45 protein-coding genes (1 of these 45 running past the window's edge) are annotated in these 45095 nt (G+C 38.1%); 6 read left to right on the top strand and 39 right to left on the bottom strand.

Translation table 11 applies throughout. The annotated features are described in order from the left end of the window. A partial coding sequence (locus HMPREF0519_RS05240) for a DNA cytosine methyltransferase (RefSeq protein ID WP_004561434.1) occupies nucleotides 1-584 on the top strand: 584 nt, incomplete at its 5' end. Nucleotides 585-675: 91 nt separating this feature from the next. Continuing rightward, nucleotides 676-1833: a tyrosine-type recombinase/integrase gene (locus HMPREF0519_RS05235; RefSeq protein WP_040472745.1), complete on the top strand. Its 1158-nt coding sequence runs from the start codon at nucleotides 676-678 to the stop codon at nucleotides 1831-1833. A 124-nt stretch (nucleotides 1834-1957) separates the two neighbouring features. Here the strand turns inward: HMPREF0519_RS05235 and lepA are convergent, their stop codons facing one another. The 23 genes from lepA to rpsB form a co-directional block, all read right to left on the bottom strand. Beyond that, nucleotides 1958-3796 carry a translation elongation factor 4 gene (gene lepA, locus HMPREF0519_RS05230; RefSeq protein WP_003560124.1) on the bottom strand — a complete coding sequence of 613 codons (1839 nt, stop codon included), beginning with the start codon at nucleotides 3794-3796 and terminating at the stop codon, nucleotides 1958-1960. A gap of 210 nt (nucleotides 3797-4006) precedes the next feature. Then, nucleotides 4007-5152: a molecular chaperone DnaJ gene (gene dnaJ / locus HMPREF0519_RS05225; RefSeq protein WP_003560122.1), complete on the bottom strand. Its 1146-nt coding sequence runs from the start codon at nucleotides 5150-5152 to the stop codon at nucleotides 4007-4009. Between the two features lie 107 nt (nucleotides 5153-5259). Then, complete coding sequence (dnaK, locus tag HMPREF0519_RS05220) at nucleotides 5260-7146, bottom strand: molecular chaperone DnaK (protein ID WP_004561426.1); 1887 nt, start codon at nucleotides 7144-7146, stop codon at nucleotides 5260-5262. A gap of 26 nt (nucleotides 7147-7172) precedes the next feature. Then, nucleotides 7173-7793, bottom strand: a complete 621-nt coding sequence (gene grpE, locus HMPREF0519_RS05215) for a nucleotide exchange factor GrpE (protein ID WP_004561424.1) — start codon at nucleotides 7791-7793, stop codon at nucleotides 7173-7175. 18 nt (nucleotides 7794-7811) lie between these two features. Continuing rightward, nucleotides 7812-8849 (bottom strand): heat-inducible transcriptional repressor HrcA, encoded by a 1038-nt coding sequence (gene hrcA / locus HMPREF0519_RS05210; protein ID WP_003553820.1) that lies wholly within the window; start codon nucleotides 8847-8849, stop codon nucleotides 7812-7814. Between the two features lie 125 nt (nucleotides 8850-8974). Next, complete coding sequence (ribF, locus tag HMPREF0519_RS05205) at nucleotides 8975-9931, bottom strand: riboflavin biosynthesis protein RibF (protein ID WP_004561423.1); 957 nt, start codon at nucleotides 9929-9931, stop codon at nucleotides 8975-8977. 17 nt (nucleotides 9932-9948) lie between these two features. Then, nucleotides 9949-10860 (bottom strand): tRNA pseudouridine(55) synthase TruB, encoded by a 912-nt coding sequence (truB, locus tag HMPREF0519_RS05200; protein ID WP_004561422.1) that lies wholly within the window; start codon nucleotides 10858-10860, stop codon nucleotides 9949-9951. A 96-nt stretch (nucleotides 10861-10956) separates the two neighbouring features. Next, nucleotides 10957-11307, bottom strand: coding sequence for a 30S ribosome-binding factor RbfA (gene rbfA, locus HMPREF0519_RS05195; RefSeq protein WP_003553813.1), 351 nt, complete (start codon nucleotides 11305-11307; stop codon nucleotides 10957-10959). A 67-nt stretch (nucleotides 11308-11374) separates the two neighbouring features. After that, nucleotides 11375-13885 carry a translation initiation factor IF-2 gene (gene infB, locus HMPREF0519_RS05190; RefSeq protein ID WP_040472719.1) on the bottom strand — a complete coding sequence of 837 codons (2511 nt, stop codon included), beginning with the start codon at nucleotides 13883-13885 and terminating at the stop codon, nucleotides 11375-11377. Between the two features lie 4 nt (nucleotides 13886-13889). Next, the gene (locus HMPREF0519_RS05185; RefSeq protein ID WP_004561420.1) at nucleotides 13890-14207 is read right to left on the bottom strand and encodes a L7Ae/L30e/S12e/Gadd45 family ribosomal protein; all 318 of its coding nucleotides are present in this window, start codon (nucleotides 14205-14207) and stop codon (nucleotides 13890-13892) included. Further along, nucleotides 14197-14496, bottom strand: coding sequence for an RNase P modulator RnpM (rnpM, locus tag HMPREF0519_RS05180; protein WP_003560106.1), 300 nt, complete (start codon nucleotides 14494-14496; stop codon nucleotides 14197-14199). Before rnpM ends, HMPREF0519_RS05185 begins: the two co-directional genes overlap by 11 nt. Nucleotides 14497-14515: 19 nt before the next feature. Beyond that, entirely contained in the window at nucleotides 14516-15838 is a 1323-nt protein-coding gene (gene nusA / locus HMPREF0519_RS05175; protein ID WP_004561419.1) for a transcription termination factor NusA, read from the bottom strand. Between the two features lie 17 nt (nucleotides 15839-15855). Then, nucleotides 15856-16329, bottom strand: coding sequence for a ribosome maturation factor RimP (gene rimP, locus HMPREF0519_RS05170; RefSeq protein WP_003553802.1), 474 nt, complete (start codon nucleotides 16327-16329; stop codon nucleotides 15856-15858). 196 nt (nucleotides 16330-16525) lie between these two features. Further along, nucleotides 16526-20842 carry a PolC-type DNA polymerase III gene (locus HMPREF0519_RS05165; RefSeq protein WP_004561418.1) on the bottom strand — a complete coding sequence of 1439 codons (4317 nt, stop codon included), beginning with the start codon at nucleotides 20840-20842 and terminating at the stop codon, nucleotides 16526-16528. Between the two features lie 121 nt (nucleotides 20843-20963). After that, a complete protein-coding gene (locus HMPREF0519_RS05160; protein WP_004561417.1) occupies nucleotides 20964-22673 on the bottom strand; it encodes a proline--tRNA ligase in 1710 nt (569 codons plus the stop codon). A gap of 67 nt (nucleotides 22674-22740) precedes the next feature. Continuing rightward, on the bottom strand, nucleotides 22741-24015 hold the full coding sequence (gene rseP / locus HMPREF0519_RS05155; protein ID WP_040472718.1) for an RIP metalloprotease RseP: 1275 nt from the start codon (nucleotides 24013-24015) through the stop codon (nucleotides 22741-22743). Between the two features lie 25 nt (nucleotides 24016-24040). Continuing rightward, nucleotides 24041-24829 (bottom strand): phosphatidate cytidylyltransferase, encoded by a 789-nt coding sequence (locus HMPREF0519_RS05150; protein ID WP_003560094.1) that lies wholly within the window; start codon nucleotides 24827-24829, stop codon nucleotides 24041-24043. Nucleotides 24830-24845: 16 nt separating this feature from the next. Further along, nucleotides 24846-25610, bottom strand: a complete 765-nt coding sequence (uppS, locus tag HMPREF0519_RS05145; protein ID WP_003560092.1) for an undecaprenyl pyrophosphate synthase — start codon at nucleotides 25608-25610, stop codon at nucleotides 24846-24848. Nucleotides 25611-25684: 74 nt separating this feature from the next. Then, entirely contained in the window at nucleotides 25685-26140 is a 456-nt protein-coding gene (locus tag HMPREF0519_RS05140; RefSeq protein WP_004561415.1) for a hypothetical protein, read from the bottom strand. 15 nt (nucleotides 26141-26155) lie between these two features. Beyond that, nucleotides 26156-26719 (bottom strand): ribosome recycling factor, encoded by a 564-nt coding sequence (frr, locus tag HMPREF0519_RS05135; protein ID WP_004561414.1) that lies wholly within the window; start codon nucleotides 26717-26719, stop codon nucleotides 26156-26158. Between the two features lie 2 nt (nucleotides 26720-26721). Continuing rightward, complete coding sequence (gene pyrH, locus HMPREF0519_RS05130) at nucleotides 26722-27444, bottom strand: UMP kinase (RefSeq protein WP_035444750.1); 723 nt, start codon at nucleotides 27442-27444, stop codon at nucleotides 26722-26724. A 193-nt stretch (nucleotides 27445-27637) separates the two neighbouring features. Beyond that, a complete protein-coding gene (gene tsf, locus HMPREF0519_RS05125) occupies nucleotides 27638-28516 on the bottom strand; it encodes a translation elongation factor Ts (RefSeq protein WP_003560087.1) in 879 nt (292 codons plus the stop codon). A gap of 88 nt (nucleotides 28517-28604) precedes the next feature. Continuing rightward, nucleotides 28605-29411, bottom strand: coding sequence for a 30S ribosomal protein S2 (rpsB, locus tag HMPREF0519_RS05120; protein WP_004561413.1), 807 nt, complete (start codon nucleotides 29409-29411; stop codon nucleotides 28605-28607). A gap of 241 nt (nucleotides 29412-29652) precedes the next feature. On the opposite strand from rpsB, the gene HMPREF0519_RS05115 reads away from it, so the two are divergent. Beyond that, nucleotides 29653-30378: an HAD family hydrolase gene (locus tag HMPREF0519_RS05115; RefSeq protein ID WP_004561412.1), complete on the top strand. Its 726-nt coding sequence runs from the start codon at nucleotides 29653-29655 to the stop codon at nucleotides 30376-30378. 108 nt (nucleotides 30379-30486) lie between these two features. Here HMPREF0519_RS05115 and HMPREF0519_RS05110 read toward each other — a convergent pair whose 3' ends face one another. From HMPREF0519_RS05110 to HMPREF0519_RS05100, 3 genes are all read right to left on the bottom strand, one after another. Continuing rightward, entirely contained in the window at nucleotides 30487-31485 is a 999-nt protein-coding gene (locus HMPREF0519_RS05110; RefSeq protein WP_003553778.1) for a D-2-hydroxyacid dehydrogenase, read from the bottom strand. A gap of 95 nt (nucleotides 31486-31580) precedes the next feature. Beyond that, on the bottom strand, nucleotides 31581-31853 hold the full coding sequence (locus HMPREF0519_RS05105; RefSeq protein WP_003560080.1) for a GIY-YIG nuclease family protein: 273 nt from the start codon (nucleotides 31851-31853) through the stop codon (nucleotides 31581-31583). Continuing rightward, on the bottom strand, nucleotides 31837-32589 hold the full coding sequence (locus tag HMPREF0519_RS05100; protein WP_004561411.1) for a tRNA1(Val) (adenine(37)-N6)-methyltransferase: 753 nt from the start codon (nucleotides 32587-32589) through the stop codon (nucleotides 31837-31839). Before HMPREF0519_RS05100 ends, HMPREF0519_RS05105 begins: the two co-directional genes overlap by 17 nt. An 89-nt stretch (nucleotides 32590-32678) precedes the next feature. Between HMPREF0519_RS05100 and HMPREF0519_RS05095 the strand changes: the two genes are divergently transcribed. After that, nucleotides 32679-33323, top strand: a complete 645-nt coding sequence (locus tag HMPREF0519_RS05095) for a lysophospholipid acyltransferase family protein (RefSeq protein WP_035444749.1) — start codon at nucleotides 32679-32681, stop codon at nucleotides 33321-33323. A gap of 87 nt (nucleotides 33324-33410) precedes the next feature. Here HMPREF0519_RS05095 and HMPREF0519_RS05090 read toward each other — a convergent pair whose 3' ends face one another. Together HMPREF0519_RS05090 and HMPREF0519_RS05085 are read right to left on the bottom strand one after the other, a co-directional pair. Continuing rightward, nucleotides 33411-33635: a YneF family protein gene (locus HMPREF0519_RS05090; RefSeq protein ID WP_003553769.1), complete on the bottom strand. Its 225-nt coding sequence runs from the start codon at nucleotides 33633-33635 to the stop codon at nucleotides 33411-33413. Between the two features lie 101 nt (nucleotides 33636-33736). Beyond that, nucleotides 33737-34021: a DUF896 domain-containing protein gene (locus HMPREF0519_RS05085; protein WP_003553767.1), complete on the bottom strand. Its 285-nt coding sequence runs from the start codon at nucleotides 34019-34021 to the stop codon at nucleotides 33737-33739. Between the two features lie 126 nt (nucleotides 34022-34147). On the opposite strand from HMPREF0519_RS05085, the gene lexA reads away from it, so the two are divergent. Then, nucleotides 34148-34777 (top strand): transcriptional repressor LexA, encoded by a 630-nt coding sequence (gene lexA, locus HMPREF0519_RS05080; protein WP_003553765.1) that lies wholly within the window; start codon nucleotides 34148-34150, stop codon nucleotides 34775-34777. A 128-nt stretch (nucleotides 34778-34905) separates the two neighbouring features. Here lexA and HMPREF0519_RS05075 read toward each other — a convergent pair whose 3' ends face one another. Together HMPREF0519_RS05075 and HMPREF0519_RS05070 are read right to left on the bottom strand one after the other, a co-directional pair. Beyond that, nucleotides 34906-36096, bottom strand: coding sequence for a hydroxymethylglutaryl-CoA synthase (locus HMPREF0519_RS05075; protein ID WP_004561410.1), 1191 nt, complete (start codon nucleotides 36094-36096; stop codon nucleotides 34906-34908). Between the two features lie 108 nt (nucleotides 36097-36204). After that, a complete protein-coding gene (locus HMPREF0519_RS05070; RefSeq protein WP_003553761.1) occupies nucleotides 36205-36456 on the bottom strand; it encodes a hypothetical protein in 252 nt (83 codons plus the stop codon). Between the two features lie 118 nt (nucleotides 36457-36574). Between HMPREF0519_RS05070 and HMPREF0519_RS05065 the strand changes: the two genes are divergently transcribed. Then, the gene (locus HMPREF0519_RS05065; protein ID WP_003560070.1) at nucleotides 36575-36763 is read left to right on the top strand and encodes a PspC domain-containing protein; all 189 of its coding nucleotides are present in this window, start codon (nucleotides 36575-36577) and stop codon (nucleotides 36761-36763) included. Here HMPREF0519_RS05065 and HMPREF0519_RS05060 read toward each other — a convergent pair. From HMPREF0519_RS05060 to HMPREF0519_RS05020, 9 genes are all read right to left on the bottom strand, one after another. Next, nucleotides 36717-37400 (bottom strand): TIGR01906 family membrane protein, encoded by a 684-nt coding sequence (locus tag HMPREF0519_RS05060; RefSeq protein ID WP_004561409.1) that lies wholly within the window; start codon nucleotides 37398-37400, stop codon nucleotides 36717-36719. The two genes, HMPREF0519_RS05065 and HMPREF0519_RS05060, sit on opposite strands and share 47 nt — an antisense overlap. Then, nucleotides 37384-38157, bottom strand: coding sequence for a TIGR01457 family HAD-type hydrolase (locus HMPREF0519_RS05055; protein WP_040472717.1), 774 nt, complete (start codon nucleotides 38155-38157; stop codon nucleotides 37384-37386). The genes HMPREF0519_RS05060 and HMPREF0519_RS05055 overlap by 17 nt, the downstream gene beginning before the upstream one ends. A gap of 19 nt (nucleotides 38158-38176) precedes the next feature. After that, nucleotides 38177-38749: a YutD family protein gene (locus tag HMPREF0519_RS05050; protein ID WP_004561407.1), complete on the bottom strand. Its 573-nt coding sequence runs from the start codon at nucleotides 38747-38749 to the stop codon at nucleotides 38177-38179. A gap of 13 nt (nucleotides 38750-38762) precedes the next feature. Next, a complete protein-coding gene (locus HMPREF0519_RS05045; protein ID WP_225429174.1) occupies nucleotides 38763-40154 on the bottom strand; it encodes a bifunctional metallophosphatase/5'-nucleotidase in 1392 nt (463 codons plus the stop codon). 11 nt (nucleotides 40155-40165) lie between these two features. Further along, entirely contained in the window at nucleotides 40166-40774 is a 609-nt protein-coding gene (locus HMPREF0519_RS05040; RefSeq protein ID WP_003560059.1) for a metallophosphoesterase, read from the bottom strand. 139 nt (nucleotides 40775-40913) lie between these two features. Continuing rightward, nucleotides 40914-42290 (bottom strand): amino acid permease, encoded by a 1377-nt coding sequence (locus HMPREF0519_RS05035; RefSeq protein ID WP_004561405.1) that lies wholly within the window; start codon nucleotides 42288-42290, stop codon nucleotides 40914-40916. Nucleotides 42291-42476: 186 nt separating this feature from the next. Then, the gene (locus HMPREF0519_RS05030) at nucleotides 42477-43667 is read right to left on the bottom strand and encodes an acetate/propionate family kinase (RefSeq protein WP_004561404.1); all 1191 of its coding nucleotides are present in this window, start codon (nucleotides 43665-43667) and stop codon (nucleotides 42477-42479) included. A 22-nt stretch (nucleotides 43668-43689) separates the two neighbouring features. Continuing rightward, complete coding sequence (locus HMPREF0519_RS05025) at nucleotides 43690-44760, bottom strand: class I SAM-dependent methyltransferase (protein ID WP_004561403.1); 1071 nt, start codon at nucleotides 44758-44760, stop codon at nucleotides 43690-43692. Between the two features lie 231 nt (nucleotides 44761-44991). Then, nucleotides 44992-45095: the end of a competence type IV pilus minor pilin ComGF gene (locus HMPREF0519_RS05020; RefSeq protein WP_225429172.1), read on the bottom strand. The gene runs 490 nt beyond the window's last position; only the last 104 of its 594 coding nucleotides appear in the window; its start codon lies off the right edge, out of view — the gene reads right to left on this strand; it ends in the stop codon at nucleotides 44992-44994.

Here is a 45095-nt window from a genome sequence, read left to right as displayed (position 1 = left end):
ATTTAAAAATAATTAATGTTAAAAACTTTGGGGTACCACAAAATAGAAAAAGGCTGGTTTTATTAGGTTCAAAAAAACAACAACCAAATTTCCCAGATTTTACAACTAAAAATATAAAAACAGTAAGGGACTGTATTGGTAATCTAACTCCACCGAAAAAAAGTACAGATATTCTTCAAAAAATTCATTCTAATCATACTGAATATATTGAAAAAATTATCAGTATGATTCCTAAAAATGGTGGAAGCCGGAAAGACCTTCCTGAAAGCTATTGGTTAAAATGTCATAAGCATAAGAACGTTGGGTTTTCAGATGTATATGGCCGAATGAAATGGGATACTCCTTCTCCAACAATTACTGGTGGATGTTTGTCCCCTTCTAAAGGACGATTTTTACATCCGGAACAAAACAGAAGCATTAGCGTTAGAGAAGCTTCATTATTACAGTCATTTCCTAAAAATTACTATTTTAACGAAAAATATCCAAAATCATTATTGGCTCAAATGATTGGAAATGCTATCCCTCCTTTAGTTGCTAAGGCGCAAGGACAATATTTATTAAAACTTCAAAGAAGTTCTAAATAAGAGCTTCCTAAGGAAGTTTTTATTTAGAACATTAAAAGAACATATGTTTATTCATAGTCAAGCCAATTTTTATGAAGAAAGGAAGATTACTATGGCAAGAGGAACAGTCCGAAAAAAAGGCAATAACTGGTACTACGCTTTTGATACTGGTACTTTAAACGGTAAACGAAGCCGTATTGAAAGATCTGGAGGTAAGAAAAAAAAACAAGCAGAAGCACCCCTACGGCAAGCTTTACAGAAATATGAAAACGATGGTTCGGTTGCCAAACTGACCAATATGAATGTGCAGCAATATTTTATGTACTGGTATGAAAATTATGTTCAAAGAGAGTTGAAACCAAATACGCAAATAAATTATCTAAATATTATCAATAAATATATCATTCCCAAAATTGGTAACTTCCGTATAAGATCTATTGGTCCAGCTGCTTTACAAAATTTAGTTAATGACCTAGGCGAAACTAAATTGGCCAAGCACACCGTTCAAATTATTGTAATGGTCATTAAAGAGGGATTCAAAAAAGCGGTCTACCCATATCAATTAATTAAAGAAGATCCAGCTAGATATATCATTATGCCAAAATATCATGATGATGAACGTATAACTAGAAAAAAGCTAAAGATTATTACTATGAATCAATATGAACAAATTTTATCGATTACTCCGCCCTCTAATCCATTCTATATTCCGCTTCAAATTGCTTTCGGTACCGGAATGCGTCGTGGTGAAGTTTGTGGGCTGACATGGACTAATGTCGACCTTAATGGGCATACCATTGAAGTCAAACAGGCCATGATGCAAGAATCAAAAGGAAAATTCAGCATCGTTACACCCAAGACTACTTCTAGTTACCGAACAATCTCTATTGGTGAATCGCTTGTTGACCTTCTTAGACAGCACAAGAAACACCAAATGGAAGAACGATTAAGATATGGGCAATACTACCATGAATCAAATTTTGTATGTACAAAAGAAAACGGGATCCCTGTCACTCCAAACACAATCAAGTATCAATGCGATCGTATTCAGAAAGAACTGGGTTTCCCGTTTAATTTCCATTCTTTGCGGCATACACATGCCACAATGTTATTAGAACATGGTGCAAATATTAAAGATATCCAAGCTCGTCTTGGTCATTCAAGAATTGCGACCACCATGGACACCTATTCGCACGTGACTCATAAAATGCAAAGGCAGACCGTTAACATTTTCGAAAGAATCATGAAAGAAAGTAAAACTGATTCTTAATTTTTTCCACCATTCTTCCGCCAAAAAGAATCAAATAATCACAAAACTTCCGCCATTTTGCAATTACGGCGGAAGAATGGCGGAAAAATGTTAACATTTAGTAAGCTGTGAATGGAACAAACGCTTATTTATCGCCCTTTTCTTCCTCATCGGTTTGAAGAACCGCCATGAAGGCTTCCTGCGGGATATCGACTTTTCCCACAGCCTTCATTCTCTTCTTACCGGCTTTCTGTTTTTCAAGTAACTTCATTCGTCTGGTTCTGTCACCACCATAGAGCTTAGCTGTGACATCCTTTCGATAAGCTTTGATATTGGTCCTGGCAATAATCTTGGCACCAATAGCTGCTTGAACCGGAATTTCAAAGTTTTGTCGCGGGATGATATTCTTCAACCTGCCGACGATATCCCTGGCACGGGTTGCCGCAAATTGTCGATGTGAAATAAAACTTAATGCATCAACTTTCTCACCATTCAAAAGAATATCAATTTTTACCAGGTCACTTGCACGGTAATCTTCAACTTCATAGTCTAAAGATGCATAACCATGTGTGCCGGATTTAAGTTTGTCAAAGAAATCAAAAATGATTTCAGAAAGCGGCATGTGATAAACCACGTTGACCCTATAATCGTCAAGATACTCCATGGTATCGAAAATGCCTCGACGATGCTGACATAGCTCCATAACGGCACCTACGTAATCATTTGGAACCATAATAGTCGCTTTTACGTAAGGCTCTGAGATCTGTTTTATTGATGAGGTATCAGGCATTTCTGATGGGTTTTCAACCTCTTTAACAGTATCATCCGTTAACTTTGCTTCATAGGTAACCGATGGTGCGGTGGTAATGAGATCAAGACTAAATTCACGTTCCAACCGTTCCTGTACCACATCCATGTGAAGCAGACCCAAGAAACCACAACGGAAGCCAAAGCCCAAAGCCTGCGATACTTCAGGTTCAAATTCAAGCGCAGCATCATTAAGTTTTAACTTCTCAAGTGCTTCTCTCAAATCGTCGAACTTTGCATTATCAGTTGGATAAAGTCCAGCATAAACCATTGGATGCATTTCACGATATCCCGGTAATTCTTTTTCTGCTGGGTCATTCGCATTCGTCACCGTATCACCAACACGAGTCGTCGTAATATCCTTAATGCTTGCCGTAATATAACCAACATCACCGGACATCAAATAGTCTCGTTTAACGGGATTGGGAGAATTAACACCAACTTCGGTCACTTCATATTCACTACCGCTATTCATCATTTTAATTTTATCGCCTGGTTGCACTGTCCCCTCAAATAATCGGACACTCAAAACAACGCCACGATAATCGTCATAAACAGAATCAAAAACCAAAGCTTTCAATGGACCGTTAACATCGCCACTTGGAGCGGGAATCTTATGCACAATCTGTTCCAAAAGATCTTCAATTCCAATTCCCTTTTTTGCGCTTGCAAGAACAGCGTCAGATGCATCGATGCCAATGACATTCTCAATTTCTTTACGGACCTTTTCCGGTTCTGCGGATGGCAAATCAATTTTATTGATAACGGGGACAATCTCCAGATCATCATCAATTGCTAAATAAACGTTAGCCAAAGTTTGTGCCTCGACTCCTTGTGCCGCATCGACTACTAATACAGCTCCTTCACAAGCTGCCAAGCTTCGAGATACTTCATATGAAAAATCAACGTGTCCCGGGGTATCGATTAAATGAAATTCGTAATCATGGCCATCCTTAGCATGATAGGTCAATTCAACCGCATTCAGCTTAATCGTAATTCCACGTTCACGTTCCAGGTCCATGTTGTCCAACAATTGATTTTTCATATCCCTTTTTGCAACTGTATCGGTCATCTCAAGAATTCGATCAGCAAGTGTCGACTTCCCATGGTCGATGTGAGCAACGATGGAAAAATTGCGAATATATTTTTGATGTTCCTTCATTTTTTTCAAATCCATGTTGTTTTCTCACTTTCATTGTCTAAAAAATATCTTATCCCCTCTAGTTTAGTGAAAAAGAAGGAATGTCGCAACAAATTTAAGTTTTCTGCCAATATTTTTGATAATCACAAAGAAAGGACTGCGGCAAAGTTTGCATGTTTACCAACAGTCCCTTCACATATTATTTGATTAACAAACGCTTAATGAAATAATCAGTTATGTCCATCATTATTTCTTATCAAAAGCGTCCTTTACTTTGTCAAAAAAATTACTTGCACCTTTACCACCGATGTTTTCACCACTGGCTTTTGCGAATGCTTCCATCGCAATCTTCTGCTCTTTGTTTAAGGATTTAGGTGTCGTAACTGTAACAGTCACACGTTCGTCACCTGTTCCATTCCCACGCAATCTTGGCGCACCTTTTCCTTTTAGACGGAATGTAGTCCCGGTTTGAGTACCTGCAGGAACTTTGAGCTCAACATCACCATGAACAGTTTTAACCTTGATCTTACCGCCAAGTGCAGCCCGGGCAAAGCTAATCTGTTGATCGACGTAAATCGTTGACCCGTCTCGAGTGAAAATTTTGCTTGGTTTGACTCGGAAAACAATGTATAAGTCACCGTAAGGTCCGCCGTTTGTCCCGGCTTCCCCTTGTCCTTGTAACCTCATTTGTTGGCCATCATCAATTCCAGCTGGAACCTTAACTTCAATTTCATGGCGTTCATCAACATGACCACTACCACCACAAGTTGGACATTTTTCCTTAATTTCTTTACCAGTACCATGACAAACCGGACAAGTTTGTCGAGACTGCATCCTTCCAAGTGGTGTGTTAGTCTCGGTTACAATAAAGCCTCGACCACCACAACGAGAACATGTCACAGGAGATGTACCTGGTTTTGCACCGGTACCACCACAAGTGTGACATTGTGCTTCACGATTGTATTTAATCCGCGTTGTTTTACCAAAAATAGCATCTTCAAATTCCAGAGTCATTTGGTATTGAAGATCACGTCCTTGTCTTGGCGCAGAAGGATCGGCACTTTGTTGACGATTACCAAAAAATTGGCTGAAAATATCATCAAAGCCAAAACCGCTTGAATCAAAATTGCCAAAGCCGCCTGCACCGGTTCCACCGCCAAAACCACCAGCGGCTCCGTCAGCAGAACCGTACTGATCATAATTGGCCCGTTTTTGTGGATCACTTAGTGTCTCATATGCTTCATTGATTTCTTTGAATTTTGCTTCTGCATCCGGAGCTTTGTTAATATCTGGATGCCATTTTTTTGATAATTTACGGTAGGCATGTTTGATCTCATCGTCACTGGCATCTTTCGAAACCCCGAGGATATCATAATAATCTTTATTTGCCATTAGAAACTCCCATCTTCAATCAAATCTATACTTTGATAGAATACCATATTTTAACAAAAAGCCAAAGCCAGCTGGCCTTGACTTTTGTTCTAATACGATTCTAAAGATTACTTTTTATCATCGTCGTTGTGAACTTCATGGAAGTCACCATTGACTGTTCCATCATCGTTACCTTTGTCAGATGAATCACCATTAGATGATCCGGTATTACCCTGTTGTTGACCATCAGTTGATTGGCCTTGACCATCTTTAGGAGCTTGTTGTTGATACAATTTTACTGCCAAGTCTTGAACGATCTTATTCAAATCATCTTTCTTAGCTTTCATATCATCAACATTGTTGTCTTCCTTTGCTTTTTTCAGTGCGTCACGAGCATCTTCAGCCTTTTTGATTTCATCATCTGAGACCTTGCCCTTAACTTCTTTAAGTGTCTTATCAGTCTGGAAGATTAATTGGTCAACTTCATTATTCAAGTCAACTGTTTCCTTACGCTTCTTATCGGCTTCCTCATTTTCCTTGGCTTCATTCATCATCTTTTTAATTTCGTCATCGGAAAGTCCTGAGGAATCTTTAATGGTAATCTTCTGTTGCTTGCCTGTGCCTTTATCCTTGGCAGATACATTAACAATACCGTTTTTATCGATATCAAATGTGACTTCAATTTGAGGAACACCTCTTGGAGCAGCTGGAATATCAGTTAATTGAAATTGACCAAGTGTTTTATCATCTGCTGCCATTGGACGTTCACCCTGCAATACGTGAATGTCAACGGCTGGTTGATTATCAGCGGCAGTTGAGAAAACTTGTGACTTGGAAGTTGGAATAGTGGTATTACGATCAATTAACTTGGTGAAGACACCACCCATGGTTTCAATACCAAGTGACAATGGCGTAACGTCAAGTAAAACAACGTCTTTAACGTCACCAGTAATGACACCGCCTTGGACAGCAGCACCCAAAGCAACTGCTTCATCAGGGTTGATTGAATGATTGGAATCCTTACCTGTCCATGACTTAACTGCTTCTTGAACAGCAGGGATTCGAGTTGATCCACCATTTAAAATAACTTGATCAATGTCTGAAACTTGCAAACCGGCATCTTTTAAAGCATTGTCAAACGGTGTCTTTGTTTTTGCAACCAAGTCAGAAGTTAATTCATTGAATTTAGCTCTGGTCAAAGTTGTTTGCAAATGCAAAGGTCCGTTCTCACCAGCTGAAATAAATGGCAAGCTGATTTCAGATTCAATGACACCGGAAAGATCTTTTTTGGCCTTTTCAGCAGCATCCTTTAAACGTTGAAGAGCCATCTTATCCTTTGAAAGGTCAACACCGTTTTCTTTCTTAAATCCGTCAATTAACCAATCCATTACGCGTTGATCAAAGTCATCTCCACCAAGATGGGTATCACCATTTGTGGAAAGAACTTGAAAGACACCATCGCCCAATTCAAGGATGGAAACATCGAAAGTACCACCACCCAAATCGTAAACAAGAACTTTTTCATCTTTATCTTGCTTATCAAGACCATATGCCAAAGCTGCAGCAGTAGGTTCGTTAATGATTCGCTTAACAGTTAAACCTGCAATTTTACCAGCATCTTTAGTTGCTTGACGCTGAGCATCGTTGAAATAAGCTGGAACAGTAATAACAGCATTTTCAACTTTATCACCAATGTAATCCTCAGCAAAATCTTTAATATATTGAAGAATCATTGCTGAAATTTGTTGTGGCGTATACTTCTTGCCATCAACATCAACTGTATAACCCGGTTCACCCATATGACTCTTAATGGAGTGAACAGTATTTGGATTTGTAATTTCCTGACGTTTTGCAACTTCACCAACAGAAGGCTTGCCATCTTTAAATGCCACGACAGATGGTGTTGTACGTGAACCTTCCGGGTTTGGAATAATCTTAGGTTCGTTGCCTTCCAATACAGCAACGGCAGAGTTTGTTGTTCCTAAATCAATACCGATAATTTTATTACTTGCCATAAATAATCCTCTTTTTCTTTAAAGATTTATTTTGCGACGACAACCATTGCTGGTCGAAGAACCCGATCTTTTAATCGGTAACCACTTTGCAGAACCTGCGCCACAGTATCGGCCGGATGCTTCTCATCAGCAGTCGTCGTTTGAATCGCTTGTTGAAGTTTGGGATCGAACGGTTTGTTCAATGCATCAATTTCCTCAACACCATTATCAGACAGTGCCTTAGTTAAATGCTCGAATACCATTGAAACGCCCTTTTTTAATTGTTTACCATTCTCGTCAGTTGCTTCAACTGCAAGTGCGCGTTGAAGGTTATCAACGATCGGCAAAATATCATGTGCCAGTTGCTGACCATCATACTTAATCAAATCAGCCTGTTCCTTCTTAGCATGAGTTTGAATATTTTTTATATCAGCTTCAGCTCTTAAATACCGATTTTCCATATCATCAAGTTTTTTTTGCAAATTAACTACAGTCTGCTTTAACTTGACAACTTCATCTGCTGAATCATGCTTTTCAGTTTTAGAAGAATCGGACTTTTTTGCTGCCTTTGCATCTCGAACTTCTTTTTCGTGCCCATGATCATTTTTAGAAGCCAAATCGTCTGCTGGCTCATTTGATTTTAATGAATCATCCTTTTTATCTGCCAAACAATCGCCTCCTTAAAATTAGTTATCATCATAGTACCCTAAAAGCTTTTTGGTTAGTTCTTCTCTTAATGCACCAACGATTCCAATAATCTTTGAGTAAGGCATCCTGGTTGGTCCAATAACAGCGATAACACCGTGTCCATACTCATTTAAATCATAGGTCCCAGTGATAATACTATAATCTTTTAACAAATCGTTTCTTAGCTCGCTTCCAATTCGAACTTGAACATCGTGAGAATCAGGATTAATAATTTTTTGAACAGTATCTTCGGTGTCCAAAAGATTGTATAGAGGCTTCAACCTGTCAATGTTTTGACGTTCCGCAAACTTTAATAAGTTAAGTTTACCGTCGACATGAACTTTGTCTCGACCAGCTTCACTAAGCATTTCACCAAATATCTTCAAAAATCCCTGGGGTGTCTGAATATACTTCGTCATTAACATTGGAATATCAATTCTTAATTTATCGGCAACCTGAGAAATGGGTTTGCCAACTAACTCTGAATTGATAATGTTAACAATGGTTTCCAGCTGTTCCGAAGAAACATTCGTTAACCGGAAAATCTTATCAACCACATGACCAGTATTAGTAACGATAATTGCCATTACCTGTCGATCATCCAGTTTAACAAGTCGAAAGCCACCCAATTTTAAATTATTTCCTGGTTCAGGATTGAAAGTGACTGCCATATAACTTGTTAAATCGGATAACACCTTTGCAGATTCCTGAATGATTTCGTCAATTCGGTTAAACTCAATGTTAAAAGAACTTTTGATTAAATCTTCTGCACTATCATCCAGCGGATCCGGTTGAACAAGATTGTCAACATAATAACGATAACCTTGCATGGATGGAACCCTTCCGGATGAAAAATGTGTTTTTGTGATTAAGCCCTTTGATTCAAGTGCAGCCATATCATTTCTAACCGTCGCAGAGCTAACATGAGTCGGAAATTCTGAAGCTAATGCCTTGGAACCAACTGGCATTCCCGTCCTCGTATAATCTCGAATGATTATTTTAAGAATATCTTTTTGCCTATCCGTCAGCACTAACATCACCTCTTTTTAGCACTCATAGTATTCGAGTGCTAAGGCACATTTATAATTTAACAAACCATGTGTTATAAGTCAAGGGATTATCAACGATTTTTAGCAATAAATTCGTTTGAGTGCTAATAGTGCTAATTTAAGATATCTGGATGTTCCGATAGATAATGGCGAGTATCCTGCTCATCTCTATCAAGTTGCTCAACTAAATCGTCAGCGGTTTTAAATTTAATTTCTCCCCGCCCATGTGACAGCCAATTGACTCTAACGACTTCACCATAAATATTTTGATGAAAGTCGATCAAATTAATTTCAACAGTCATTGGACCATTATCAGAAAATGTCACATTCTTACCTATTGATGCCATCCCCAGATACTTTTTCCTGCCAATTTCAACAGTGACAATATAAATGCCAATCGTTGGAAGCCATTGGTACTCCGAATGCTCAACATTAGCAGTTGGATAGCCCAATAACCGACCGCGCTCCTCACCGTGAACAATCACACCTTCGGTCTGGAAGGGACGACCCAACAATTGATTAACCTTTTCAATATGCCCATTATCCAAATTATTGCGAATTTGAGTAGAACTCACTTTTTGATCGTTTTGCTTGAGTGCCGGCACTGTGATAACTTTAAATGCGCCATTGACGTACTTTGGCAAGTTCACCATGTTATCTGCTGGTTCGCCGCCATAAGTATGGTCAAAACCTGCAACCACAGCTATGGGGTTAAAACGGCTTAAAAAGTGCTGAATGAACTCTTGAGGTGATTGGCTTTGAAATTGATAAGAATAGTTAACTAGTAATACCTCGTCAACGCCAAATTCTTTAAACAGCTTAAGCTTATAATCCAGCAGTGTAATATATCGTTTTTCATGTGACGACATTTTTTTATAAACAAGTGCCGGATGATGATCATACGTTAATACAACCAATTTGGTACCATGCTTTTGAGCTTCTTCTTTTGCCCGCTGTAAAACAGCTTGGTGACCCGTATGAAAACCATCAAAAAATCCCATAGCAATCACTGTTTTATCCTTAGATTGGCAATCATCATCGAGAGGATAATGAAGCTTAATAATATCCATCTTGCAGTTTCTCCTCGTTAATTATTTTTCAAGAACATCTTAAAAGGTCGATAAACTTTTTTGGGTTCATCGAATTGATAGAGCGCTTTTGTTTCTCCCTGATAAACCAATCTAACAATAGGTTCGCGGTCAGGTAAAATACTTTGATCCAAAAAACCGCCATTTGATATTATTTTCCAACGACTGTCATCAAGCTGATAAGCAGGATAATCGGAAAGAGCGGTTGATAATGGCTCAATAATGTCAGACAGTGTATCACTGCCTGAGGCTTTGTCAACTTGTTCCAACGTAACACACTGCGAAATATCAAAACCACCGCTTTTGATTCGGGTAAGTGATGACATCACAGATGGTGTGTTTATCAGTTTTCCAAAATCGACAGCTAATGTTCTGACATACGTTCCTTTTGAACAGGCAACCTCAAAAAAGATTGTTTGAGTCTGTTTTTTTTCATCAAAACTTGATACCTTTGTCTGTTTGAAAGATTGAATAAAAATTGGACGTGGCTCTCGATGAATAACTTCGCCTCTTCGAGCATATTCATAAAGTTTATGACCGTTGATTTTAACGGCTGAATACATTGGTGGCACCTGCATAATATGACCCGTTAATTTTTGTAACAAACCATCGATTTGTTCAGAAGATAATGGCCTTTCGATTGCCTTGGTAGCAATTAAATGTCCATCCAGGTCTTCTGTATCATAAGCCATTCCCAGCGTGATTGAACCACGATAAACCTTACCGGATCCCATTAACAGTTCACTAATTTTAGTTGCTTGTCCAATACATATAGGCAAAACACCGTCAACATTAGGATCAAGTGTGCCAGTATGCCCAATTTTTTTTGTGTGTAAAATTTTCCGTAGTCGACTAATACAATCATGACTCGTCATACCACGTTCTTTGTATAATGCAATTACTCCATCCATCGGCTTCTCCTAAAAAATTCAGTTACTAAAAGTATATCACAAAAAAACTGCCCAGCCATTAGTAGCTGAAGCAGTCTTTGTCAAAAATCAAATTTATTAATCTTCACGCTTTAATTTATTAATGAGACGATCGATTTTGTCACCATACTGAACAGAAGTATCCAATTCAAACTTGATTTCCGGTGTTTTATAAATGCTTAAACGCGAGCCAAGTTCACCACGAATCAATCCGGTAGCCTTTTCAAGTCCCTTTGCAGTGGTTTCCTCATCAGCCTTGTCATCAGAAAGAATGCTGTAATAAATGGTGGCTTGCTGTAAATCACCAGTTACCTCAACCCCCGTCAATGTGACGCCCTGAACTCTTGGGTCCCGAACTCGTTTTAGTAAAATATCATTTACCTCACGCTGGATTTCCTGCTCTAAACGACCAACACGATAATGAGCCATATAAATACACCTCCAAACATTTAATATAAAATAACAACTTTTATTGCCAAAAAATCATTTAGTTAAACTACTTAACTGGAACTTCTTTCATAATATAGGCTTCAATAACATCGCCAACCTTGATGTCATTATAATCTTTAATTGTAAGACCGAGTTCGAATCCTTGTTTAACCTGGTTAACATCATCTTTAAAACGTTTCAAACTATTTAATTCTCCAGTATAAACAACGACACCGTCACGAATTAAACGAACTTTACTGTCTTTGTTAACAACACCGTCAACAACCATACCACCGGCAATAGTACCAACTTTGGAAGCTTTGTAAATCTCACGAACTTCTACTTCACCAGTAACTTCTTCCTTATAAGTTGGCGCAAGCATACCTTTCATGGCTGATTCAACTTCATCAATTGCATTGTAAATAACTTGATGGAGACGAATATCAACATGATCACTATCTGCTTGTGACTTGGCTTGAGGTGTTGGACGAACGTTAAATCCAATAATAATCGCGTTACTTGCTTCAGCTAAAGCAACATCGCTTTCGTTGATGGCACCAACACCAGAATGGATGATGTTGACTTTAACACCCTTTACCTCAATTTTCTTAAGACTGTTTGCCAAAGCTTCAACAGATCCTTGAACATCAGCCTTGATGACGATATCAACTTCCTTCATTTCACCTTCTTCAAGGGAATCAAACAAGTTATCAAGCGTAACCCGGTTGGTCTTTCGACGTTCTTGAATCTGTGCTTCTTCAGCTCGTTCTTCACCAACAGAACGTGCAGTTTTTTCATCTGAAAAGACAACGAATCGATCTCCTGCTTCAGGAACATCGTTCAATCCGGTAATTGATACCGGCATTGATGGTGTCACTTTTTTAAGATCTCGACCACGTTCGTTAGTCATTGTTCTCACTCGTCCAAATGTGTTGCCAACAACAATAGGATCCCCGACTTTCAACGTTCCTTGTTGAACAAGTAACGTTGCGACAGGTCCCTGTCCTTGATCAAGACGGGCTTCAATAACGGAACCAACAGCAGGTTGATCAGGATCTGCTTTTAATTCAAGCATTTCCGATTCAAGAATGATCATGTCGAGCAATTCGTCGATATTCTTACCAAATTTAGCCGAAATATCAACAAAAATGGTGTCGCCACCCCAGTCTTCGGGGATTAAATTGTATTTACTCAACTGTTCCGTTACATGTTCAGGATTAGCATCGGGTTTATCAATTTTATTAATTGCGACAATAATCGGTGTTTCGGCTGCACGGGCATGGTTAATCGCCTCGATTGTTTGGGGCATGACACCGTCATCAGCTGCAACCACTAAAACTGTGATATCAGTGATATTAGCACCACGAGCTCTCATTTCAGTGAAGGCCGCATGACCAGGTGTATCAAGGAATGTAATGATGTTATCGCCATGACGGACTTGATAAGCACCAATTGCCTGGGTAATGCCACCAGCTTCACCGGCAGTAATATGAGAATGACGCAAATGATCCAGCAAAGTTGTCTTACCATGATCAACGTGCCCCATGATTGTGACAACTGGTGGACGTGAAACTAAATGCTTTGCATTCTTCATTTCTTTTTCAAAGATTTCATCAAGGTTGGATAAATCCTCATGAATCTTTTCTTTGGCTTCAATCCCATAATCAGCAGCCAGAATTTCAATTGTATCTTTATCCAAAGACTGGTTCTGATTAACCATAACACCTAACATGAACAACTTCTTAACAATTTCAGCCGGCTCACGATGCATAATCTTACCAAGATCTTGTGCATTCATACCATCTTCGTACTCAAGAACCGTTGGTAACGGACGTGCCTTTCTTTCTGGAGCCCCGTGATGCTCGACTTGACGAAGTCGTTGGTTTTGTTGCTTACGCTGTTTCTTATTGCGTTTTTTATTAGCCTTTCTCGAACCACCACTATTATTACGGCGATTTAAGCTACCGCCAAACCGGCCACTGCCAGTATTGCGATGATTTGCATTATTGGTACTTGGGCGACTCTGACGACTGGTGCTATTACTGTTGCTTGTATTAGTTGCCGAACTAGTGTGCGCATTATTATTAGTTCTAGACTGTGTATTATTGGAGCGCGTACCAGAATCATTATTTCGTTGAGTGCGATTACGATTGTTACTATGATTATTTTGACTGCTTTGACGATTGGTACCAGCACTATTACGGGTTGTCTCTCGTCTTCCTTGAGAAGAACTATTTTTATTCTCTGAATGATTATTGGCACGTTGGCTCCGATTTTCACCTTGAGAATGATTAGATTGATTTGACCGTTCCGAGCTTTGACCCTGCTGGGCATTATGACGATCGGATCGAGTTGTATGACGACCATTACTTACCGATGAATGGCCGCTTTGACTATTTTGTGTTCTATCTGAAGTACCATTTTTTTTGAATAATTGTCGAATTTGTTTTTCTTGATTTGCATCAACTGTTGACATATGGTTTTTCACAGCAACACCACGTTTGCTGGCCTCATCGATAATTTTTTTACTGGAGATGTTGAGTTCTTTGGCTAATTCATAAATTCGCTTTTTCCGCATATAATCACTCTCCCTTTATCCTATTTGTTAATTCAATCATTTTTTTTGAAATTCCCTGGTCTTTGATTCCGATAATGGTTCTTTTCATTCCGATAGCGTTACTTAATACCTCTTTAGTGTGCATTGTATTGACAGATACGTGATAGTAATTTGACTTATCAAGAAATTTCTTGCTTGTAGACGGTCCGGTATCCGATGCAATAAATAAGAAATGGACCTTTCCGTTTCTTATTTCAGATAAAAGCGTATTCTCACCAGATACAATTTTGTTTGCTCGCTTGGCAATTCCGAGAAAATTAAGGATTGCTTGATTATTGTCCATTCTCAAACAACTCTTTTCGAGCCTGCTTATGATCAACATACGCGATCAGATCATCGTAAAAGTCACCGTCAATTTGAGTTGAAAATACTTTTTCGAACACATGCTCTTCTTTAGCCTTTTTGGCAATATCTACATTAATAGAGATATAAGCGCCCCGACCTGACTTCTTTCCTGTTTCATCTATTGAAACGTTGCCCTCAGAGTCACGAACGATTCTCACCAGCTCCTTTTTGGGAGCCATTTCGCCAGTGACGATATCTTTACGCATTGGGATTTTTCTTTTTTTCATAATGATCGCCTCCTAAGAGTTAATCTTGATTTGAAGATGGGTTCTCATCCGATGAAGTATCTTCTGTATGATCAGAAGAATCGGCATCATCTATATGATCACTTGGTTTTTCAACATTATCTGATTGATCATCTTGAGCATCTGCTTCAACATCTTCATCGGATTCAGTTTGAACTTCTTGACTGTCAGTGTCAACAACCTCGCCAGAAGTCTCTTGGTCCGGCTCAGCAGTTTCTGATTCTTCTGTTGTACCTTCATCTTCGTTTTCCGCCTGCTGTGCTTTTTGCTTTCTTTCAGCAAGGAACTCTTTAGCTTCCGTTTCAGATTTGATATCAATCTTAAAACCAGTCAATTTTGCAGCTAGACGAGCATTTTGACCACGTTTGCCAATGGCCAGCGACAATTGATAATCAGGAACAATCACAGTGCAGGCACGATCATTATCATCTTCAAAAATAACGTCGATAACTTCGGCAGGGTTTAATGCATTAGCAATGTATCGCGCGTCATCCTCATCCCACTCAACAATATCCATGTTTTCACCATGCAGCTCGTTAACAATTGTCTGAACTCGCTGACCCTTGGGACCAACAGCAGTTCCGACAGGATCAATATCCGAGTTATTAGATCGAACAGCAACTTTTGCACGGTCACCCGCTTCACGAGCAATCGATACAATCTCAACTGTTCCATCATAAATCTCAGGAACTTCTTGTTCAAAGAGCCGTTTAAGCATCCCTGGATCTGTTCGGCTGACAAAGACTTGGGGCCCCTTGGTTGCATTTTCAACTCTTGTAACATAAACTTTTATACGTTCTTGAGGGCGATAAACCTCATTAGGCATCTGATCACGAGGGCCCATAACAGCTTCGACTTTATCCAAATTAATATAGACAAAACGGGTATCCTGACGTTCAACAGTCCCTGTCACTAAATCGTCTTCATATTTTGAATATTCATCAAAAATATTTTCACGTTCAGCCTCGCGAACCCGCTGCATAATCACTTGCTTTGCTGTTTGAGCAGCAATTCGTCCAAAGTTTTTAGGGGTCACTTCGAACTTAATGTCATCCCCTATTTCATACCCTTTATTAATCTGTAAAGCATCATCCAATGAGACCTGCATCTGATCATCAGTCACGGTTTCAACAACGGTTTTAACAGAATACACATGCATTTCGCCTTTGGTTCCATCAAAAGAAACCTCAACGTTTTGTGCTTGACCATAGTTTCGCTTATATGCAGAAACCAAAGCCGCCTGCATGGCCTCGATAACGACCTCTTTTTTGATTCCCTTCTCTTCTTCAAGAGCTGACAAAGCTCCTAAAAGTTCTTTACTCATTATTAAGTCTCCTTTACCTAAAACTGGATTGCAAGTCGTGATTTGGCAATCAGGTTTCTTGGAATGTTTATGGTATCATTCTTGCCCCACTTGTCATTTTGCAAAACAAGTTCATCTGAAGTTACAGAACGAAGAAACCCTTCAAAAGCCTTCTGTCCATTCAAATTTTGGTACAAGGAAATATGAATATATTCTCCCACTGCTTGCTGAAGCTCTTCATCATTTCTTAAGGGACGTTCAGCGCCCGGAGAAGAAACTTCCAAAAAATATTGCTGCGGAATGGGGTCTGGATCCATTTCATCGAGTTTTTCACTCAGTTCGTCACTTACCAAAACGCAGTCATCAATTGTAATGCCACCCTTTTTATCAATATACACACGTAAATACCAACTTTTATTTTCTTTAACAAATTCAACGTCAAATAAATAAAAAGTATGTTTATCTAAAATCGGCTTCACAACTTGTTTGACTGTTTCAACAACATTGCTCAAAAAATAGGCCTCCTAAAATTATCCATTAAAAAGAGCGAGCATTTCTGCTCACTCCCTACAAGTTATTTAGTAAATATAGTATAGCATACGTTCTTTGTTTATACAAATGGTTTATCGTGACCAATAATGCTACATTGCAACCCATACTCGATAATCGTCCTACATGACTTAGACAACCGATAATAAGTTAATTTACTTACATCATATCAAATAGACTCAACTGATTTTCATCTGGTAATCCATCCAAAACATGGTTTTCGGTCATAAAATCAATCAACGTTTTTGAAACCTTACCACGTTTCGATAAATCTTCTTTTGAAATGAACGGTTTGTCTTCCCGAGCAGCTACGATTTGTTTGGCAACGTTAAGTCCCAACCCTGGCACAGAATTAAACGGTGCAATGAGGTTATTGCCATCTATCAACCACTGATTAGCAGCTGATTTCTTTAGATCTACCATTTTAAAAACATAACCACGTTCCAACATTTCATTAGCCAGTTCAAGAACTGTTAACAAATTCTTTTCCTTGGTTGAAGCTTCCATGCCTTTATCGTTAATCTGTTTCATGGCATTCTTGACAGCCTCTTTACCACGACACATTGAAACAATATCAAAATCATCGGCACGAACCGAGAAATAAGCAGCATAGTAAACTAATGGAAAGTAAACCTTAAAGTAGGCAATTCTCAATGCCATCAAGATATATGCAGCTGCGTGGGCTCTTGGGAACATGTACTTAATTTTCAAGCAAGAATCAATATACCACTCTGGGATCTTCGCTTTACGCATCTCTTCTTGCCAATCATCAGGTATACCACGTCCATGACGAACACTTTCCATAATTTGAAACGACAATTCAGAATCTAATCCCCATTGAATTAAATCCGTCATAATGTTGTCACGGCATCCAATCACGTTTGCAATAGTGGCCGTACCATTCTTAATTAACTCATCAGCATTTCCAAGCCAAACATCGGTTCCATGAGACAGACCGGATATTTGAAGAAGTTCGGAATAGTTGCTTGGGTGAGTTTGTTCAAGCATTCCTCGAACAAATCGGGTTCCAAATTCCGGCACACCCAATGTACCGGTTTTTGATTGAATTTGTTCTTCAGAGACGCCTAAAATCTTTGGACTTGAAAAGATCGACATCACACCTGGATCATCCATTGGAATTGATTTTGGATTAATTCCCGATAGATCTTGAAGCATCCGAATCATAGTCGGATCATCATGCCCAAGAATATCAATTTTTAAAATATTATCATGAATAGAATGGAAATCAAAATGGGTTGTCTTCCAGGCAGCAGTCTGATCATCAGCAGGATATTGAATTGGCGTAAAATCATAGATATCCATATCAGCAGGAACAACAATGATGCCGGCAGGATGTTGCCCGGTAGTTCGTTTAACACCTGTAGCGCCCTTTGCTAGTCTGTCTTCCTCTGCTTGTCTATAAGTTGTACCTTTATCACGTTCATAGGCTTTCACGTAACCATATGCTGTTTTATCTGCGACCGTTCCAATTGTTCCAGCACGAAATACATTTTTTTCACCAAATAAAACCTTTGTATAGTTATGGGCAATTGGTTGGTAATCGCCAGAAAAGTTCAAATCAATATCAGGAACCTTATTTCCAGTAAATCCCAAGAAAGTTTCGAATGGAATATTATGACCGTCCCCGATCATCTGAGTACCACATTCAGGGCATTTTTTCCTTGGCAGGTCATATCCTGAGCTATATTCACCCTTCGTAAAGAACTCTGTGTGTTGGCAATTAGGACATCGATAGTGTGGTGGCAACGGGTTAACTTCGGTAATTCCAGTTAATGTTGCTATCAGACTAGACCCAACTGATCCACGAGATCCAACCAAGTAACCGTCTTTGTTACTTTTCGCAACCAATCGTTGAGCAATCAAATAAATAACTGAGAATCCATTCCCAATAATACTTTTAAGCTCTGTCTTCAACCGGTCGTCAACAATCTTAGGCAAGGGATCTCCATACCATTGGTGTGCTGTCGTCATGGTTCGCTCTTTAATTTCATCTTCTGAGCCTTCCATTTTTGGCGTATAGAGACGATCCTTTAAGGGATGGACATCATCTATATCATCAGCAATCCGATTGGTATTTGTGACAACAATTTCCTTAGCTTTTTCTGCACCTAAGAACGCAAAATCATCCAACATTTCATTTGTAGTTAAAAAGTGTAGATCTGGTAATTCTTGACGGTTAAGCGGGTTGGCACCACCTTGAGAGTTGATCAAAATTTTACGATAAATGTAATCTTGCGGATTAAGATAATGAACATCGCCTGTTGCAACGACTGGCTTCTTTAACTCATCACCTAATTTAACAATATTAGTTAAAATTTCTTCAAGATTTGCCTCATCGGAAATGAGATGGCTTTCAATTAACGGTGCATACGCCCGTTTAGGTTGAACTTCCAAGTAATCATAAAACCCCGCCTTTTTTCGGGCTTCATCCATTCCTTTTTGCATCATTGCGGTGAAAACCTCGCCTGAAGAACAAGCGGACCCAACAATAATACCTTCGCGAAACTTCTCTAATTGTGTACGTGGTACTCTGGGAACCCTAAAGAAATAATCAACGTTAGAAAGGGAGACAATTTTGAACATGTTTTTCAAACCAACTTGATTTTTAGCGATAATGACCGCATGCGAGGGACGGGCATGCTTGTAAGCATCATTTTCAGTCATGTGATCATTTAACTCATCATGATAGACAATGCCATACCGATCTTCTGCATCTTTTAAAAATAAATAGTTCAAATGTCCGGTTGTCTCAGCATCATAAATTGCTCGATGGTGATGCTCAAGATTCACATCAAATTTCTTGGCTAATGTATTTAACCTATATCCCCGCATATTGGGATATAGGAAACGTGCCAGTGTCAATGTATCAATAATTGGATTCTTTATTTCTGGCATTCCATGACGAACATATCCGGTGTTCATAAAACCAATATCAAACGTTACATTATGACCAACAACGATTGCATCTTCACAAAAGTCTCTAAACAGCTTGAATACTTCTTCTTCGGATTTTGAACCATGAACCATTTCATCCGTGATCGAGGTTAAATTTGTTGTCTGTTCTGAAAGATGGAATCCCGGATCGATAAACTCTTCAAATTGATCGATAACGTTGCTATTTTTCATTTTGACGGCTGATAATTCAATCACTCGATCATAAATAGCTGAAAGACCGGTCGTCTCAGTATCAAATACCACGTAAGTCGCGTCTTTTAAAGGAATATGTTTATCATTATAAGTGATAGGTACGCCATCATCTACCAAATTAATTTCGACACCGTATAGCATTTTAAGATCATTCTTTTGACCCGCATGAAATGCATCAGGGAAACCTTGAACGGCTGCATGATCTGTGATTGCCAGTGCCGGATGACCCCATGCCTTTGCCTGCTTTGCATAATCAGCAATATTATTAGTTGCATCCATTTGACTCATCGATGTGTGCAAATGTAATTCAACTCGTTTTTCTCCTTCAGGAGCCGTATCTTTTCGACTAATTTTTTTAACAGGATTAATATCATAGGCATTTAAGGTTAGCTCATGAGAATAATTATCTTCTTGTATACTCCCACGGACTTTCACCCAATCGCCTTCATTGATTTCATCAAATAAGGCTTCTTCACCACGATTAGAAAACTTTTTAACTTGAATTGATGATGTATAGTCAGTGATCTTTAACATTAGCAACTGTCTGCCTGATCTTAAGGATCTGACTTCTTTGTTAAAAACATATCCCGAAACAACCGCCGAACGTTCTTCCTCAATGATATCTTCCATCTTCATAATTGACGCATCGCCAATTATTTTCTTACCTATGATGGCAGAGCCTGAGGTGGCTCCTGGGTGGTTTGCTCGTTTTTTGGCATTTTCTTTAATCGCAGCATTGGCTTTCTTGACTAATTCCGCATTTTGAACTTCATTTTTTTTCTTAAGTGCTTCAATATTCTTTTGAGAAGACGTTTCGTCAACAATTGTGTGAATTGTAAAATTGGGGAATCCGGCTTTTTGATACATTTCTTCAATTGGTCCAAGTGCCGTATTAGTCATGAAATTCTTGACAATTTCATTTTCGGCCATAAATTCGACTCTTGAATCAACAATTGAAGGAGCTCGGTCCTCACAAAGTTCCTGAATTAAGGGAGATGTTACACCACTATTAACAACTATCCACTGCCAATATTGTCGTAACAACTGTTCGTTGAAGTGATCGTTAGCCGGTGTAATATTTAATGATACTTTCGCAATCTCTTGAAAAGAAGACTGTAAACGGGCGTTAAAATCGTTAAATACCTCAAAGGGCAAAATTCGGGGAACAGAAACATCAAATTGCCACCGAAGACTTTGTTCATGAACCTCTAAACGCTCAATTTTTGCGTCCTGAAAGAAAGGCGAGCTTTTCGCTTCTTCCCATTGAAGCTGCTCCAACAACTTTTCAAATAAAGCATTTTGATCCAAACTCAAAGAGCACCCTCCTCATTTAGTGCAAAAAGAAGCTGAGAACAAAAACAACTTTCGATCTCACCTTCTCTAAAACCAATCATCTTAAATCCTACAAAAATACTTTACCAGTATAAAACTAATTTAAATTCTTTAACAGGATTTTAACAGTATCGCTCAGTTCTTCAACTTTACTTTCGACTGTTTCACCGTTTTTTCGAATCTTGATTTCAACAATTCCTTCATCGGCTTTTTTCCCAACCGTAATTCTTAATGGAATACCCAATAAATCAGAGTCTGCAAACTTTACACCTGGTCGTTCCCTACGGTCATCAACAAGGACTTCTATGCCATTTTCGGTTAGCTGTTCTTCAATCTGATTTGCCAAATTCATTTGAACTTCTTTTTTAACGTTGATTGGAATGACATGAACAGTATATGGTGCAACCGCAACTGGCCAAACCAAACCATTTTCATCCGCATTTTGCTCGGAAATTGCTGAAAGTAATCGACTGATACCAATTCCGTAAGAACCCATGATAACAGGAATTGATCGGCCATTTTCATCTAAAACATTGGCATTTAGGCTTTTAGAATACCTTGTACCAAGTTTAAAAATATGACCAATTTCAATGCCGCGTGTGAATTTTAGCTTGCCCTTACCGTCCGGTGAAAGTTCACCTTCCTTAACAACAACAAAATCATCAACAGCATCAATGCGAAAATCTCGATTCAAGTTGGCATTAACATAGTGGTAACCATCCTCATCGGCGCCAACAACAGCATTTTTCATATTGCCAACCCGTGTATCAGCTAAAATGCGAACGTCATCGCTAACTCCAACTGGACCCAAAGATCCAAAATCAGCCTTTAAAAATTTGACGGCTTGTTCATCAGTTGCAAGGTCAAGGAAATCTGCTTTTAAGTAATTTTTTAACTTTACATCATTAACATCGTAATCACCACGAACTAAAACCAAGACAGGTTTCTCATCAGCAATATAAAGCATCGATTTAATTGTTTTCTTAGTAGAAACACCAAGAAAGTCAGCTACTTCATCAATTGACTTAACATTAGGTGTTGCGACTTTTTTTAGATCGGCCTCTGCTTCTGTTGATGGCTCATCAGTGACCTTCGATTTTGCCATTTCCAGATTTGCAAAGTAATCACTTTCATCTGAATAGACAATTGTATCTTCACCGACTGCAGCCATAGCAGAAAACTCTTTGGAATCAGATCCCCCCATAGCACCACCATCACCGATAATCACACGATACTTAAGTCCAATTCTATCAAAAATAGTGCGATAAGCTTTTTCCATGGCACGATAAGCATCATCAAGATCCGCTTCATTAGCCGCAAATGAGTACGCATCTTTCATAATGAATTCTCGGCTTCTTAACAGCCCGTATCGTGGGCGATCCTCATCACGGTATTTGTTTTGAATTTGGTAAAGAATCAATGGTAATTGTTTATATGATTTAATTGAATCCCGAATCAGTTCAGTAAAGGTTTCTTCGTGAGTGGGTCCCAAAATAAAATCAGTATCATGTCGATTCTTGAATTTGAATAGTTCTGGTCCGTATGTCTCATAACGTCCCGATTCTTTCCACAATTCAGCAGGAAGAACATCCGGCATCAACATTTCATGAGCAGAGGTCTTTTCCATTTCTTGTCGAACAATAGTTTCAATTTTTGTCAAAACGCGATATGCAAGTGGCAAATAAGCATACATACCTGCAGAAATTTGCTTGATATATCCGGCTCGAACTAACATTTTATGACTAAGGGCTTCAGCACCCTTGGGCGTTTCCTTTAACGTCGGAACTAAGATTTTAGACTGCTTCATAATCCAATAATTTCTCCTTTATGTCATCTTTCTGTGTATTTGGCCCATAAGACCAATTTCTTACGCTTTAGTGCAGGAAATAACGTTCAATATCATTCCAAGTAACTAAAATCATTAGTATCATCAAAAATGCAAAACCAATCAACGTAACAACTGTTTCTGTTCTTTGAGAAACCGGTTTCTTTCTAATTGCTTCAATAATATTGAGCACTAATTTACCGCCATCAAGACCGGGGATTGGAATTAAGTTAATAATCGCAAGGTTTAACGATAACCAAGCCAAGAAATTAAGAACACCTGAAATCCCTAATGATGCAGCTTGCGAAGTAGTCGCAAATATAGCTACAGGGCCTCCAAGATCATTTAGACTGAAGTGACCACTTACCATTGACCACAAAGCGCCCAATAACGTCTTTGTCATTGTCCAGGTTTGTGTGAATCCAGATAAGACCTTTGCTTTAAAGCTAGTATCAAGTGACTGGGTGATACCAATCATTCCAATCTTTTTGCCGCCTTGTGTATTGGATTTAGGTGTCATTTGAATGCTCTTATTTTGACCATCTCTGGAAATTTCCGCGGTTACCTTCTTGCCCGGATTTGATTGAATTTGAACGGCCAATTGGTCCCAATCCGCTGTCTTATGCCCATTGATAGATAGAATTCGGTCACCGGATTTAACGCCGGCTTGACGCGCAACAGAGTCTGAAGGCATCACGTTAATTTTATTGGTATTCGACTGAACGCCACCTTGAACAAATCCCAAGATTGTATATACAAGAATAGCCAGGATAAAGTTATTAAAAACCCCGGCAAAATTAGTTAACATTCGTTTGCCAAGCGGGGCAGCTTGGAATTGAACATCCTCCGGTGCAATCTGTAGTTCAGTACCATCACTTTCAATAATGATAGCATCATGATCAACGGAATATTTTTTAACGTCAGATTCGTCGCCGTTTTCATATCCTTTTATATATAAATCATGCGCTAAGTCAGTTCCTGTAACGGTTAAAGGGATTCCCTGAAACAGCGAATGCTTGTTGCTCGTATTAATTCGAGTTACAACGCCTTGATCATTTAATTGTAATGTAACAGGTGTTCCGGGTTTTAATTCTTCCTCACCATCATCAACTTCACCCGCCATTCGAACATATCCACCAAGAGGTAATAGCCTTAATGTGAAAGTCGTACTGCCACTTCGATGAAAGAAAACTTTTGGCCCCATTCCAACAGAAAATTCACGAACTAATATTCCTGAACGCTTGGCCATAATATAGTGACCGAACTCGTGAAAGATAACCAAAATACCAAAGACAATGATGAAAACTATAATTGTAGTTATCAAGCGGCACTTTCCTCCTAATCAAAAATTAAATAATACCAACTAAATGCAGCATTGGTAATACAAGTAACAAACTATCGAATCTATCTAAGATTCCACCATGTCCTGGAAGAATCTTACCTGAATCCTTAACGTCATAGTATCTTTTGAGTGCTGATTCAATTAAGTCTCCAAATTGCCCGGCAATTGAAAGGAAAATCGTAATCATAATCATTTCAATTGTTGAATAACCAGGAATTGGATAGAAGAAAATAAAAGTTGAGCATAAAATTGTCGCTGCAATTGAGCCACAGATTGACCCTTCCCAAGTCTTGTTAGGACTAATTCGAGGTGCCAACTTATGCTTACCAAGCAGTCGTCCAAAAATATAAGCACCACTATCAGTTACCCACACAATAAGCAGTGCGTACAATAACACTGGTAATGACTCTGCTCTGGCTGCAATGAAATAATGAAAACCCATTCCAATATACAGCATCCCAAGCACAATGACACCTGCATCGTCAAAAGTGAACAAGTTTCTGCTTAGGACAGTCACTAATAATAACATTAAAACAAAAAGGAAAAAGATAAATGTCTGGTTAAAGTTATTGGGTAAAAAGCCCGTCCAACTGTCCGGTAATATCAGTGCACTAACACCTAAATACGCGATAATCGACTCACCAGACACCAAAATCCTTTTTTTCATAACTAAGATTTCTGAAACTGCGATAATTCCCAAAACCAAAGCGGCGATGTCAATCCATAAGCCACCCAAAATAATTATCGGAATAAAGATAATCAGCGCGACAACCGCAGTTATTACACGTTGTTTCACTTAAATTTGCCCCCTGTTATTCATTTTTCAAACCGCCAAATCGCCGATTTCGATGCTGGTATTCAAAAATCATCTGCCGCAGCGTTTGACCATCAAAATCTGGCCAAAGTGCATCGGTAAAAACCAATTCACTGTAAGCAATCTGCCAGAGCAAGAAATTTGAAATGCGTTCTTCGCCACTTGTTCGAATTAATAGGTCAGGATCAGCGTAATCGCCTAAAAATCCAGTCATCAAATGGCGGGAAATCAAATCATCATCAATATCAGAAATAGAAATCGCATCATTTTTGATTTCGCTTGCAATATTTTGCACTGCCAATCGAATATCAAGTCTACTGCCATAGTTTAGAGCAAAATTTAAGATCATACCAGTACATTTACTGGTTTGAGAAATTGCATCCCGAACCGCTTTTTGTGTGTTCTCAGGTAACTGATCAATAAGACCCATTACTGAAACTTTAACATTATTTTCTATTAATTCAGGAACAAAATTATTAAAAAATTTAACTGGCAGTCCCATCAAAAAACTAACTTCATCCTTTGGCCGTTTCCAATTCTCAGTTGAAAATGCATATAAAGTCAAAACCTTTACACCTAATTTACTTGCAGCCATTGTAACGGTTTTAACGGTCTCCATTCCCTGTCTATGGCCTGCGATTCGTGGCAAATGTCTTTTTTTTGCCCAACGCCCATTACCATCCATAATGATTGCGATATGCTTGGGAATTCTATCGGAGTCCAAGTGAATAGATGATTCTGCGTTCTTTTTATTATTAAACATTGAACTCTCCTCTAAACAATTCAGGAAAAAATAAAGGATGAGAAGAAAAACTCATCCTAAAATGCACTTAATTGTTAGTCTTCTGCACTATCCGGACGTTCAACCATTCGCCATTCACCGCGATTTGCCTCTGCTAAAGTATTAAAGTACCTCAACAATTGATTAGCATCTGATGGGCTCTTTTGACCTAGTTCATTGAGACCTTTACCTGTTGTCATCGGTTCTGATAAATCAGTGATTTCATTGCCTTTCTCAATGGTTGCATTTGAGAAAGCGATCACCCAATCTTCTTCTACCAACTGTGACACAATAAAGAATAAATTAAAATCATCTGTCACGAATGCCGGCATTGCATACAGGTCATCTTGAACAGGCTGTAAACGACTCCCGTTATAATCTAAATCGCCTAAATTATCTTCAGTGACTGGTTTATTGAGCTTGAATAACATCTTATCAAACTCCGGTGTACCAGGTACTACAGAAACTTCATCATCATTATTATTATTATTATTTTTATTGTTATCTGCCATTATTGAACCCACTTTCTAGCCATTCATGACTTCGTTTTCTTTATCAGCAACGATTTTATCAACACTTTTAATTGAATTATCAGTTAACTTTTGAACTTGATCTTCAAGGCGGTGTAGCTCATCATCCGTGATTTCTTCACTTTTATTACCGCGTTTGAAAGTATCCATTGCTTCGCGACGAACATTCCGAACAGCAACTTTACTCTTTTCACCAGTTGCCTTTACTTGCTTAGCAACTTCCCTTCGACGTTCTTCGGTTAACGCTGGAATTGCCAAACGAATAGCCGTTCCATCATTTGCAGGACTAAGTCCCAAATCAGCTTCATATATCCCCTTTTCGATATTGTCCAAAGAAGATTTATCATATGGCGTAATTAAGATAACTCTGGCTTCAGGAATTGAAATTGAAGCAATCTGGTTTAAGGGTGTTGGCGCACCATAATAATCCACCGTTACACCACTTAATAGGCTTGCATTAGCGCGGCCGGCACGAATACTTCCCAACTCATGCTCCAGCACTTCCTGTGCTTTTTTCATTTTAGTTTTTGCTTCATTTAAAACTGTTTGCGTGTCTGCCATTTCTATTTCTCCTTCACAGTTGTTCCAATACTATCTCCAGATACAACTTTCCGAATGTTTCCCGGCTTATTTAAATTAAAGACAACCAACGGAATATGATTATCCATAGATAACGAACTCGCTGTTGAGTCCATTACCTTAAGCCCTTTTTCTAAAATGTCCATATATGTGAGAGTCTCATACTTCTTAGCATCTTTGTGTGTTCGCGGATCAGCAGTATAAATGCCATCGACACCATTTTTGGCCATCAAAATTGCATCTGCGCCAATTTCCGCTGCCCGTAGAGCCGCAGTTGTGTCTGTTGAAAAATATGGATTTCCGGTTCCACCCGCGAAGATAACAACTCGGCCTTTTTCCAAATGACGAACAGCTTTTCGACGAATATAAGGTTCAGCAATCTGACGCATCTCAATTGAAGTTTGTACACGTGTTGGGACATCAAGTGATTCCAAATTATCTTGAAGTGCAAGACCGTTCATCGTCGTTCCTAACATACCGATGTAATCGGCTTGGGCACGTTCCATTCCCATCTCGGCACCAGCCTCGCCTCGCCACATATTGCCACCGCCAACGACAATTCCAATTTGAACACCCATTTCGAAAATATCCTTGATTTCTTTGGCAACGTCTTTAATTACCGGTGGATTAATTCCGAATCCTCTATCACCAGCTAAAGCTTCACCGCTTAATTTTAAAATAATTCGGTTATATTTTACTTTGGACATCAAAGTGCCTCCCATAATTAATCATTAACATCAATTTTAGCATACTCAAGTTAGCTACAACAATAAAACTAACAAATTCAGTAATTCTTAACAGCTTTTCAAAACTAAAGTCTATAAAATAGTGTCAAATTTTCAAAAGCCAAAAAAAGGGCTGGAACAAATGTATCTCGTTGTTCCAGCCCTTCATAAAAAATTAATTACCTAATTGATCGCGAACTTCATCTTCAAAGCTTTCTTGCTTTTTTTCGATGCCTTCGCCGACTTCATAGCGAACAAATTTAACGATTGAACCGTTCTTGGAAGCAACATATTGTGCAACTGTTTGATCAGGGTCTTTAACGAACTCTTGATCTTCCAAGCAAATTTCTGCCAAGAACTTGTGAAGACGACCTTCAACCATTTTTTCAACAATCTTCTCAGGTTTGCCTTCATTTAGGGCTTCCTGAGTTAAAATTTCTTTCTCATGGGCCAACCGCTCTGCCGGAACTTCAGATTGATTCAGGTACTCTGGATTAGTGGCAGCAACGTGCATTGCAATGTCTTTTGCAGTTGCTTCATCCGCACCTTTAAGTTCAACAAGAGAAGCGATTAGACCACCATTGTGCAAGTATGAACCAAAGACTTCGTCATCATTTTTTTCAACAATTTCAAATCGACGTAAACTAACTTTCTCACCAGTTACCTGAGTTGTTTCAACTAAATCATCTTTAATTGTACCTTTTTCAGTCGAAAGTGCTAAAGCAGCATCAACGTCGGCAGGCTTATTAGCTACAATAGCGTCACTGATCCTAGAAACAGCGGCTTTAAACGGATCACTTGAAGCAACAAAGTCAGTCTCGGAGTTAACTTCGATGATTGCAGCTGTGTTACCTTTTACAGCAACTGTTGCTAAACCATTTGCGGCAACACGGTCACTTTTCTTTTCAGCCTTGGCAACCCCTTTTTCACGTAATACTTCGATCGCCTTATCAAAATCACCTTCAGTTGCAACAAGTGCCTTCTTGGCATCCATCATACCAACACCGGTTTTCTTACGTAGTTGCATAACTTGTGATGCAGAAATTTTTGCCATTTTAGTGGCCTCCTTAATTCTTTACATAAAAACTGACTCTTCACCAAGGCCAAATAGGTCTATAGCGATAGAGTCAGCCTAAGTGCTATTACTTATTATCAGTATTGCTCTTGCTTTCTACAGCATTAGCAATATCTTCAATTGAATCCTCTTTTGAATCTTTCTTGTCAGTCTTTGATCCGTTTTCGAAAGTATCTTCGTTAACTTCATCTTCACCCTGACGGCCTTCAATGATTGCATTAGCCATTGTTGACGTAATCAATCGAACGGCACGAATAGCATCATCGTTTGAAGGAATAACAACATCAATTTGGTCAGGATCAGTATTTGTATCAACCATTGCAACGATTGGGATGTTTAGCTTTTGAGCTTCGTGAACAGCAATTTGCTCTTTACGAGGGTCAACGATAAACAAAACATCTGGGAGTTTAGGCATATCCTCGATACCACCCAAAAATCTTTCAAGCTTATCACGTTGCTTCATTAATAATGAAACTTCCTTCTTAGGAAGAACATCAAACGTCCCATCAGTCGCCATCTTCTTAAGATCTTTAAGACGTTTTACACGTGATTGAATAGTATTCCAATTGGTAAGCGTTCCGCCAAGCCAACGATTGTTAACGTAATATTGACCAGCACGGGTAGCTTCTTCAGCAATTGAATTTTGTGCCTGTTTCTTAGTACCAACAAACAAAACAACAGCACCCTTTGAAGCTTCCTCTTTCATGAAGTTATAAGCAACATCAATTAATTTAACAGTTTTTTGCAAATCAATGATGTAAATCCCGTTTCGTTCAGTAAAGATGTATTGTTTCATCTTTGGATTCCAACGACGGGTTTGGTGACCGAAATGAACTCCGGCTTCCAACAATTGTTTCATAGAAATTACAGCCATAATATAGTAGCCTCCATTAAAGTTTTTTCCTCCTCGATGATCATCTGTTATTGGAACTACATAATTGTAGCAACACCAATAGCATCACATCGAGTGTGTAATTAAAACACCTTTAAGAGTATAGCTAAAATTGACTGCGAAAGCAAGCGATAACATGATTTTGATGTTAAAAATATTAAGAAAATTGTTAAACTTTTGTAAAACGTGTTAAAATGATTAATCGTGACGAGGAGGAATCTATATGATTAAAGCCATCGTTTTTGACGTTGACGATACTTTGTACGATCAGAAACCATCATTTAATGAAGCTTTCAAACAAATATTCTCAAATGATGTTGATAGCAATTTGATAAATAAAATTTTCTCCAACTATGTTCAGCAGGAACAATTAGTTGTAGCAAAAAATAATCTGGATAATCAATTTCAACTTTCAAAAACAGACATTAGCTTTCATTGTCTCCATCATTCTTTTAAAGAATTTAATCTTGATGGCCTTACACAAAAGAAGGCAGAAGACTTTTGGCAACTTTACAACAAATTTAGTCAGGACATTCAATTATTTGACGGGTTAACTCACGTTTTTAATAAACTGATTGAAAAATTCAAACTTGGCATTATTACTAATGGATCGACTGAAAATCAACTTTCAAAAATCACTAGATTAAATCTCCAGCACTGGTTTGACAGGGAAAGTATTATTACTTCCGAGGACGCCAATGCTAAAAAACCCGATCCAATGATTTTTACGCTAATGAACCGAAAATTCGAACTTCGCGGTAATGAGATGATGTATGTAGGTAGTTCATATTTAAACGATATTGTGCCTGCTAAAAGGGCTGGTTGGCAAACCGTTTGGTACAACAATCATGATGGGTCGATTATTGATCCAAATATCATTCCAGATCAAACTGTCAATAACAGCGAACAACTACAAGAATTATTATCAGAATTAGCGGCTGAGGTTTAACCTCAGCCGTTTTTTACCTTTTTAATTTCCAACAATTTTTGCATTAAAAAGGGATTTTCAACTATAAACCGTTGAAAATCCCTTTTATTAAACAGATCATCTGATCTTTTAAAGCTTAACTAACTTGTCAGACTTACCTGTTGAGATAAGTGACTTATTAGCATCCATCGCAAAGTAAACCATGTTACGAACAGCACGCTTAGTATAGAAGGCAATATGGGGACTGACTAGAACGTTTTCTCGTTTCATAAGTCCCTTTAATCGTTCATCAGGAATTTTATCAAAACTACCAAAGTCGGTATTGAAAATACCAACTTCATTTTCATATACATCAAGAGCAGCACCGGCGACTTTTCCGGAATCAAGTGCTCTAATAAGTGCATCAGTATCAACTAAAGCACCACGAGCTGGGTTTAAGATATAAACACCGTCCTTCATCTTACTGAAGGCTTCATCATTTAACATATGTTCATTTTCTTTAGTTGCAGGTGCATGAATTGAAAGGACATCTGATTGAGCATAAAGTTCGTCAGGTGAGTCGACATAGACACCTTCCTTTTCCAATTCTGGATTATGGAAGATATCATAAGCGATAACCTTAGCACCGAACCCCTTATAAATACGCATTGCAGCACGACCAATTCGACCAGTGGCAAAAACACCAACAGTTAATTGGTTCAATTCTTCAGCAATGTCTGGTGCCCAACGAAGGTCACCATTAGCTTGTTTACGATCGAAAGTATTTGTTCGACGTAACAATCTCATTAATTGAGTAACTGTAAATTCAGCGATTGCTTCTGGTGAATATGCTGGTACATTGGTAACTTGAATACCGTTGCGTTTTGCAGCATCAGCATCAATATTATCAACACCAACGTTACGTAATGAAAGGAACTTGATACCAAATTCGCCTAGTTTGTCTAGAACAGCAGCAGTGTAAGGCTTTTGTTGGTATGTTACCACACCATCGGCACCCTTTGCTTGATCAACTGTTGACTCGTCTAACAGTTCACCAGTTGATGCAACTTCTACATCAGGGTTTTCTTCACTCCACTTATCTAAATATGGTTTTTCATCGTCACGAATGCCATAAGCAATAATTTTCAAGAATATTACCTCCTAAACATGTTACTTGTATTATAACACTTTTATATGCTGTTTTTGCTGAAAATCAGAAAGTTTGTGCATTTTTTCACTGATATTTATAAAAACGAGTCCGGGTTATTAATGTATTGCAATTTCTGCTTTCTTGTTAATTGTTTAAACGCATATTCTGCACTTAAAGCATCATGCTTAGTTGGGAATTGCTTTTGAAATAGTATTTTAATTGGTCTATGTGATCGCGTATATTTAGCACCCTTTCCCAGTTTGTGAGTTTGAAAGCGCTTTTCAACATTCGTTGTAAAGCCTGTATATAAAGTACGGTCTTCACACAGTAAAACATATATATAATATTTTTTAATTTGTTTCTCCATATAAAATTCGCTTCACTTTGCCTGAATAGTCATTACCTTCATGAGTAATTAAATCTTCTTGAATTCTCAACCCATTCGGTTTGCCACTTTTAATTGCTTCTACCAGTACCATATTTGCTTCTGAGGTCGTTTTAGACCGAACAAATTGTAATATTTTAGGCTCCAAATGATGATTCCGTAAACTCAGTAGGAGATCTGTGAGTCTATCGGGACGGTAAACCACAAATAACTTAGCGTTCGTTTTTAGCAAGTCTGCCGAAATTTTAGTGATTTCATCAATCGTTGTTTTAATTTCGTGCCGTGCAATAGCCAAATACTGATTTGGATTCTTTTCACTAGTCTCATAATTGACAAAGTAAGGTGGGTTACAAACAATCACGTCAACTGAATCTTTGGAAATATAATGAGTGGTATTTTTTAAATCATCATTAACAACATGTACCTGATTCTCCAAATGATTTAACTGAATACTTCTTGCTGCCATATCGGCGAGCTTTTCCTGAATTTCAACCATGGTGATTTGAGCAGATGTTTCACTGCTTAAAAACAGGCCAACTGCACCATTACCAGAACACAGATCAATGATATTTTTAACCCGTTTGCTTCCAACCTGTGCAAATTCTGCTAATAAAACAGCATCTAATGAAAACGAAAAAACGTCGTTGCTTTGAATAATGGAAACATTATTACTATATAATTGATCAATTCGTTCATTTTTTTTTAATTTCACTCGCATTACTTTTTGAACCTTTCACAAATTTGTTTGCCAAACGCTTCTCGTTTAAGTTACTATTATTTTATCAGATTAAGAAAGAAGGAATGGGATTGTTTTATTCATTTGTCCGTGTGCTTGTGCGTATTTTTGTATTTATTATTAACGGAAATGCGCATTATCAATATAAGGAACGCCTGCCCAAAGGGAATTATATTTTAGTTGGGCCCCACCGGACATGGTTTGATCCAATTTATTTTGCACTAGCAGCCAGTCCAAAAAAGTTTAGTTTTATGGCAAAAAAAGAACTTTTCAAAAATCCGATTTTAAAATGGATTCTGGATCACGCCAACGCTTTTCCAGTGGACCGGGACCATCCCGGCCCCTCGGCAATTAAAAAGCCCGTCAGAATTTTAAAAAAATCAGATTTATCGCTTATCCTTTTTCCATCCGGGACTCGCCATTCAGAGCAATTAAAAAGTGGCGCAGCACTCATTTCACAATTGGCAAATGTACCACTGGTTCCAACTGTTTATCAGGGACCATTAAGCTTTAAACGGTTATTCAGCCGAAAAAAAGTCACAATTGCTTTTGGTGAACCAATTTATATCGACCGGAAACACAAGCTGGATGACAACTATCAAAAAGAAGTTGAACAGCAGATGCAAACTGCTTTTGATGCTTTAGATTACGCCGTCAATCCCGATTTCAAATACGTTGACATTTCAAAGAAAAATACAACCGACAAAATTGAATAATTAATCATCTATGAACATTGATGATATCAAAAAAGAGGCCAAGTCAAAATTCTTTGAATGGTCTCTTTATTGTTGGCTAAGATAATGCTATTTCTTACCCATATTGCTTTGCATTGTATGCATCATCTGATTCAACTTCTTTTGAGAAGGTTTTTGACCCATCTGTAACATTAATTGACGCAATTGATCTTCGTTAAATGGGGGATTTTCTTTCAAGTACTTTTCCATATATTTACGAGCACCGTAAAAACCACCAATTAAACCAATGACCAAGGCCACAATAACAATTAGAATCCAAATCCAAGTTGCCAAAACAAGGCCTCCTTATATAGTCTCATTGTTTAATTTTACACAATTCTTAAAGAAAATAAAAGCCTAATTGTAAAATGAGCTAAAAAAGTCATTATTAATGGTTAGTCGTCTCGAAGTCCCTTATGACGTTGAATGTTTTTCACCTTTTTTGAAGTGATTTCTTTGCCACTTTTATCATAAACTTTCATTAACTCAATTTGGCTCTTAAAGTTTTCTCGAAAACGAGCAACATACTTTTTACGTAGTTCAGCCCGTTCAATTTTTTCAACTTCTGTTAATCCTTCATTCTTTGCTTTGTGTGCTAATTCATTAATACGGGGAACGATTTCCTTTAAAACGTTATCACCGATTTTTGATTGTAGCTCTTTTTTCTCTTTTTCATTCATAGATATTCCTCCAATAAGACCATTATAACAAAAAAAGTTAAAATTACACGAACGTGTGTTTGAAATCTATTCAAACTTATGATACGATTAAAACAACAATTAAAGTAACTTATGAGGTGTCGGAAAATGGCAAAGAATTCTGAAAGTAAGCAATACAAGATTTTACACTATATTTGGGAAAAAGTTAATGATAAGGGTTATCCGCCAACCGTTAGAGAGATTGGCGAAGCGGTTAATCTTTCTTCAACCTCAACAGTCCATGGTCATATCAATCGGTTACAAAAAAAGGGTTATATTGTTAAGGACCCCTCAAAGCCAAGAGCACTTGAAGTCACGGCTGCAGGGATGGAACTGTTGGGCATTGCACCTAAGCAAAAACAGATTCCAATCTTAGGAACTGTTACCGCTGGCGAACCTATTCTCGCTGTAGAAGACGCAACTGATTATTTCCCGTTACCACCACAACTTGCGCAGGATGACCAGACCCTGTTTATGTTACAAATTCGTGGCGAAAGTATGATTAATGCAGGCATTCTAAATGGCGACTATGTCGTGGTTCGTAAGCAAGCTTATGCCGACAATGGCGATATTGTTATTGCCATGACTGATGAAAATGAAGCGACCTGCAAGCGATTCTTTAAAGAAAGCGATCATTTCAGGCTTCAACCAGAGAATGATACAATGGCGCCTATTATTCTGACTAAGGTTAGCATCTTAGGCAAGGTCGTTAGTCTATATAGAAATGACATCGACTAATAGTTTAGTCACTTCAAAAGAGTTCAAGATACAATGTGTCTTGACTCTTTTTTAGCACTCACATAGACTGCCAGAGAAATCTTTCAATCTAATTGACTTATTTTTTCTCTGAATTTGATTCACTTTGATTAGTCCAAGGACTGAGCATCTCCCGATCCATTTTTGGTCAGGTATATTCTTCTATTCTCTTTGCGTCCTTTTAGAACAAAGCAACTATTATCCGAAGAGACATCAAACAATTTGTCTTCTTCATTGAGTGGTAAAAAGGTTTGATACATTTCTTGATATTGCTCAATTGTGATTCGAGATCGCTCAGATAGTATCGTATCCATATCAGTTTTTAATTGTGATCTATCAAATTGATCACTTAATCGGCCACTATAGAATTCTCCTTGAGCTCCTGAACCATAACTGAAAAGACCAATCAAATCATCTTGATTCAGCGCTTCCGAGTTTGACAATAAAGAAATTAAACTTAAATATAGAGAACCAGTATAAAGATTCCCCACAAGCGCATTATACATTCTAGAGGCTTCAAATTGTTCTAATATAGCCTCTGGATGTTTACTTTGATCAATAATTGAGCGAAGCGCCTTCAAGCCCATTTTCGTATACGGAAGATGAAAAGTTAATGCTCGAAAATCATCAATTGTTCTATGGTATTTTTGCCGATAATCCATCCAAGTTTGTTGAAAAAAATCAGCATAAATACTATTTGAATAATGACCATCAACGACAGCATCATGACGATAAAGAGGCCGCCAAAAATCCATAATGTTATCAGAGTGAAACGATCTTTTGTCTTCCACTTCTAGGATTCGTGGATTCGAAGAAATCACCATTGCAACAGCCCCACCACCCTGAGTAACTTCTCCAGGCGTATTCAGACCATATCTAGCAATGTCAGCAGCCAGTACCAACGCCTTACTTTCAGGGTGTAAACGAATATGATCCACCGCCATTTGAACACCAGCCGTACCACCATAACATGCTTGTTTAATTTCAAAAGATCGCGCCTGTTTAGAAATCCCAAGTAACGACTGGACATAAATAGCGGCAGATTTTGAATTATCAACACCTGTCTCGGTTCCGAAAATTACCAAATCAATTTTTTCTTTATCGCCCTCACTCAAAATCTTTTGAGCAGCATTAGCCGCCATTGTCACAACATCTTGAGTTGGCGGTATAACGGCTTGCTTTTTTTGCCCAATACCAATTAAATATTTCTTTGGATCTTCATTCCGTGCATGGGCCAGATCAACCATATCGATAAAATATGGTGATGTGTAAAAACCGATTTTATCAATCCCTACTGTCATCCAAAAAACTCCTTTATAAAAGAATGAGACCAAGATACGGCTTTTCAAACATCAAGCGGAGTATCTTCGTCTCATTATGTATCAAGCAGCATCTTTGTAACGATCATTCTATTCGATCACAAAGTGAATTTTATACTGATCTTTCCCAGTTATCGAGTCAATAACCAATCCCTCGGTCAGATTGCCTGCGAATACGAAACCCTCGTGCTTGTGACCAGTTGAGGTGAATGTCCATTGAATAACCTGCGAACCACCGGTTGGAGAACCAAACACTCGAATCCCTGACAGTTGCCCATAAGAATTATCCGAAAGAACGACTTCTTGATTTCCTAAATTTGCATTAATATTTAAAGTTAACATATAGCTCTCCCACTTATTCGATTATCCAACATAGTAGTGTATCATAATTGAAATCTGTTTTCTATTCAGGTATGGTTAAGTTAAGATTTTATTAATCAACTCGAAGGAGGATTATCAGATGAAAATTCATATCCATCGCTCCAAGGAGCATCGAGTCATTGCCGGCGTTATTGGTGGATTAAGCGAAAAATATGACTGGGATCCACTACTTGCGAGAGTTATTTTTCTGTTACTCGCATTTACTCCTCTGTTCCCCGGCTTTATTGCTTATCTGATCTTGTGGATTTTAATGGAGGATCCGATCTGAGTGATTTTTTGGCCAAAATATATAACCATAAGTGTAATGCCAAAAACACAATAAAAAATAAGGTAAAACATTCAAAAAAGAATGTATCCGGCAGCATATTAATAACCGGGTCCAGATCCGGGTCGAAAATCCAATCACTATTTCGAAACAATAGCTCATGAAAATAAATAAATACCTGTTCGAAATTGACAATCATAATTGAAACAATCACTAACGAAAAGATGACCACCGTTTTTATCGGTGTTAAAAGCATCCACGTTAGTGATTTTTTATTTAACCGCCGTACAAGTACAAATGACACCGGGACAAAAATAACTGCCATAACATTATTAAAAATAACTAAATGTTTCACATCTTTAAAATGCTGAAGGCCATTTGGCGAGCTGATAAAATATTTAAAGTTCAATGAATGAGTTAAAGGGTTTTGAATATAATTAATCATTCGCAAGTATTCTTCGTGCATCTTTTCGGCGGACATGCCTGTTGCAGCTGATAAGTGTAATGCATGAATGTTCAGGTCAAAGAGCCAAACCGAATTAATTGTCAAAAAAATCGCAAATGATAAACATCCCAATAGTATGATAAATGCGTACCCGATTTGTTGCATTGTTAGTTTCAAACTAAGGCCGCCATTCATCTAAACTGTCGATTTGATAGGTCGGTAAAATTGATTCTGAACGAACCTGCTCCTTGGTGGAGAGCCCTGTATATACCAACAGTGTATCTACGTTGGCATTTATACCAGCCTTAATGTCTGTATTATAGTTATCCCCTACCATCACGACTTCATCTTGACTCAATCCAATTTTTTTCAAGGCACTTTCAATAATTCTGGCTTTGGGTTTTCCGATCATAATCGGTCGTTGTTGGGTCGCGTATTCAACAAACTTTACAACAGAGCCTGCACCAGGCATCATACCGCGTTCTTTAGGGATGTTTGTATCGGGATTGGTACCAATGAACTTAGATCCGCTTCGAATCGCCAAAACAGCTTCTGACAGCTTCTCATAGGTTAAATCCGAATCCAATCCAACGACAACATAATCAGGATGATCAGATTCTAAGCGAAAGTTATTTGCTAAAATAACCTGCTTTAGACCAATTTCGCCAACAATGTAAACCGACGGGGCAACTATTTTCTTATCATCATTCATAAAATCTACAGTTGCCATTCCAGATGTATAAACATTTTCCGCTTTAACATGGATATCATGATTTTCGTCTAAATTTTTAACGACGTCTCGCGGTAATTGTGTCGAATTATTTGTTACAAAAAGAAATGGTATTTTTTTTGCTTGTAATCGTTCAATAAAACGTTTGGCGGCAGGAATTCGCTTTTTTCCTGCATAAACCGTTCCATCAAGATCGATAAAATAGCCTTTGTAGTGTTTCATTCTTTTATCCCTTCGACAATTAATTTTTACTTTCACGAATAATAAAGTGATGTTTATGAGATTTTTCCTCAGTTTTAACAATCAATTTCTTTCTCTTCTGAAGAGGGGGCTTTACGGGTGCTACTTTTTGTTCAACAAATGCATGGTTGCGACTATTCCGACGATTATTACGAGACCGTCCCCGACTCGAGCGATGACGACTACGTGTACTTCTTGATTTATGGACGATCGGTCGGGCTTCAAGATTATGAACGACAAAATAAGCCGCACCAAAATTAATGTCTTCAAGCAAATAATCATTGAGTGCAGAAATAAACGGGCCGGTGACAACCTCTCTGTCGTCATTATAAAACCCCTTGAGACGTAGCTGGCCATAACCCCAGTCGCCAACAATGAAATCAAACTGGCTTAAAGCCGGATTGTATCGGCGAACAAACTCTTCAAATTGAAAACCATTTTGAGAATTCAACTCCACTTCATATTGATGATTATTAATGCTGAACTCGGTTTCCGAATCACGCTGAATCTGTGCAAGCGGATGACGTTTTTCATCCTGTTGTGCAATTAAAACATCAAGCTGTTTACGGTCCATACTGGTCCTCCTTTCATCCGTTAATAGGATAGTGTTTAGCCATATAATCACCAAAGACATCCCTTAGATTTTCATCATACAAAATTTCGTTATGACCCACAATTTCTAATGTTGGAAAAAATGGAATGAATAAATAATGATCGGGCATCGCAATTTGATATTTTTTAATTGGGGAAACCAGTTCTTCACGATAAAATAGTCTACCAGTATCCGAATCATATCTCAAACCGCTATAATGAAGCTCGCCAAATACCTTCCCCCGAAAGCCCATGCCTTTTTGAGGAAATTTAATTAAGAAGTTCCGATTCTTTTCCATTTCTTTAATTAATCTCCAAAGGTCATAACCACCTAAAGTCACCCTCATAACATGCATTGCATGAGGAAGCATTTGATGCAATGCATTTCTATCTACAATTCCCTTTGGAAGATCACGAAGAAATAGTCCGGAGCTTAAAATACCAGCTGACGTATTTGCCTTCTCCATAATTGCATGTAACCCTTCATTTACTAATCGTGAGTTTCCAGTCAGGCTTGTCGTCATTGGTTCCTTAATTCTAGCTAATTTGTTTCTGGCTAATAATTTTTCACCGGTCTCTTCATAACCTTCAATCTCTTCTTGATCTTCAGGAAGCTCAGGAAGCGTACTGGTTTTGACCACCATTGCATCACTGTCAGTAATTTGATGCGAATGATCGACCGTAAGCGTTATCTGACCAATATAATGTCCCCACTTTTCAGCAGCTGCCAATAAAGATGTGTTGACACGCTGGCCGTGGACTAACAAATGATGCGTGTGAGAGCCGATAATGACATTTAGTTCGGGAAACTTTCTTGCCAGTAATTGATCCTCTGGGAGCCCTAAATGAGAGAGTAGAACGACAATATCATATTGCCCAGCATACCTTTTTAAAAGTTTTGGAAGTATCTTTTCCGGTTCAATTGGGCGCCATCCTAAAATAGGGTATGTTAGCAAATAAGGAGCTGTCAAACCTAAAATCAAGATACGTGTTTTTTTAGGAGTTGTGATGATTTTTGCCGGTTGAGACCATTTTGGCATTAACTTGGTTTTCATATCCAGTATATTGCCAAGAATGACGTCAAAATTTGCATCATTATAAAGCTGATTCAACTGTTCGTGTGTATTGGTAAGCCCTTCGTTATTTCCAATTGTGACTGCATCGTAATGAATTTGATTCAGTAGTTCAACATTTGCTTGTCCATTTGTGACCTCAGTTAGAGGATGGACGCGATCCACAGCATCGCCTAAATCTACGGTAATAACTGATGAATTCTTTTCAAGTAATAATTTATTCCTGGTTTCTAAAATATATCTGCGAATTCGTGGCCAATTTTCAAAATGCGAATGCAGATCATTTGTATGCAAGATTGTTATTTTTTCCGTCATGAGACCACCTATCATTGTCGTTTTGCAAAATCGATTTGTTTTTGCGCCACCATTTCCTCTATTTCCTGCTGTGAAAAGGGCGTACCAAACGGGGGTTTATGTTTTAAATAATCAGCCTCCGGTGTATCTACACCAACGTTAATATTCTCTTTAATTGGCACCGAGTAGTGATGAATATGACCATGAAGATTAATAATTTGTTTGACAATCCCCATCATCATAGGATAGTGCGTCATATAATACTGACGGTGATTCATTTTAATTAGGACGCCAACATCATGGAATTCAAATTTTAAATGGTTCCCTACTGAATAATTATGTTTTTCAAGATATTTAAATAAGTTTCTCGAATCATGATTTCCTTTAATTAAAATAAGCCTGCCATTTAGTTTTTTTAAAACTTCAAAAATGCGTTGATAAGCGTCCTTTTCCGGTCGAGTATGAAGAATTGCAATATCTCCCAAGTGGTAAACAACATCATCTTTACCAACTCGCCTATTCCAATTTTCAATAATCGTATCATTCATATCTTCAACTGTTAAAAAAGGTCGGGGCGCAAATTCACTAATTCCAAGTAATCTTTCATGAAAAAAATGAGTGTCGGCCGTAAAAAATTGCATTTAACATTCTTCTTTCAGACGCGATAGTTACTTTAACCATAATAACACCGCTACTTAATCTTTTCCCGCTATTATAACGAAAATAATGAAGACTGGGAACAAAATCGTTTTGGTCCCAACCTTCATCATTATTCAATGATTAATTTTCTGATTCAACCTTATTTGTAACTGATTTACCAACGAACAAGATCAGTAACCAAAGTAATGATCCAATTAACGCAATCAGCGTATCTGTCTTCAAAAGTAGGACAATGCCAACGAAAATCAGGAACGCTAAAACAAAATAATCCGAAAATGGATAGAGTGGCATTTTAAATGTTAATTTATCTGAATGCCTTCCCGCTTTGATTACTTTGCGGTAGCGCAAATGAGCTAGAACAATCATCCCCCAAACGAACAAGAAACAAGTCGTTGTAACACTCGAAATAAAACTAAAAACATTTCCAGGCATTAAAATACTTAGAACAACAATTAATGCGATGACGCAGGTTGAAAATAGAATTGCATTAAATGGAATTTGCCGTCGAGATAATTTACCAACTGTTTTGTGAAATTTGGACTTCCCACTGTATGTTAATGAAAACATCATTCTACCGGTTGTAAAGATTGAACTATTACATGCCGAAATGGAAGCTGTCAACACAACAAAATTGATAATGGTTGCTGCAGAACGAATTCCAATTCCGGAAAAGACCTGTACAAACGGACTGGAGGTTGGTGAAACGTGCTGCCACGGGAAAATACTCATTAAAGCTAATAGTGATCCAACATAAAAAAGTAATACTCGCGTTGGTACTTCATTAATACTTTTGGGAATTGTTACTTCGGGATCTTGTGTTTCCGAAGCGGTCATACCAATCATTTCAATACCGGCAAAACCAAACAGAACCATTTGAAACGAAAGGACAAAACCGGATGCTCCGTTTGCAAAGAACCCACCGCTTACAATATTACTTAACTCGGCATGTCCGAATGGGGTCTTGTAATGGACAAGTACCAAAACAATCCCAATAATAATCAAAGCAACAATAGCAGCGATTTTAATAATCGAAAGCCAAAATTCGGTTTCTCCAAAAGCAGAAACAGCAATGATATTTACTAAGAACAAGATCGTTAGTACAACCAATCCGGTTAACCAGACTGGAATCTTCGGGAACCAAAACTGAACATATAATCCCGTAGCGGTTAAATCCGCCATAGCTATGGAAATCCAACACGTCCAATACGTCCAGCCAATGACGAACCCCGCCTTATCTCCCAAATATTTTTTTATAAAAAATACAAACGAATTACCGCTGAGATCCGATAAAAGTAATTCCCCCAGCGCTCGCATTAGTAAAAAACACGCAACCCCCGCTAATAAATAAGCAAGAATTATCGATGGCCCCGCAAGATGAATCGATTGACCAGCACCTAGAAAAAGCCCGGTTCCAATCGTTCCACCAAGAGCAATTAATTGCACATGACGGTTTTTAAGACCTCGTGAAAACTGATGATCGTCATTTTGACTCTCCAAAAAAAGCGCCTCCTTCTTTTCAAGTTAAAATAAGAATCAATCAAATACTTCAAACAAAGAGGCCGAAACAAAACAAACTGTTTTGCATTCAGCCTCCACAAAATTAATTAGATTAAACAAAACTTGAGTAAATACTTTCAGTGTACTAAAAATGTATTTATTTTTACGTTCGTGGATAGAAATTAATTACTTACGCAATCTTTCAATATCACGGACAATCATTAACTCTTCATCAGTTGGAATCAAGAGTGTCTTAACGGTAGACCCTTCAGCGGAAAGATCTCTTTCTTCACCACGAATATCATTCTTCTTAGGATCGACCTTGATTCCAAAGTAACCAAGCTTGTCTGAGACCTCTTGACGAATCATAATATCGTTTTCGCCAATACCGGCAGTAAACACTAATGCATCAATGCCACCCATTTCAGCAACATAACTTCCGATATAACGAATAATCCGATTTTTAAAGATTTCACGTGCCAACATTGCACGATGGTTTTCATGCATGACACCTTCAATTTCACGCATATCGGCTGAAACACCCGAAACACCTACTAAACCGGACTTATGATTTAAAATGTCTACCATGTCATCCATATTTTTAATACCGGCTTTGCCCATCACATACTGAAGTGCAGATGGATCAACATCACCCGAACGTGTTGCCATTGTAATTCCTGCAACTGGTGAAAATCCCATCGATGTATCAAAAGATTTGCCATCCTTAATGGCATCAATAGAAGCTCCGGCACCCAAATGCAAAATAACAAGCTTGAGATCTTCCAAAGGTTTGCCAAGAATAGATGCAGCACGCTGGGAAACGTATCTGTAGCTGGTTCCATGAGAACCATACTTACGAACTTTATAGTTTTGATAGTATTCGTAAGGTAGGCTGTACATATAATTCACTTCAGGCAGTGTCGTATGGAAAGAAGTATCAAAAACTGCGATACTAATAATATTTGGTAAAATCTTCTTAAACGCCTTAATGCCAAGAATAGCTGCAGGTTCATGAAGTGGTGCGAATTCAGTTAAACCTTCAATTTTTTTGATAACATCATCATCAATAATCACTGAGTCCTTAAAATCTTCACCACCAGCAACGATTCGGTGACCAACACCAGTAATTTCACTGTAGTCTTTAATAATATTTAAGCTTAATAATTTGTCCAGAACCAATTGAATTGCTTGTTCATGATTATCAATATCAAGGGTATCTTTATACTTTTTACCATCATCATATTTAATTGAAACAGATGAAGAACCAAGACCGATTCGGTCAATGGCACCACTTGATAAAACCGTTTCTTCAGGCATTTGGAACAATTTGTACTTTAATGTGGAACTACCAGCGTTAATTGCAATCGATTTTCCCATCGTAATATTACTCCTCTATATATTATTGTAAAAGATCCTTCTTTTGCCAATCATCAATTTCAGTTAAAAACCTTTGAAATGCAGGTTGATCTTTAAATGATGGAAATTCTCCCAACATAATAGGACTTGCCTGTTTAGCATTTCCACCTGAATTCTGCAAAATCATAATCGCTTTTTGAGACGCTTTATTTTGAAAAAGTTCGGTTGGTAAATTCAAAAGAGCTTGTAAATAAACATTACCCTGCATCCACTTAAGAAGTTGCTTGGCCTCACTCGTCTTGAAAATCTGACTTGGAACGAGGAAAAATCCATAACCACCTTTTTTAACGTGATCCATGGCAAATTCTATCAATAAATGATGAACATATGAATGCCCATCATTTGAACGCGTGTTAAATCCTTTGGTATTCTCGTCGATTGGATAATACCCAACCGGCAAATCACTCACAGCTATGTCTACTACTGGTGCGAGTACGTTTTGGATCGCATCCTCATGGAACAATTCGGCATGAATATGCTGAATATCAAAAGAACCGGCCGCCAGTTCAAACATGGCATCATCATTTTCAATTCCGGAAATTGACGGTTTGACGTGAATACTTTTATCAAGTTGATTATAGATAGCTGTCAACAAGTTACCTGTTCCCATTGCTGGATCAAGCATACTTAGTCGTTTTTGACCATTAAAGATTCCGGAAATAATATACCCAACAATATTTGCTATTGTGTCCGGAGTGATTTGATAATTGGCCTGAATCCTATCTACTCGAATTGCCTTCAGTATTGCCATCTGAATTGCCTTGCGAAGGGTTTCAGAATCATACTTGTCTCGATCAAATTTGGAATAAATACGAGAAACCTTTTTGGCATTTTCATCGGTCAGGTCCAGAGCATTAACATCATTACTTTGAACAGTATCCAGCACTTCAATCAACGAATCAAAATACGATTGATCCTTTTGCTTTTGAACAATCTCTGTTGTTTCGTTAAGTACACTAAAGAAGCGTTCGATTTGTCCTTCTGTCAGAACACTCAACTCCTTTTCACAAATTACTATAATACTACTAAATACTACCAGAAAAGGCTTTAACAATTCAAGTGACTTTACCAGAATATTAATTAATGATTAGCAATTGTGAACTGTTGGACAGGTACACTTTCTTTCTGTCTGCTTAAAAGCCTTTTTTGACGCTGTCGATATGTTTGTGTCATGGATTCAATTGTACTGATGTTTCTTTGATAAGAAACACACTGAAAAATAAGACACGCCAACATCATGCTGATAAAAACAAGCGCAACAACCGTCAGAAAGCCATTTTGATGATTACTGACGATCACTCTGTAGTTTAGAATACGCTTGATAATGTTCACCATTTTCAAACTTAACATCTGTGCTTAACCGCCCTTCTTCTTTATCCCAATACACCC

The sequence above is a fragment of the Lentilactobacillus hilgardii DSM 20176 = ATCC 8290 genome (genome assembly GCF_000159315.1).
In the GTDB taxonomy this organism is placed as follows: Bacteria; Bacillota; Bacilli; order Lactobacillales; family Lactobacillaceae; genus Lentilactobacillus; species Lentilactobacillus hilgardii.
This window is presented reverse-complemented; position numbering and strand designations above follow the sequence as displayed.

Excerpts from the sequence above, each read along its gene's own strand:
- HMPREF0519_RS05235 (WP_040472745.1), top strand. The coding sequence starts at position 676 with ATGGCAAGAGGAACAGTCCGAAAAAAAGGCAATAACTGGTACTACGCT.
- lepA (WP_003560124.1), bottom strand. The coding sequence starts at position 3,796 with ATGGATTTGAAAAAAATGAAGGAACATCAAAAATATATTCGCAATTTT.
- dnaJ (WP_003560122.1), bottom strand. The coding sequence starts at position 5,152 with ATGGCAAATAAAGATTATTATGATATCCTCGGGGTTTCGAAAGATGCC.
- dnaK (WP_004561426.1), bottom strand. The coding sequence starts at position 7,146 with ATGGCAAGTAATAAAATTATCGGTATTGATTTAGGAACAACAAACTCT.
- hrcA (WP_003553820.1), bottom strand. The coding sequence starts at position 8,849 with ATGTTAGTGCTGACGGATAGGCAAAAAGATATTCTTAAAATAATCATT.
- ribF (WP_004561423.1), bottom strand. The coding sequence starts at position 9,931 with ATGGATATTATTAAGCTTCATTATCCTCTCGATGATGATTGCCAATCT.
- truB (WP_004561422.1), bottom strand. The coding sequence starts at position 10,860 with ATGGATGGAGTAATTGCATTATACAAAGAACGTGGTATGACGAGTCAT.
- rbfA (WP_003553813.1), bottom strand. The coding sequence starts at position 11,307 with ATGGCTCATTATCGTGTTGGTCGTTTAGAGCAGGAAATCCAGCGTGAG.
- infB (WP_040472719.1), bottom strand. The coding sequence starts at position 13,885 with ATGCGGAAAAAGCGAATTTATGAATTAGCCAAAGAACTCAACATCTCC.
- HMPREF0519_RS05185 (WP_004561420.1), bottom strand. The coding sequence starts at position 14,207 with ATGGACAATAATCAAGCAATCCTTAATTTTCTCGGAATTGCCAAGCGA.
- rnpM (WP_003560106.1), bottom strand. The coding sequence starts at position 14,496 with ATGAAAAAAAGAAAAATCCCAATGCGTAAAGATATCGTCACTGGCGAA.
- nusA (WP_004561419.1), bottom strand. The coding sequence starts at position 15,838 with ATGAGTAAAGAACTTTTAGGAGCTTTGTCAGCTCTTGAAGAAGAGAAG.
- HMPREF0519_RS05160 (WP_004561417.1), bottom strand. The coding sequence starts at position 22,673 with ATGAAGCAGTCTAAAATCTTAGTTCCGACGTTAAAGGAAACGCCCAAG.
- uppS (WP_003560092.1), bottom strand. The coding sequence starts at position 25,610 with ATGTTTAATAATAAAAAGAACGCAGAATCATCTATTCACTTGGACTCC.
- HMPREF0519_RS05140 (WP_004561415.1), bottom strand. The coding sequence starts at position 26,140 with ATGGCAGATAACAATAAAAATAATAATAATAATAATGATGATGAAGTT.
- frr (WP_004561414.1), bottom strand. The coding sequence starts at position 26,719 with ATGGCAGACACGCAAACAGTTTTAAATGAAGCAAAAACTAAAATGAAA.
- pyrH (WP_035444750.1), bottom strand. The coding sequence starts at position 27,444 with ATGTCCAAAGTAAAATATAACCGAATTATTTTAAAATTAAGCGGTGAA.
- tsf (WP_003560087.1), bottom strand. The coding sequence starts at position 28,516 with ATGGCAAAAATTTCTGCATCACAAGTTATGCAACTACGTAAGAAAACC.
- rpsB (WP_004561413.1), bottom strand. The coding sequence starts at position 29,411 with ATGGCTGTAATTTCTATGAAACAATTGTTGGAAGCCGGAGTTCATTTC.
- HMPREF0519_RS05115 (WP_004561412.1), top strand. The coding sequence starts at position 29,653 with ATGATTAAAGCCATCGTTTTTGACGTTGACGATACTTTGTACGATCAG.
- HMPREF0519_RS05105 (WP_003560080.1), bottom strand. The coding sequence starts at position 31,853 with ATGGAGAAACAAATTAAAAAATATTATATATATGTTTTACTGTGTGAA.
- HMPREF0519_RS05100 (WP_004561411.1), bottom strand. The coding sequence starts at position 32,589 with ATGCGAGTGAAATTAAAAAAAAATGAACGAATTGATCAATTATATAGT.
- HMPREF0519_RS05085 (WP_003553767.1), bottom strand. The coding sequence starts at position 34,021 with ATGAATGAAAAAGAGAAAAAAGAGCTACAATCAAAAATCGGTGATAAC.
- lexA (WP_003553765.1), top strand. The coding sequence starts at position 34,148 with ATGGCAAAGAATTCTGAAAGTAAGCAATACAAGATTTTACACTATATT.
- HMPREF0519_RS05075 (WP_004561410.1), bottom strand. The coding sequence starts at position 36,096 with ATGACAGTAGGGATTGATAAAATCGGTTTTTACACATCACCATATTTT.
- HMPREF0519_RS05070 (WP_003553761.1), bottom strand. The coding sequence starts at position 36,456 with ATGTTAACTTTAAATATTAATGCAAATTTAGGAAATCAAGAAGTCGTT.
- HMPREF0519_RS05065 (WP_003560070.1), top strand. The coding sequence starts at position 36,575 with ATGAAAATTCATATCCATCGCTCCAAGGAGCATCGAGTCATTGCCGGC.
- HMPREF0519_RS05060 (WP_004561409.1), bottom strand. The coding sequence starts at position 37,400 with ATGAATGGCGGCCTTAGTTTGAAACTAACAATGCAACAAATCGGGTAC.
- HMPREF0519_RS05055 (WP_040472717.1), bottom strand. The coding sequence starts at position 38,157 with ATGAAACACTACAAAGGCTATTTTATCGATCTTGATGGAACGGTTTAT.
- HMPREF0519_RS05050 (WP_004561407.1), bottom strand. The coding sequence starts at position 38,749 with ATGGACCGTAAACAGCTTGATGTTTTAATTGCACAACAGGATGAAAAA.
- HMPREF0519_RS05045 (WP_225429174.1), bottom strand. The coding sequence starts at position 40,154 with ATGACGGAAAAAATAACAATCTTGCATACAAATGATCTGCATTCGCAT.
- HMPREF0519_RS05040 (WP_003560059.1), bottom strand. The coding sequence starts at position 40,774 with ATGCAATTTTTTACGGCCGACACTCATTTTTTTCATGAAAGATTACTT.
- HMPREF0519_RS05030 (WP_004561404.1), bottom strand. The coding sequence starts at position 43,667 with ATGGGAAAATCGATTGCAATTAACGCTGGTAGTTCCACATTAAAGTAC.